This window comes from Azoarcus indigens, from assembly GCF_004361735.1.
In the GTDB taxonomy this organism is placed as follows: domain Bacteria; phylum Pseudomonadota; class Gammaproteobacteria; order Burkholderiales; family Rhodocyclaceae; genus Azoarcus; species Azoarcus indigens.
Genome location: NZ_SNVV01000018.1, coordinates 61,112 through 104,276, shown reverse-complemented (window position 1 = coordinate 104,276; position 43,165 = coordinate 61,112). Strand labels below are relative to the sequence as shown.

37 protein-coding genes (1 of these 37 only partly in view) are annotated in these 43,165 nt (G+C 69.5%); 12 read left to right on the top strand and 25 right to left on the bottom strand.

The genetic code is table 11. From position 1 onward, the window contains the following. The coding region (locus C7389_RS25030; RefSeq protein ID WP_133594066.1) for an amino acid adenylation domain-containing protein at window positions 1-2,258 on the top strand (2,258 nt) is incomplete at its 5' end. 97 nt (window positions 2,259-2,355) lie between these two features. Here the strand turns inward: C7389_RS25030 and C7389_RS18180 are convergent. The 3 genes from C7389_RS18180 to C7389_RS18170 form a co-directional block, all read right to left on the bottom strand. Beyond that, window positions 2,356-4,785: a TonB-dependent siderophore receptor gene (locus C7389_RS18180; protein WP_211168572.1), complete on the bottom strand. Its 2,430-nt coding sequence runs from the start codon at window positions 4,783-4,785 to the stop codon at window positions 2,356-2,358. A gap of 556 nt (window positions 4,786-5,341) precedes the next feature. After that, window positions 5,342-6,634, bottom strand: coding sequence for a lysine N(6)-hydroxylase/L-ornithine N(5)-oxygenase family protein (locus C7389_RS18175; protein ID WP_133594065.1), 1,293 nt, complete (start codon window positions 6,632-6,634; stop codon window positions 5,342-5,344). A 2-nt stretch (window positions 6,635-6,636) separates the two neighbouring features. Further along, window positions 6,637-7,755, bottom strand: a complete 1,119-nt coding sequence (locus C7389_RS18170; protein WP_133594064.1) for a GNAT family N-acetyltransferase — start codon at window positions 7,753-7,755, stop codon at window positions 6,637-6,639. Window positions 7,756-8,122: 367 nt separating this feature from the next. Here C7389_RS18170 and C7389_RS18165 point away from each other — a divergent pair, with 367 nt between their 5' ends. The 3 genes from C7389_RS18165 to C7389_RS18155 all read left to right on the top strand — a co-directional run bounded on the left by C7389_RS18165 (window position 8,123) and on the right by C7389_RS18155 (window position 12,629). Beyond that, on the top strand, window positions 8,123-8,980 hold the full coding sequence (locus C7389_RS18165; RefSeq protein WP_133594063.1) for a formyltransferase family protein: 858 nt from the start codon (window positions 8,123-8,125) through the stop codon (window positions 8,978-8,980). 31 nt (window positions 8,981-9,011) lie between these two features. Next, a complete protein-coding gene (locus C7389_RS18160) occupies window positions 9,012-10,055 on the top strand; it encodes a histone deacetylase family protein (RefSeq protein ID WP_133594062.1) in 1,044 nt (347 codons plus the stop codon). Between the two features lie 153 nt (window positions 10,056-10,208). Beyond that, window positions 10,209-12,629 (top strand): penicillin acylase family protein, encoded by a 2,421-nt coding sequence (locus C7389_RS18155; RefSeq protein ID WP_133594061.1) that lies wholly within the window; start codon window positions 10,209-10,211, stop codon window positions 12,627-12,629. Here the strand turns inward: C7389_RS18155 and fhuF are convergent. Beyond that, window positions 12,613-13,404, bottom strand: coding sequence for a siderophore-iron reductase FhuF (fhuF, locus tag C7389_RS18150; RefSeq protein WP_133594060.1), 792 nt, complete (start codon window positions 13,402-13,404; stop codon window positions 12,613-12,615). The two genes, C7389_RS18155 and fhuF, sit on opposite strands and share 17 nt — an antisense overlap. 126 nt (window positions 13,405-13,530) lie before the next feature. Here fhuF and C7389_RS18145 point away from each other — a divergent pair, with 126 nt between their 5' ends. Then, window positions 13,531-15,186 (top strand): cyclic peptide export ABC transporter, encoded by a 1,656-nt coding sequence (locus C7389_RS18145; RefSeq protein WP_133594059.1) that lies wholly within the window; start codon window positions 13,531-13,533, stop codon window positions 15,184-15,186. A 54-nt stretch (window positions 15,187-15,240) separates the two neighbouring features. On the opposite strand, the gene C7389_RS18140 is transcribed toward C7389_RS18145, so the two are convergent. The 4 genes from C7389_RS18140 to C7389_RS18125 all read right to left on the bottom strand — a co-directional run bounded on the left by C7389_RS18140 (window position 15,241) and on the right by C7389_RS18125 (window position 19,904). Beyond that, the gene (locus C7389_RS18140) at window positions 15,241-15,771 is read right to left on the bottom strand and encodes a response regulator (RefSeq protein WP_133594058.1); all 531 of its coding nucleotides are present in this window, start codon (window positions 15,769-15,771) and stop codon (window positions 15,241-15,243) included. 128 nt (window positions 15,772-15,899) lie between these two features. After that, window positions 15,900-18,182: a PAS domain S-box protein gene (locus tag C7389_RS18135; RefSeq protein ID WP_211168573.1), complete on the bottom strand. Its 2,283-nt coding sequence runs from the start codon at window positions 18,180-18,182 to the stop codon at window positions 15,900-15,902. Between the two features lie 73 nt (window positions 18,183-18,255). After that, window positions 18,256-19,122: an ATP-binding response regulator gene (locus tag C7389_RS18130; RefSeq protein WP_246034874.1), complete on the bottom strand. Its 867-nt coding sequence runs from the start codon at window positions 19,120-19,122 to the stop codon at window positions 18,256-18,258. Between the two features lie 155 nt (window positions 19,123-19,277). Further along, window positions 19,278-19,904, bottom strand: a complete 627-nt coding sequence (locus tag C7389_RS18125; protein ID WP_133594057.1) for a response regulator — start codon at window positions 19,902-19,904, stop codon at window positions 19,278-19,280. Window positions 19,905-20,171: 267 nt separating this feature from the next. Here C7389_RS18125 and C7389_RS18120 point away from each other — a divergent pair, with 267 nt between their 5' ends. From C7389_RS18120 to dctP, 4 genes are all read left to right on the top strand, one after another. Then, complete coding sequence (locus C7389_RS18120; RefSeq protein ID WP_133594056.1) at window positions 20,172-20,558, top strand: DUF2237 family protein; 387 nt, start codon at window positions 20,172-20,174, stop codon at window positions 20,556-20,558. Between the two features lie 515 nt (window positions 20,559-21,073). Further along, entirely contained in the window at window positions 21,074-21,547 is a 474-nt protein-coding gene (locus tag C7389_RS18115) for a TRAP transporter small permease (protein ID WP_246034872.1), read from the top strand. A 1-nt stretch (window position 21,548) separates the two neighbouring features. Then, window positions 21,549-22,865: a TRAP transporter large permease gene (locus C7389_RS18110; protein ID WP_133594054.1), complete on the top strand. Its 1,317-nt coding sequence runs from the start codon at window positions 21,549-21,551 to the stop codon at window positions 22,863-22,865. A 57-nt stretch (window positions 22,866-22,922) separates the two neighbouring features. Next, on the top strand, window positions 22,923-23,894 hold the full coding sequence (gene dctP, locus C7389_RS18105; RefSeq protein ID WP_133594053.1) for a TRAP transporter substrate-binding protein DctP: 972 nt from the start codon (window positions 22,923-22,925) through the stop codon (window positions 23,892-23,894). A 144-nt stretch (window positions 23,895-24,038) separates the two neighbouring features. On the opposite strand, the gene C7389_RS18100 is transcribed toward dctP, so the two are convergent. The 4 genes from C7389_RS18100 to C7389_RS18090 all read right to left on the bottom strand — a co-directional run bounded on the left by C7389_RS18100 (window position 24,039) and on the right by C7389_RS18090 (window position 26,001). Then, a complete protein-coding gene (locus C7389_RS18100; RefSeq protein WP_133594052.1) occupies window positions 24,039-24,695 on the bottom strand; it encodes a DsbA family oxidoreductase in 657 nt (218 codons plus the stop codon). Beyond that, window positions 24,692-24,868: a hypothetical protein gene (locus C7389_RS24935; protein ID WP_162851780.1), complete on the bottom strand. Its 177-nt coding sequence runs from the start codon at window positions 24,866-24,868 to the stop codon at window positions 24,692-24,694. Before C7389_RS24935 ends, C7389_RS18100 begins: the two co-directional genes overlap by 4 nt. A gap of 3 nt (window positions 24,869-24,871) precedes the next feature. Further along, the gene (locus tag C7389_RS18095) at window positions 24,872-25,213 is read right to left on the bottom strand and encodes a hypothetical protein (RefSeq protein WP_133594051.1); all 342 of its coding nucleotides are present in this window, start codon (window positions 25,211-25,213) and stop codon (window positions 24,872-24,874) included. Window positions 25,214-25,308: 95 nt separating this feature from the next. Further along, window positions 25,309-26,001: a glutathione S-transferase family protein gene (locus C7389_RS18090; protein WP_133594050.1), complete on the bottom strand. Its 693-nt coding sequence runs from the start codon at window positions 25,999-26,001 to the stop codon at window positions 25,309-25,311. Window positions 26,002-26,135: 134 nt separating this feature from the next. On the opposite strand from C7389_RS18090, the gene C7389_RS18085 reads away from it, so the two are divergent. Then, a complete protein-coding gene (locus C7389_RS18085) occupies window positions 26,136-26,663 on the top strand; it encodes a MarR family winged helix-turn-helix transcriptional regulator (RefSeq protein ID WP_211168596.1) in 528 nt (175 codons plus the stop codon). An 11-nt stretch (window positions 26,664-26,674) separates the two neighbouring features. Beyond that, on the top strand, window positions 26,675-27,880 hold the full coding sequence (locus tag C7389_RS18080; protein WP_211168595.1) for an MFS transporter: 1,206 nt from the start codon (window positions 26,675-26,677) through the stop codon (window positions 27,878-27,880). A gap of 4 nt (window positions 27,881-27,884) precedes the next feature. Here C7389_RS18080 and C7389_RS18075 read toward each other — a convergent pair whose 3' ends face one another. The 10 genes from C7389_RS18075 to C7389_RS18030 form a co-directional block, all read right to left on the bottom strand. Further along, a complete protein-coding gene (locus tag C7389_RS18075; RefSeq protein ID WP_133594049.1) occupies window positions 27,885-28,526 on the bottom strand; it encodes a Vat family streptogramin A O-acetyltransferase in 642 nt (213 codons plus the stop codon). Next, window positions 28,523-28,984 carry a GNAT family N-acetyltransferase gene (locus C7389_RS18070; RefSeq protein ID WP_211168594.1) on the bottom strand — a complete coding sequence of 154 codons (462 nt, stop codon included), beginning with the start codon at window positions 28,982-28,984 and terminating at the stop codon, window positions 28,523-28,525. The genes C7389_RS18075 and C7389_RS18070 overlap by 4 nt, the downstream gene beginning before the upstream one ends. Before the next feature lie 186 nt (window positions 28,985-29,170). Then, window positions 29,171-29,782, bottom strand: a complete 612-nt coding sequence (locus C7389_RS18065; protein WP_133594047.1) for a hypothetical protein — start codon at window positions 29,780-29,782, stop codon at window positions 29,171-29,173. 123 nt (window positions 29,783-29,905) lie between these two features. Next, window positions 29,906-32,560, bottom strand: a complete 2,655-nt coding sequence (locus tag C7389_RS18060) for a chemotaxis protein CheW (protein WP_211168593.1) — start codon at window positions 32,558-32,560, stop codon at window positions 29,906-29,908. Window positions 32,561-32,944: 384 nt separating this feature from the next. Next, window positions 32,945-33,481: a flavodoxin gene (locus C7389_RS18055; protein WP_133594046.1), complete on the bottom strand. Its 537-nt coding sequence runs from the start codon at window positions 33,479-33,481 to the stop codon at window positions 32,945-32,947. Between the two features lie 72 nt (window positions 33,482-33,553). Beyond that, window positions 33,554-33,880, bottom strand: coding sequence for a hypothetical protein (locus C7389_RS18050; protein WP_133594045.1), 327 nt, complete (start codon window positions 33,878-33,880; stop codon window positions 33,554-33,556). Between the two features lie 58 nt (window positions 33,881-33,938). Continuing rightward, entirely contained in the window at window positions 33,939-34,784 is an 846-nt protein-coding gene (locus C7389_RS18045) for an ankyrin repeat domain-containing protein (protein WP_133594044.1), read from the bottom strand. Window positions 34,785-34,809: 25 nt separating this feature from the next. Then, entirely contained in the window at window positions 34,810-36,597 is a 1,788-nt protein-coding gene (locus C7389_RS18040) for a nitroreductase family protein (RefSeq protein ID WP_133594043.1), read from the bottom strand. A gap of 138 nt (window positions 36,598-36,735) precedes the next feature. Further along, window positions 36,736-37,419 carry a type 1 glutamine amidotransferase gene (locus tag C7389_RS18035; protein WP_133594042.1) on the bottom strand — a complete coding sequence of 228 codons (684 nt, stop codon included), beginning with the start codon at window positions 37,417-37,419 and terminating at the stop codon, window positions 36,736-36,738. A gap of 66 nt (window positions 37,420-37,485) precedes the next feature. Further along, window positions 37,486-38,187 (bottom strand): MOSC domain-containing protein, encoded by a 702-nt coding sequence (locus tag C7389_RS18030; protein WP_133594041.1) that lies wholly within the window; start codon window positions 38,185-38,187, stop codon window positions 37,486-37,488. Between the two features lie 127 nt (window positions 38,188-38,314). Here C7389_RS18030 and C7389_RS18025 point away from each other — a divergent pair, with 127 nt between their 5' ends. Continuing rightward, window positions 38,315-39,232, top strand: coding sequence for a LysR family transcriptional regulator (locus C7389_RS18025; protein WP_162851779.1), 918 nt, complete (start codon window positions 38,315-38,317; stop codon window positions 39,230-39,232). Between the two features lie 333 nt (window positions 39,233-39,565). On the opposite strand, the gene C7389_RS18020 is transcribed toward C7389_RS18025, so the two are convergent. The 3 genes in view from C7389_RS18020 to C7389_RS18010 are tightly spaced (at most 15 nt apart) and all read right to left on the bottom strand, a layout consistent with a single transcriptional unit that may run on beyond the window. Further along, window positions 39,566-41,335 (bottom strand): di-heme oxidoreductase family protein, encoded by a 1,770-nt coding sequence (locus tag C7389_RS18020; RefSeq protein ID WP_246034869.1) that lies wholly within the window; start codon window positions 41,333-41,335, stop codon window positions 39,566-39,568. After that, window positions 41,332-42,729, bottom strand: coding sequence for an ABC transporter substrate-binding protein (locus tag C7389_RS18015; protein WP_133594039.1), 1,398 nt, complete (start codon window positions 42,727-42,729; stop codon window positions 41,332-41,334). The genes C7389_RS18020 and C7389_RS18015 overlap by 4 nt, the downstream gene beginning before the upstream one ends. A gap of 15 nt (window positions 42,730-42,744) precedes the next feature. Then, a protein-coding gene (locus tag C7389_RS18010; RefSeq protein ID WP_133594038.1) for a TonB-dependent receptor plug domain-containing protein crosses the window boundary here: on the bottom strand, window positions 42,745-43,165 show its 3' end. The gene runs 1,613 nt beyond the window's last position; 421 of the gene's 2,034 nt are visible here — the last part of the coding sequence; its start codon lies off the right edge, out of view; the stop codon is at window positions 42,745-42,747.

Below are 43,165 nucleotides of genomic sequence, written 5' to 3'. Positions count from 1 at the left end.
GGCTGTTGCTCACGCAGCGCGCGCTTCGGGCACTGCTGCCGCTACCGAGCGGACTCACTGTCCTGGAACTGGACACGCTGGCGCTGACGGCCGAGTTGGCGCACAACCCGGACGTGCCGCTGAGCGGCGAGAACCTGGCCTATGTGATCTACACCTCGGGCTCCACCGGACGGCCCAAGGGCGCCGCGGTGCGGCATGCGGCTCTCACCAGTTGCATGTGCTGGATGCAGGACCACTACCGGCTGCAGTTCGCCGACGTCGTCCTGCACAAAGCCCCCTTCGGCTTCGACGTCTCCGTCTGGGAGATCTTCTGGCCGCTGAGCGCCGGCGTCAGCCTCGCGGTGGCCATGCCGGAAGAGCATCGTGACCCGGAACGCATCATCGCCCGCATCCGCGAACACGGTGTCACCACGGTGAACTTCGTACCGGCGATGCTGCAGGCCTTCCTCGCCCACGACGGCGTCGAGCAGGAAACCCGGCTGAAACACATCCTGTGCGGCGGCGAGGCCATGCCGGCCGGCGTGCAGGAAGCCTGCGCCCAACGGCTGCCGGGTGCCGGCCTGTACAACCTGTACGGCCCCACTGAAACCACCATCCATGTGACCCACTGGCGCTGCCGTGGCGACGGCCGCAGCCTGGTGCCCATCGGCGCCCCGATCGCCGGCACCCGCACCCACGTCCTGGATGGCGAACTGAACCTGACGCCGGCCGGCGTGGCCGGCGAGCTCTACCTGGGCGGCGTCGGCCTCGCCCGCGGCTACCTGAACCGCCCCGGCCTGAGTGCCGAGCGCTTCATCGCCGACCCCTACGACGAGTCCGGTGGGCGGCTGTACCGCACGGGTGACCTGGTGCGCTGGAACGCGGAAGGCGAACTGGAATACCTGGGCCGGATAGACCACCAGGTCAAGATCCGGGGCTTCCGCATCGAACTGGGCGAAGTGGAAGCGCAGCTGCTGGCCCAACCGGAAGTACGTGAAGCGGTGGTGGTGGCCGACGAAGGCCCGGGCGGGGCACGGCTGGTGGGCTACGTGTCGGCCCAGGCGGGCGCGGAAATCGACACCGCGGAACTGCGCACCAAGCTGGGCGAGCAACTGCCGGACTACATGGTGCCGTCGGTGCTGATGGTGCTGGACGCGCTGCCGCTAAACGCCAACGGCAAGATAGACCGCAAGGCGCTGCCGAAGGCGGAGGCGGGCAGCGAGCAAGCCTACGAAGCGCCGCAAGGCGAAGTCGAAGAACGGCTGGCGGCGATCTGGGCTGAAGTGCTCGGAGTAGAGCGGGTCGGTCGGCAGGACAGCTTCTTCGAACTCGGAGGGCATTCCTTGCTGGCGCTCGGGGCGCTGCCGCGTACGCGGGAAATCCTCGGGCTGCCCGAAATGGCGCTTGCGGAACTGTTCCGCCATCACCGCCTTGCCGATCAAGCTGCCCTGGCCGCTGCCGGGCCGGAGATGCTGGACGTGGTCGTCCTGGCCGAAGGTGGTCGGGGCATACCTCTGTACTGCTTTCCCGGCCTGATCGTGAATTCATCCGAGTACCGCCAGCTTGCGGAAGCGCTGCAGGGAACCAGGCCCGTCCATGCCTTCGTCAGCCATGCGCTCACCTCCCGGCGCTGGAAACACAGCTCTCTGGAGCGCCTGGCGGCTGGGTATGCCGAGCACATCAGGCGCGAGACCCGGGGCGGCCCCTGCGCCCTGCTGGGCTGGTCATTCGGGGGCGATCTGGCGTTCGAGACCGCTCGTCAGCTTGCGCACGATTTGCCGGTGAATTTCCTCGGCCTGGTCGACGTGGCCGTTCCGGCGCTGCCGTCCCCGCCGGCCTTGACCGCTTTGCAGCAGGACGCGGCCCGCAAGCGCCTGGACGCCTGGCGTGACAGATCGGAGATGGCCGTGCAGTGGCAGGCCCTGCTGGATCGTCTGCCCTCCGGCTTGCGCGATCAGATACTGGCCAATGCGCTCGCGGCGGAAGATGACATGCCGCTGGATGGCCCCGGCTACGCTTCGAAAGAGTACTTGCAGTGGGCTTTGCTGGACGCCGAGAGGATGCTGATGGAGTACGACTACGGGACGGTCGGCGTCGAGATGGATGTGTGGCTGGCCGCCGATGCATGGGAAAGGCGCCATGTCTTTCCCCGTGATTGGACTCGGCACGGGACGATACGGACACAGACGGTGGTTCCTGGGACAGGACACCTGACGATAGTCCGCAGCGCGGCTTTCATAGAGGCGGTCAGGGATCGGCTTCTGCAGTTGGATGGGTGACGCAGGAAGCGCGACGAAGAAACCGGCCGCCCCAGGGCGGAGGGGGCCGGGAACAGGAGGAGCGGCGCCACCCGGCCACCGCTCCTCCCGGGGGCACTTACCAGCGGTAGGTGGCGGTTGCGATGAGCTTGCGCTCGTCTCCAAAGTAGCAAACCGTGGAGCTGCACTGGCTGTAGTAGGTCTTGTCGGTGAGGTTCCGCGCGTTGAGTGCCAGGCTCCAGGGACCATAGTCGTAGCCAACCATGGCGTCGAAGATGGTGTAGCCAGGAACGGTCTTGGGGGCATTACCGTCGTAGCCGCTGTTGGGGCCCATGTAGCGCGCTCCCAGGCCGAACCTCAAGCCGAAGGGAAAGCGGTAATCCGCCCAGGCCGCGGCTTGATTGCGTGAAACCGGGTTCGCCTGCTTGCCGACTTCGCTCGGGTCTATGCTCCGGGTCACGTCGGCTTTCGGGGTGTAGGAATAACTGAGGTTCACATTGAGTTGCGGCAGCGGCTGGATATGGGCTTCGAGTTCCAGGCCCCGCACGATCACTTCGCCCCGCTGGCTGGGAACGAACGAAGCGTCGGTGGTGATGTTGTTGCGCCGGCGCAGATCGAAGGCCGCGATGCTGTAGCTGTCGTTGCGGCCAGGCGGCTGGTAGCGCAAGCCGATTTCGTACTGGACGCCGGTCTCCGGGTCGAAGGCCTTTCCGGTCGCGGGGTCGACGGCCACGTTGGGAACGAAGGACTCGGCATAGCTCAGGTAGGGCGCCAGGCCATTCTCGGCGAGGTAGACCAGGCCGGCGCGGCCGGTGAATTTCTCGTCGGTCTGGCGCGATTCGGTATGGGTGAGATGCTCGTCGCTCTCGACCTTGGCCCAGTCGTAGCGTCCGCCCAAGGTGGCCACCCAGCGCCCGCCGAACTTGATCTGGTCCTGGAAGTAGAGCCCGGTTTGCCACAGCCGGATGTCGGAATCCGTGTTAGGCGCCGGAATCGGCAGGACAGCGCCATAGGTCGGGTTGTAGATGTCCATCGTCAGCGTAGTGCGTCGAGAGTACGAAGCTTCGTCGAAGTGGGTACGCTGATAGTCCAGGCCGAGAAGCAGAGTGTGTTCGGTTTCACCCAGCTTCAGCTTGCCTTCCGCCTGGTTGTCGATGACGAAGCTGGAGGCCTCGGACTGGGTGCCGCTCACCGTCAGGTAGCGCCTGCGGTAGTTGGCGGCGCTGCTCGGGTTGCTGGCGTCCACCTGGACGAAGAGCCTCGTGCCAGCCTGCCAGTAGTCGACTTCCATATGGCTGTAGCGTGCGTTCTGCCGCAAGGTCCAGTTCTGGTTGGGCCGATGTTCGAAGGCATAGCCCAGCATCCATTGGTCCTGGTCGAACTGGTTGAAGTCCGGTTCGCTGAGGAAGTTGGAGGAGGGAATCTTGCCGTTCGGGTTGTAGAGCAGGGTGCCTTCCACCGGCGCGATCCGGGTATAGACGCCGGCCCGGTCGCGCATGACGCTGGAGAGCACGGTCAGGCTCGTGTCGCTGGATGGACGCCACGTCAGCGAGGGGGCGAGGAAGTAGCGGTCGTCCGCCATGCTCTCGGCTGGGAGCTCGGCGTCCTTGACCAAAGCGGTCAAGCGATAAAGCAGTTTGCCGTCCTCATCGACCGGACCCGAGAAATCGCCCGCAAGCTGTTTCCGGGAGTCCTCGCCAAGTTGCAGCTGGAGTTCGTGCAGTGGTTTATCCGTGGGGCGCTTGCTGACGACATTCACCAGCCCGCCCGGGCTGTTCTGGCCATAAAGCACGGAAGAGGGCCCGCGTAATACCTCGAAGCGCTCCAGGTTGTAGTTTTCCGTGCGCCACACGCTGAGAGAGCCCGTATTGCGCAGGGGGAGGCCATCGAGATAGAGACTGCTGTAGCCGTCGAAACCGCGCAGATAGATCCAGTCGTAGCGTGAGTCGCTGCCATACGGGGAGATCGTGATCCCCGGGGTATAGCTGAGGGCTTCCTTGAGATTGGTGGCGCCTATCGCTTCCGCATAGTCCGCGGTCACCACGGAAATGGACTGGGGCGTCTCGATGATTGCTGTGTCGGTCTTCGTACCGGTGGCGCTGCGCCGGGCCAGGTAGCCTTCGACCGGCCCCCAGGCGTTCTCCTCGTAGGCTGCCTGAACCCTGACTTCCTGTAGTTCCCGCTCCACGGCACCGGTTTGCCGAGGCCGGATGGTCACGTTGCCATTGGCGTTCGTAAGCGCCGCCAGGTCGGTGCCGGCCAGCAGTCTGTTGATGGCTTCGCGTGCGCTCATGCGGCCGCTGACGGCTGGCGCGGTGAGGCCGGTTACCAGGTCGCTGGGCGCATAGACCTGGACCCCGGTCTGCGTCGAGAGCATCGTCAGCGACTGGCTCAGGGCCTGGGCCGGCAGGTTGACGGTGAACAACTGTTCGGCCTGCTGCGACGGTGCCTGGGCCAGGGCGTGCAGAGGCGGCAGGGCGCCGAGAATGGCAAGACTGCTGGAGATTGTTGCGGCCAGCAGGCGTTGCCGCGGGGGGAGGGAATGCATGGAAATGTCTCGCTTAGGGAATAGGAAGGGTTGCGGGATGACAGGACAGATTGATGAGAATCATTTCCGTTGACGTACGGCCCCCAAAGAGTGGGACAAGGGAGGCTTGTCGTCCGAGTATGCCGTTTGAAGTAGCGCCCGCTGCCTGGCGTCTGTCATCGCCAAATCCGGCGTGCTGGCAGAGGAGCGTGCCGGGCCTGGCGGTCGCGCTGCAGGGGAAAAGTCCAGGGCGAACCTGAAGTGGTGAATCCACCTGCGGCCATCGTGATGGACCCGTCGGAACTCCTCGCGAGCGCCATGAGCTTTCAAAGCCGGCGCGACAACCTTCCGAATCGAGTCCTGCTCTGGGGCGGCTCCGGGGGCCGCGTTCCGGGCGTCGGACGAACGCCGCAGGAGATGAAGGACAGTGAGGGGCGAAGGACAGGGATGGGGGCGGGCCCGCTCGCGAGGGCAACAGGAGGCTGTCCAAAACGCGGGCTCGGGATGCGGCGGTTCTCGCCCTGTTCTGCGAGAACCGCCGGATTGCTGCCATGCGGCCGTGAGGTGGAGGCGTGTATCAGGCCTGCAGGGCTGCGGCCCGGCTACGCGCCGGCGCCTGGGCCCGCCCTTCCTCCAGCGCGCAGCGGATCTCCTCCGTCCGCACCGCCGTCACCGACAGCAGCGTGTCGCTGAAGCCGTGGGTAGCCTCGCAGGCGCCCTGGAGGAAGACCTGGGGGCGGAAGCCGGGGGTGCTGCGGACGCGGTAGTTGCGGTCCACCGTGAAGTCGCCGAGGTAGGGGGCGAGGGGGGCGAGCACCGCCTTATGCTGATGGCGCACGTAGCCGGTGGCGAGGATCACCGCGTCGTAGCGGTTGGCGTGTTCCAGCTGGCCGTCGGTGTCGAGCAGGCGCAGGTGGAGGCCGTCGGCGCCGGCGCGCACTTCCTGGACCTGGTGGCGGCGCAGCAGGCGGTGGCGCTGTTTGCCGGCGACTTTCTGCTCGTACATCACCTTGAAGATCTGCTGCACCAGTTCGAGGTCGGGGGCGGAGTAGTTGGTGTGCCAGAACTCCTTGAACAGGTGGGTGCGCTCGTCCTCGCTGCGGTCGTAGACGTAGTCGGTGAAGTCGGCGTTGAAGATCTCGTTGACGAAGGGGCTGTCGTCCGAGGGGCGGATGGCGCGGGCGCGCATGATGAGGTCCACCTGGGTGCTGGCGTCGCGGCCGTGCAGTTCCATGAAGATTTCGGCGGCGCTCTGGCCGCCACCGACGACGGCGACTTTCTTCAGCGGGCCGAGCTGGTCGATCCGGCTGAGGTAGTTGTGGGAGTGGAAGACGCGCGGTTCGTCCTTGAAGGGCCGGAAGGCTTCCGGGATGTTGGTGGTGCCGCCCATGCTGACGACGAGGTTGCGTGCCAGGCGCTCGCGCACGCTGCCGTCGGCGCAGCGGGAGCGCACCCGCAGCAGGCTGACTTCATCGCCTTGCCGCTCGGGCAGGATCTCGAACACTTCTTCGGCATAGGCGCAGCGGTCGGCGAACTGGGCGGCGGCCCAGCCGAGGTAGTCGCTGAATTCCTGCCGGCTGGGGTAGAAGGTCTTGAGGTTGATGAAGTCCGGCAGGCGCTGTTTTTCGTGCAGGTAATTGACGAAGGTGAAGCGGCTGGTGGGGTTGCGCAGGGTGGCGAGATCCTTGAGGAAGGAGATCTGCATGTGCGCGTGGTCCAGCACCATGTCCGGGTGCCAGGTGAAGCCGGCCTGCTTCTCGATGAAGAGCGCGTCCACCGGTTGCCCGGTATGGCGTTTTTCGTCCAGCGCGATGGCCAGGGCGATGTTCGAAGGGCCGAAGCCGATGCCGATGAGATCGTGGGTCTGCATGCTCAACTCCTTTGCGGAGAGACGTGGGTGGGTGCGGCGGAGGGAGGGGTGGCTGCTTCGGTGCGTGGCCACCACAGGGTGTCGGCGAAGTAGTGCTCCCGCAGCATCACCACCAGTTGGGCGTGTTTGTGCGGGAAGTCGAATTCCTTGAGCTTGGCGTAGCCGGAGCGGTCCAGATTGCGTATCTGCTGGACATGGTCGATGCGCGGTTCGCCGACGATGCGGCGGGTACGCGGATCGCTGAGGAAGAGGTAGTGGGAGATGGAGGTGAGCCAGGCTGTGGCGTAGGCCTTGCCGCGCCACGCCGGTTCGCCGATCAGCACATGCCAGCCGCGGTCGTAGTCGTCCGCGTCGCAGAAGGGCGAGATGCGGTTTTCCTTGGCCCAGTAGGCTTCGAAGTAGCCGAAGGGCTCGCCGTCCAGGCAGCAGATCATGGCGTGGATGTGCGGGTCCGCGGCCAGCTCTTCCAGGTAGTGGCGATGCTTGTCGAGATCGCCTTCCTCCGACCACACCTTGGCCACTTCCGGATCGTTCATCCAGCGGTTGAAGCGCGGGAGGTCGCGCTCGATCTCCAGCGCGCGGAAGGAGAAGGTCTTGCCCAGCCAGGGGATGAAGCGCTGGTAGATCAGGCCGCTCGGCTTGGGCCGGCGCAAGGGGTGGCGGCGGCCCTGGGTCAGTTCGTAGCGGAAAGGGAAGGGCGGCGGCACTTGCGCCAGCCAGAGTTCCGGCCGCTGCCACAGCATGTCCCGCCGGGCGATGTTGTCCGTCGGAGTGGCGATGAGGATGCCGGCATCCAGCGCCTGCTGCGCCAGGGCTGGAGGCAGGGAAACCCTGGCCTGCTGCTGCCCGGGATGGAAGGTGAACAGCGCTTCGAGCACGGCCAGCAGATGGGCGAGTGCAGGCGCAGGCCCATGCGCCTGGTGTTCCAGCGTCAGGCCACTCGTTGTTTCGGTGCTGACCCAGCGGGAGAGGGCGCCGTCTTCTCCGCTGTTTCTCGGCTCGACCAGCAGGGTCTTGCCGTCCAGCAACACCTGGTGGGCTGTGCCGCCAGGATAGGAAAGGAGGCTGCGCAGGCCCTGCCAGTCCAGGGCGCTGGCAGGCGGTGTGGATGGGGTGGACATCGAGTGGTCCTCATGCGGTGTTTGTCGTCGCCGGCCAGCCATTGCGGGCGGGCCTCGGTCCTGGAGGCCCGCCCGCTGCGTGGGCAGGCCTATGTCATGAGTCGAAAACCCTTGCCTCGCGACCGAGGCTGGAATGGCTCATGTTCTGCATGACGAGTTCGATGGCGGGATGTTTAGTCGATGCCGGCACGGGGGCATGGGAAGTGACCGCCTGGCGCGGCCCAGGGGGCAGCGAGGCCGCAAGCCGGTCTCGCCCCGCCTAAAAAAAAGCCGAAGCGAATCGTCTTCACTGCTTGAAAGGGGATGGGCCGGCCACGGCTGCCGGCCGGTCCATTCCTGCCCGAACCTCTGCCCCTATCGGAAAGCCATGTCGAAGATGCGTCTGGTTTACATGTGGTCACTGCGCAACGCTGCCGCCGACAGGGCGGGCCAGCAGGTCGCCTACAAGGGCGGCCAGCGCTACATGAAGTCGCCGCTGCAATACCTGGCGGAGTTGCTGGACGGCACGCCGCTGGGCGAGCGCTATTCGCTGGAGGCCGTCATCTCGGACGATGACCCCGATTCCGACCGCGATTGCGACAAGCTGGCCGGCTACGGTTTCACCTGCGGCGAGGGCGAGCACTGGTTCTATCCGCCGCAGCTCACCGTACAGGGGCGGCGCATGGAGGGCCTGCGCTATACCGTGGCTTCGTCCTACCGCAGGCTGCCGTTGACCGACGCCGGGCGCGTCGACGGCAAGCGGGACTACGAGCAGCGGGTGCTGGAGATGCTGCGGGAGGTGAAGGCCGACCTGGTGCTGCTGGACGGGCTGCTGGTCATCCTCGACGAGCTGGTCCGCCCCGGCAGCCCCTTCCACCGCCGCATCGTCAACATCCATCCCGGCATCACCCGCATCGAATCGCCTTACGAACGCCGCGGCGCCTACGCCACGCTGGACGCCCTGCACGGCGCCCGCGGCGAGCGGAAGAACTGGCAGACTGGCGAGGTGACCGCGGCGCCGCCTGTGAACATGACCGGCGCCTCCTTCCATTACGTGGACAACGGCATCGATTCCGGCGAAGTGATCGCCGACGTGCTGGCGACCCCCATAGACCCGGCCGATACCATCCTCGAACTGCGCTGGAACAACTTCAACAACAGCCTCTTCCCCGCCATGCGCCGCGGCCTGGAGATCCTGGCCGGCATGGATGCGGCAGGGAACGGGCGGATGGAGGAACGCGGCTGACGCCTGCCCCGCTGGCCTGCCCGCACGTTGCATGATCACTTTCTACAACGCCAGCCACCTGCGCCACCAGGGCAGGCTGGAGATGTTCCGTGGCGAGCTGCTGCCCTGTTTCGAACGGGCGGACAGGGTCGAGACCGTGCTGGCCGAATTGCGCGCCCGCCGCCTCGGCCCCATCGAGGCGCCCGAGCCTTTCGACGACGCGCCGCTCGCCCGCGTCCATACCCAGCGCTACCTGGATTTCCTGCGTACCGCCTGGCAGGAGTGGATCGCGCTGGACCCGGCCAATGCCGGCAAGGATGCCTTGCCCTCCTTCTGGCCGATACGCGGTTTCCGCAGCGACCGGCTGCCGGACAACTTCGCCGCCCGCTTGGGCCTGTTCTCCTTCGACGCCGGCACGCCGCTCACCGCAGGCAGCTGGGCGGCGGCCCGCGGCGGCGCCTGCTGCGCCCTGTCCGCAGTGCGGCGGGTGCTGGCCGGCGAGCGCGCGGCCTTCGCGCTGACGCGGCCGCCGGGCCATCACGCCGGGGTAGACTTCTTCGGCGGTTACTGCTTCCTCAACAATGCCGCCATCGCCGCCCAGGCCTTGCGCGACGGCGGCGCCGCCCGGGTGGCGGTGCTGGACATCGACTACCACCACGGCAACGGCACCCAGGCCATCTTCTACGAGCGGCCGGATGTGTTCTTCGCCAGCATCCATGGCGACCCGCGCACCGAATACCCCTTCTACCTCGGCCATGCCGACGAGCGCGGCGCCGGAGCTGGGCTGGGCTGCAACCTCAATCTGCCGTTGCCGCGCGGCACCGCCTACCCCGAGTGGCAACAGGCGCTGGCCCAGGCCCTGCAGGCGATCAACGGCTTCTGTGCCGATGCGCTGGTGCTCTCCCTCGGCATGGACACCTTCGAGCACGACCCCATCTCCGGCTTCCGCCTCAAGCGCGACGATTACTACCGCATCGGCGAGACCCTGGCGGCGCAGGGCCTGCCCATCGTCATCACCTTCGAGGGCGGTTATGCGGTGGACGAGCTCGGCATCAATACCGCCAACCTGCTGCAGGGTTTCGAGCAGGCTGCCTGAGGCCACGAGCTCCGAGACGCCGTGTTCCGGCGCGATGCGGAAACGCCTTGCCGCAACGGTGAGCCGGGTATTTAAAGAAGGTCCCCCACAAGGGCGTTTCAAGGAAGCCGCATGTCCTCAGCCGCTGTTTGGCCTTGGCGCACGCATCTGCGGATGCGTGCCTGCTCCGCCCGTTTCCGGGGCTGGCCCGCTCTCGCGCTTGCCCTGCTGCTGGGGGCACCTGGCGGACCGGCCACTGCCGCAGTCGAGATCCGCCGCACAGCCGATGGCATTCCCCACATCCTGGCTTCTGGCTGGCGCGAGCTCGGCTACGGCTACGGCCACGCCCAGGCGGAGGATGCCTTGTGCACGCTGGCCGAAGCCTTCGTCACCTACCGCGGGCAGCGCTCCTTCCACTTTGGCGCCAAGGGGCGGCCGGCGCGCAATTCCACCTTCGGCCGTGCCACCAACCTGGAACTGGACTTCTTCTTCCGCAGCCTGGTGGCGGATGAACAGGTCGCCGCCTACCGGCAGCACCAGCCTGCCGACCTACAGGCCCTGTCCGAGGGCTTCGCCGCCGGCTACAACGCCGCGCTGCGGCAGCTCAAGGCACAGCAGAGCGCGCAGCGGCGCGCCTGCGCTGGAGAGCCCTGGGTGGCGGAGATTGGCGCCGACGACATCTACCGCCGCATGTATGCCGCCGGCCTGGCGGGCGGCTACAGCCGCTTCATCCCGCAGATCGTCAACGCCAGGCCGCCAGGCGGCCCCGACACCGGCGCGCTCGCCGACGACGTGGCCGAGCGCCTGGCGCATGCGGTCGGAGAAATGCCGGGCCTGGGCAGCAACGTCATCGCCCTGGGGCGGGAGGCCAGCGGCGAGGACGCCGGCGTGCTGTTTGGCAACCCGCACTGGTTCTGGGGCGGGCCGGACCGTTTCTACCAGGCCCACCTGACCATACCCGGCCGGCTCAACGTCGCCGGGGTGTCCTTTCTCGGCGTGCCGGTGATCGTCATCGGCTTCAACGAGCACATCGCCTGGAGCCACACCGTTTCCGCGGCGCGCCGCTTCGGCCTGTTCGAACTGGCGCTGGATGCGGCCGACCCCACCGCCTACCGCTACGACGGCGCGGTCGAGAAGATGCAGCGCCGGCAGGTCACGGTCGGAGTGCGTCAGGCGGATGGCAGCATCGCCACCGTCAGCCGTACCCTCTACCGCAGCCGCCAGGGGCTGCTGGTGGATTTCGGTGCCCGCTCGCCGGCCTTCGCCTGGGGGCGGGAGCGCGCGCTGGCGCTGCGCGACATCAATGCCGGCAACTTCCGCAGCTTCGAGACCTTCTTCCGCTGGAACCAGGCGAAATCGCTGGACGAGTTCGCCGCCATCCAGCGCGAGGAGGGCGGTGTGCCCTGGGTGAATACCGTCGCCATCGGCCGTGGCGACGGCCGCGTCTGGTTCGCCGACATCGGCGCGGTGCCGAATGTGTCGGACGCGCTGCGCCAGCGCTGTGCCGGCGCGCTGGCGCCGGCCTTCGCCACCCTGGACCGCAACGCCCCGCTGCTGGATGGCAGCCGTTCCGACTGCGCCTGGGCGACGGAGCCGGCGGCGCCGGTGGCCGGCTCCCTGCCGCCGGCACGCATGCCGGCGCTGTTCGCCACCGACTACGTCGCCAACATGAACGACAGCTACTGGCTCACCCGGCCGGTGCAGCCGCTGGAAGGCTATGACCGCATTCTCGGCGGTGAGGGCGAGGAGCTGTCGCTGCGCGGCCAGGCCGGCCATGCGCTGGCGGGCGGGTTGCTGCGTGCACGGGCGGGTTCTGCCCGCGAACTGGCGCGCATGCTGCGCCGGGAGGTGCTGGACGCCCGGGTGCATTCGGCCATCCGCTTCAAGCAACCCTTGCTGGCGGCGGCATGCGCCTCGCCGGCGGTGACGGTGAAGCGCGACCTGCTCAGCGGCGAGGCGCTGGCATCGCCGGCGGAAGTGAACACCGCCCCGGCCTGCCGGCTGCTGGCCGGCTGGCAGGACAAGGGCGGGGCGGAGGATCGCGGATCGCTGCTGTGGGATGCCTGGTGGGCCCGCCTGCGGCGGATTCCGGCGGCCGAGTTCTACCGCGTGCCCTTCGACCGCACCCGCCCGCTGGATACGCCGGCTGGGCCGGCGGCGGCCGACCCGCGGGTGGCGGAGGCGCTGGGCGCGGCCATCCTCGCCCAGCGGAAAGCCGGGCTGGCGCTGGATGCACGGCGCGGCAGCGCGCTCACGGTGGCGACCGCGCGCGGTGAGGTGGCGCTGTTCGGTGGCTGCGATCTGCAGGGCTACTTCACCATCGCCTGCGCCGGCGCGGCCAGCTACCGGATGAATGCCGACAGCCACGGCAACAGCTACCTGCAGGTGGTGCGCTTCGTTGGTGAGGGCGCGGCCGGCCGTGGCGTTGAAGCCCACACCCTGCTGCCGCACGGCAACGACGAGCGTGCGCTGCAGGGCGGGCCGGGTGCGGCGCCGGTGCTGCGCTACGCGCGGCAGGACTGGCTGCGCTTCCCCTTCACCGAGGCGGAGATCGCTGCCGATCCGGCGCTCAGGCGCATCAGGCTGCATCCTTGAGGGCGCTGCCCCGCGCCCGCCGCAGCGCGGGCGAAAGCGGGCAGGCGCCGCAGTGGCTTTCACCCGGCAGGCGGTAGTAGAGGCAGCACTGGCGGTGCAGCAGGATGGGCTTGCCGTGGCCGCCCGGCGGAGTGCCTTGGGGAGCGGCGTGCTTGCGCCGGCCGAACAGGGGATTGCGCCGGCCATCCGGCCACTTCTCCTGTTCCAGCAGGTAAGCGTGGTCGGCGGCCACCAGCGCGGCCAGCGGCGGCAGGCCGGCGGCGGCTGCGGCGGCCTGTTCCAGGATGGGCTCCAGCCAGCGCGACACGCTGCCCCACAGCAGTTTTTCCGGCAGCCCCGCCCCTTCCGAGAGGCGGGCGATGAGGGGCGCCAGGTGGCCGTCCAGCAGGGGGCGGTAGCGGCTGGCGCTGTCCTGCCCCGGTGCTGCATGGCCCAGCGTGGGGATGACGACCGCGCGCACCCTGGCATGTTCGTCCAGCTGCAGGGCGACGCTGCCGGCGGCCACCGGAAAGAGGTGCTGCAGCACGCTGGCGCCGGCCACCACCGCCGGCAGCAGCACGCCGGCGTAATCCAGCATCCAGGCGGAGGCGACCGGCCGCAGGTCGTCGCAGCGGCGGAAGGCGGCATGCCGGGCGAGCAGCGCATCCAGCGCCGCCGGCGAGGCCAGCAGGGCGGCCAGCGGCTGCAGGCCGGGCGCGGCCGGATCGCCGCACACCAGCGCTTCGCCAAGGGCGGCCAGTTCGCCGCGGAACAGGGGCTTCAACAGCTCGATCACATATTGCTCCAGCGCAGTCTCCTGCCTGGATGACGAGCCGCCGCGCCCGCTGTTTACCCTGGGCGACTAAATCTCCCGGCGCGCCAATCGTCTGTCTCTTGTGTTCCCCTGACTGTCGAGGCCGACGTGCTTTCTCACCTCATCCAGCAATCCCGCTGGCTGCTGCTGGCTGCCGCTGCCGCCAGCGTGATTTCCGGCGTCTGCGGCGTGCTGCTGCTGGCGCAGATCACCACCGCGCTCACCGCCGATGCCAGCCGCTACGGCAGCCTGGCGTGGACCTTCGCCGGGCTGGCCCTGGCCGCCATGCTCACCCGCACGCTCTCGGCGGTGCTGTTCGAACGCCTGGGCCAGCACGCGCTGGCCGAACTGCGCCACTACATCTCGGCGCGGGTGCTGGCGGCGGATTTCCGCCGGCTGGAGCTGGCTGGCGGGCCGCGGGTGCAGTCGGCGCTGTCGGAGCACAGCAACAACGTCGCCCAGTTCTTCGTCAGCGTGCCGGCTATCCTCACCAACGCGGTGGTGGTGGCCGGCTGCCTGGTCTACATGGCGCTGCTGTCATGGAAGATCTTCCTCGCCGCGGTGGTGGCCATCGGCCTGGGCTCGCTGGGCTACCACCTGGCGCACCTGCTGGCGATCCGCCACCTCAAGACCGCCTCGCAGGAGCAGGACAAGCTGTTCGGCCATTTCCGCGCGCTCACCGAGGGCGCCAAGGAGCTGCGGTTGAACCGCGCCAAGCGGCGCACCTTCGGCAGCGAGGTGCTGGGCAGCTCCATCGAGGCGGTGCGCAGCAGCCGCGCGCTCGGCATGTCCATCTTCGTCGCCTCGGCGAGCTGGGGCAGCTTCCTGATCTACGCCTTCATCGGTCTGGTGCTGTTCGTGCTGGTGGGCGACGTGCCGGACCGGACCACCATCATGACCGGCTTCGCGCTGGTCTTCCTCTACATGGTGACGCCGCTGGAGGTGCTGCTGCTCAACATTCCCCGCGCCAACCTGGCCAAGGTGGCGGCCGACCGCATCGAGGAGATCACCCGCGAGATTCCCGGCGCGGCGATGGCCGAGGCGGTGGGTGTGCCGCCGCCGCTGCGGCTCAACAGCCTGCTGCTGAAGGGCGTGAAGCACCGCTATTACCACGAGCAGAGCGACGACTTCTTCGAGCTGGGGCCGCTGGACCTGGAGTTCCGCCCCGGCACGGTGACCTTCCTGGTCGGCGGCAACGGCAGCGGCAAGACCACGCTGGCCAAGCTGCTGGTGGGGCTGTATGCGCCGGAGGCCGGCGAGGTGTGGCTGAACGGCGAACGCATCGAGGATTTCAACCGCGACCGCTACCGCCAGCTGTTCTCGGCCATCTTCTCCGATTTCCACCTCTTCGAGCGCCTGTTGGAAGCCAGCCGGCCGGACCTGGACGAGGCCGGCAACCGCCTGCTCGCGCGCTTGCATCTGCAGCACAAGGTGAAGGTGAGCGGCGGCGCCTTCAGTACCCAGGCGCTGTCCCAGGGCCAGCGCAAGCGCCTCGCGCTGGTGGTGGCCTGCCTGGAGGACCGGCCTTTCCTGATCTTCGACGAATGGGCGGCGGACCAGGATCCGGTGTTCAAGGATGTGTTCTACCGCGAGCTGCTGCCGGAGCTGCGCGCCCAGGGCAAGGCGGTGCTGGTGATTTCCCACGACGACCGCTACTTCGGCCTCGGCGACCGCTTGCTGCGGCTGGAGAATGGGCGGCTGGTCGAAGGTGCCGCGGCGTCGCCGCAGGCGGAGCGGCCGGTGCTGCAGAGCACCGTCGCCTGACGGGCCGGCGGCGCTGCCGCCGGTGGGCGAGGCCGTGGAGGCGGGGACGGTCCCTCAGTCTTCATCCAGGTGGATGGCGCCGTCCGGCCCCCAGCGCACCCGGGTGATGCCGGGTTCCTCCGCCTCCAGGCGCTGCTTCTCCAGTTCCTCCGGGCTGAGGTGCCCCAGTTCGGCGCGGCGCTCGTCGGCCAGCCGGCGGGCTTCTTCCTCGCGCAGGTGGGCCATCGCAGAGTCGCGCACCGCGGCGACGATCTCCTGGTCCTCCCACGGCTTGATCAGGTAGCGGTAGAGGCCGACCTCGTTCACCGCGTTCATTAGCACGTCGAAGTCGGTGACGCCGGAGAGGATGAGGCGCGGCACCTGGGGCTGGATGTCGCGGAAGGCCTTGAGGAAGGCGACGCCGTCCATCTCCGGCATGCGGTAGTCGCACAGCACCGTGTCGAAGGGCACCTCGGTGGCGCGGGCGAGCGCGGCGCGTGGCGAGCTGTGGGATTCCACCTGCGCCGCTTTCGGCAGCGCATGCCGCAGCAGGCGGACCAGGGCGGCCAGCACATGGCTCTCATCGTCGACCAGCAGAATACGCATCGCATTCTCCTTCCATGCCGTGGGGGCAGGGCCGTTCCCGCTGCGGCGGTCCGTGCGGGGGCAGACTGTGTGCGCCGGCCGAAGTTCGGCCCGCGGCGACCGGCCGTCGGCAGGACAGGCGGGCGCGCTCATGCCGCGCCCGCCGCGCCGTCGCCGCGCCGCACCGGCAGCATCACGCGGAAGCGGCTGCCCTGGCCTGGCTCGCTCTCCACCTGCAGCTCGCCACCGTGCTTCTTGACGATGCCATAGGCGAGCGACAGGCCCAGGCCGGTGCCCTTGCCGATGGGCTTGGTGGTGAAGAAGGGGTCGAAGATGCGCTTGATCAACTCCGGCGGAATGCCGACGCCATCGTCGCTCACCTCCACCCAGACCTTGCCGGCCGCCGCATCGTGGCCGGTGCGGATGAGGATGCGGCCCATGCGGCCGTCCGGAATGGCATGGGCGGCGTTCACCAGCAGGTTGAGGAAGACCTGGTTGAGCTGCGAGGGCAGGCATTCCACCTCCGGCAGCCGGGCGTACTCCTTCACCACTTCGGCGCGGTACTTGATCTCGTTGTTGACGATGTTGAGGGTGGAGTCCAGCCCGGCGTGCAGATCGGACCATTGCCAGTCCTGGCCGCTATCCACCCGGGAGAAGTCCTTCAGGTCGGCGACGATCTTGCGCACCCGGTCCACTCCCTCGCGCGATTGGCGCAGCAAGGCCGGCAGGTCTTCCATGATGAAGTCGTAGTCATGCGCCTCCCGCGCCTGCCGGGCGGCGATGGCGGCGGGGTGCTCGGGGGGCAGCTGTGCGGCGGCGGCAGCCAAGGCGCTGGCGACCGCGCCGAGGCCGGCCAGGTAGCGCTCCAGCGTGCCGAGGTTGGATTGCACATAGCCGATGGGGTTGTTGATCTCGTGCGCCACGCCGGCGGCGAGCTGGCCGATGGAGGCGAGTTTCTCCGATTGCAGCAGCTGTTGCTGGGCGTCCTGCAGGCGGGCGTTGAGCTCGGTGAGTTCGGTGTTGCGGCGCAGGGCCTCCTGCTCCGACGCGGCACGCCGGCTCACGTCCGCCTCAAGTTCGGCCTTGGCGCTGGCGAGCTGGGCAGTGCGCTGCTCCACCTTGCTCTCCAGCTCGGCGCGGGCGCGGCGCAGGGCCTCCTCCGCCTGCTTGCGCTCGCTCATGTCCACCAGGGTTTCGATGGCGCCGATGATGCGGCCGTCGAGGTCGCGCAGCGGCGCGGCGGTGAAGAACAGCCAGCGGCCGTGGTCGCCGGAGCGGGGAAAGAACAGCTCCGCCTCGTAGGCGCCGGGGATGATGGGCGAGCGGCGGACGTTGCCGTGGTAGTAGCTGTCGATGCGGCGCTCGATGTCGCCGGTGACGATCAGTTCCGCCAGCACCGGCCGCTCGTACTCGTAGAAGGCCTCCCAGGCGGCGCCGCGGCCCAGCATCTGGCTGGCCGGGGTGTCCGTCACCAGCTCGCAGGCGTGGTTCCAATGGGTGACGACACCGGCGGAGTCGATGACGAAAGTGGGCACCGGGCTGCCCTGCACGATCTGCTGCAGCACCTGCTGGATATGCTGCTGGGCGGCCTCGGCCTGCTTGCGGCCGGTGACGTCCAGCGCGGTGGCGAGCAGGGCATGGCCGGTTTCGTAGGCGATGCGCACCACCGTCACGTCCAGCCAGCGCAGGTCGCCGCCGCGGGTGAGGATGGGCACCTCGTGCAGCTCTGCCTCCGCCTCGCCCTCGCCGCGCAGCATGGCGGCGCTGCGCTGGCGCAGGGTTTCGCGCTGGTCTTCGCGCACCAGGTCGAAGAAGGCGCACTCCAGCAGCTCTTCCCGGCGGTAGCCGGTGCAGCGCTCCAGCGCGCGATTGACGTAGAGCAGCTTGCCGCCCCGGTGCAGCATGATGGCCGCGCCCACCGTCTCCGCCAGGCCCTGGAAGCGCTCGGCGCTGCGCCTGGCCTGGCGCTCGGCGCTCACTACCCGGGAGATGTCCTTGCCGATGCCGAGGAAGCGGTGCGGCAGCGCCCCGGCGGCCGGGCCGGTGCCCGTAGCCTGCCCGCCGCCGCCTTCGGGCGCGGGTGGCGGTGCGCAGCTTGTCCGCGTCACCGGCAGGATGGTGAGCTCTATCCAGTACTCGCCGCCGTCACGGTTGCGGTTGCTGAGCTCGCCCTGCCAGGCGGCGCCGGCGCGCAGCTGGTTCCACATGGCGGTGAAGAAGGCGGGCGGCTGGCGGTTGGAGGCAATGAGGCGGTAGGGCTGGCCCAGCAGTTCCTCGCGGGTGTAGCCGCAGGCACGGCAGAAAGCCTGGTTCACATACAGGATGTTGCCGTTCTCGTCGGCCAGCGACAGTTGCAGCGAATCCATCAGCAGCGCCGGATCGACGCCCAGGGCAATGAGTTCGGTCAGATCCTGTTCGGCCGGGTGGGGCATGCGGGCTGTCCTTGATCAAGGCTGCCGTGCCGGTGGCGGGGGCCGCGCGGCTGCGGTGGCCGGGCGGGGGCGTTCAGCGATGGATGTCATCCGGGTCGTCCCCAGGAATCAGCAACACCGTGCGGCCGCGGCCGGGCGGCTGGTGGGCCAGGCGGCGGACGTGGGCGAGGAAGCGCCGGCCGTTGAGCTGGATCTGGCTGTCGCCCTGCAGGCTGGCGAGCAGGCCGGCGTGTTCCGGCAGCGCCTGCGCCAAGGGCCGGCCGAGCGGGCCGGCGGTGGTGGAGAACAGCGCTGCGGCGCGGCCGTTGAGGGCGACCACCAGTTCATCCTCGTCCACGCCCACCACCGGCCAGGGCAGCAACTCGGTAAGCTCTTGCAGCACCGCCAGCGCGTTGCGGTGGCGGGTGATGCTGTGCTCGCGGTCGTCCAGCAGGCGTTGCAGCTGCAGGTTGGCCTCCGCCAGCTCCTGGTTGCGCTGGGCCAGGGTGTCGGTCAGGCGGCGGTTTTCGTCCAGCAGCGCCTTGTGGCGGAAGGCCTCGGCGATATTGGCGCGCAGTTGCTCGTCATCCCAGGGTTTGGTGAGGAATTTGTATACCGCGCCTTCGTTGATGGCGCTGGTGACCGACTGCAGCTCGGTGTAGCCGGAGAGCACGATGCGCACCGTGTGAGGATGGCAGAGGCGGGCGCGGCGCAGGAACTCGACGCCGCTCATGCCGGGCATGCGCTGGTCGGAAACGATGACGTCCACCGCCTCGCGGTCCAGCAGGGCGAGGGCCTCCTCGCCGCCGGCGGCGCTGAGGATGCGGTAGCCGTCGCGCCGCAGCAGGCGCTTCATGGCGGAGAGGATGTTGCCCTCGTCATCCACCAGCAGCAGCGTGGCCTGATGAGCGGGCGGCGGGTGGGAGGCGGGGCTGGGAGGCGTGTGGCCGGGTGTTTCCACTGTCGCTTTCTTCCTCCGGAAGACGGCGGCAGAGCAGCGTGGAACCCGTTGGAAGGCGGTCGCCGGCGCCCTCCGACAGGCGATCTTCCCTCCGTGGCGGCGGCCGGGGCAAGTACGGACCTACCCCAAGCATGCGACGCCGGCCGCTGTTGCCGTCAGCCGCGGAGCGCGCGTGCGGCCAGCCGCCGCAGGCGGGACATCATCGCCTGCATGTAGCCATGCAGCTCGTGGAAGGGGATGGGCTTGCCGTAGATGGTGACGTCCGCGGGCAGCCCGCCGGCGGCCTCGATCTCCTGCTGGGACAGGGTGGAGACGGCGACGATGGCGACGTCGTCGGCCAGCGGGTTGTCGCGCAGGCGGCGGATCATGTCGAAGCCGTCCATGCCGTGGATGTGCGGATCGGTGATCAGCAGGTTGGGCGGCTGGCGGCCGACGGCGACCAGAGCGTCCAGCGGATGGTCGTACTGCTCGATTTCCAGCGGAAGGTCCCAGCTGGAGAAGGTCTCCCGGTAAGCCTGCTGCAGCGCCGGGTGGTCGTCCACGATGAGGATGCGCAGGTGGTCCGAGAGCGCCTCCTCCAGCGCGGGCGCGGTGCCGCTGCGCCCGGCGAGCAGGGCATCCACCGACGCCTGGCGGATGCGGCGATGGCCGCCGGCGGTTTTCCAGGCTTCCAGCGTGCCGCTCTCCACCATCTGTTGCACCGCGCCCAGAGACAGGCCGAGCTGCTTCGCAGCCTGGGCTGTGCTGATGAATTCCTGCGCGGCACGGGTTGTTTTGCTCATGGCGCCATCCGGCTGAATTTGCTTGAATTGGCATTATCGACAAAAATGAATTCAGCGCCAATGCCACCGTTCCGTTATGAATGACGGCTGTTCAGATGTTTTTGGCACAACATATTGAAATTGCGTGAAGGTGCGGCAGCGTCATGCTCCGCGCCGGCCGGGGGAAGGCCGCGGGGAGCCGAACCTCCGGTGTTGCCGCCTGTCGGAGACGCGCACGGCCTTGCGCATCCCGCGCGGGCGCAATACACAACACACCATGGAAAGGCGATGACGAGCTCGCGCAATGTTCTCGGTGGTCCGCTGCTTGCCTGCAGCTATGCACCGCTGACCGGCTTTTACCGCACCGGCTGCTGTGAGACCGGGGTGGATGACCTCGGCCGTCACTTGGTATGCATCCGGGCGACGGCGGAATTCCTCGCTTTCTCCCGCTCGGTCGGCAATGACCTCTCCACGCCACGGCCGGAGTTCCGTTTCGCCGGCTTGAAACCCGGAGACCGCTGGTGCCTGTGCGTGCTGCGCTGGAAGGAGGCGCTGGCCGCCGGGGTGGCGCCGCCGGTGGTGCTGGAGGCTACCCACTCGGCGGCATTGCGGGTGGTCGAACTGGAAACCTTGAAGGCGCACGCAGTGGTGAGCCCGGCGCGGCCCGCGGACTAGCTGGCCCGCCCGCGCTCGCCGCGGCGCACCCGGGGAGAAAGGAAACCGGCCGCGGAGGACGCGTTTCCCCATGGCGGCTGCGTTTTGCCGTCTGCGACTTTCGTTGTGCTTTGCACAACTTCTGCCCGGCCTGGCACCGGGCGCAGGAGCAGGGAATACCCGAGCGGCGGTTGCCGCGAGCCGAATTGGTGCCTGCGTGCCCCAAATCAAGGCTCAGGCGTGCTGCGGGCTTGTCCCGGTCGCCTGGAAAGCGGCGTTCCTGTTCGGGATACGCCGGCCGTATATACCGGTGGTGGACCACTTTCCCGCACCTGCTTGGTGCCCTGCAATAGGGCTCGTTTCCGGCGTTCCAGGGGCTCGAAAAAACGCATGGACACTAAATTTTAGCCCTGATATGTTTAGGCATGAACAAACCATAACTATCACGAACAGCCAGCACAATAGAGAGGTTAACCATGGCGTTGCAAAGCGCTGCGGCCGAGGGGCCTGCGCCGTCCGGAGCCCCGTCCGGGGGGATGTACCACTTCCTGATGATTCTCTGCGGTGTTGCCGGTGCCATGCTGTTCGCCGCCATGGCCGTGCTCGTCTGCGTGGATGTTTTCATGCGCAACGTCGGCATGGGCAACATCAGCTGGGGCGTGGAGATGACCGAGTACATGCTGATGGTCGCCACCTTCCTGGCAGCGCCCTGGCTGCTCTATCTGAATGATCACATCCGGGTGGACATCGTCGTGCGCGGCGTCTCCGCGCCAGTGGCGCGTGGGCTCGAGCTGATCACCGATGCTTTCGGCTTCGCCGTCTGCGCGGTGCTGGCGTGGCAGTCCGTGGTGGTGGCGCAGGACGCGGCGGCCCAGGGCAGCATGGTGTTCAAGGTGCTGATCTTCCCCGAGTGGTGGCTGAACGTGCCGATGGGACTCTCCTGCACGCTGCTGGCCATCGAGTTTGCCCGCCGCTTCCAGCGCGGCCTGCGTGCCCCGGAGCGTAACTGACATGGAATGGTATTCCGCCCTCCTGCTGATGCTGGGGCTGATGTTCGCCTTCATGGCCATCGGCATCCCGGTCGCTTTCACCTTCCTCGGCGTCAATCTGGTCGGCGCCTGGCTGTTCCTCGGCGGCGAGGCCGGCCTGGGCCAGTTGGTGCGCAACTCGGTGGGCTCCATCACCAGTTTCTCTCTGACGCCGATCCCGCTCTTCGTGCTGATGGGCGAGGTGCTGTTCCACACCGGCCTGGCCTTCCGCGCCATCGAGGCCATCGAGCGCCTGATCAACAAGCTGCCCGGCCGCCTGTCGGTGGTGGCGGTGCTGGGCGGCACCACCTTCGCCACGCTGTCGGGCTCCACCATCGCCAACACCGCGATGATGGGCGGGGTGATGCTGCCGCAGATGCTCAAGCGCGGTTACCACCCGACGATGGCGATGGGCCCGATCATGGCGGTCGGCGGCATTGCCATGCTGATCCCGCCCTCCGCGCTGGCGGTGATGCTGGGCAGCCTGGCGGGCATTTCCATCGCCGAGCTGCTGATCGGCGGCATCCTGCCCGGCCTGTTGATGGCGCTGTGCTTCCTCGGCTACGTCATCATCCGCTGCCATATCAACCCGGAACTGGCGCCGGCCGACGAGAGTGCCACCAAGGCCGAGGGCTGGGAGCGCTGGAAGCCTTTCATGCGCGACGTGGTGCCGCTGTTCGCCATCTTCGTCGCGGTGGTGGGCAGCATGCTGGCCGGCTGGGCGTCGCCCACCGAATCTGCCGCCATCGGCGCGGTGGCCTCGGTGATTGCCACCGTGTTCTACCGTGCCCTGACCTGGCAGGCGCTGTACAAGTCGCTGATGGAAACCGCCCAGGTTTCTGTGGTGATCCTGTTCGTGCTGGTGGCTTCCACCACCTTCGCCCAGCTGCTGAGCTTCTCCGGCGCCACCAGCGGCCTGCTGTCGCTGATCAACGAGCTGCAGCTGTCGCCGTTGATGCTGGTGCTGGGCATGCTGGCCATCCTGCTGGTGCTGGGCTGCGTCATCGACCAGATCAGCATGATGATGATCACGCTGCCCTTCTTCATGCCGCTGGCCCACGCTGCCGGCATCGACCCCGTCTGGCTGGGTGTGATGATGCTGGTGGCGATGGAACTGGGCCTGCTGACGCCGCCCTTCGGCTTGCTGCTGATGGTGATGCAGTCGGTGGCGCCGCCTTCCATCCGCCTGCAGCAGATCTACGGGGCAGCCATGCCTTTCATCATCATGGAAGTCGCAGTGCTGGGCCTGGTCATCGCCGTTCCCTGGCTGGCCATTGGCTTGCCGCGGATGATGAATTGAGCGCCAAGCCCACACCCGCAATCCGTCTTACTACCAAGTACCAAGGAGAGAACAGCAATGACCCCTAAAACCGCCAAGATCGCAGCCGGCGCCCTGTTCGCCCTGTTCGCCTGCGGTGCGCAGGCTGCCGAGATCACCCTGAAGGCGGTCACCGCCTTCGGCCAGGACACCTTCTTCAACCAGCGCTTCAAGGCCTTCGTCGAGAAGGTGAACACCGAAGGCAAGGGCATCATGAAGATCCAGGTCATCGGCGGCCCGGAATCCATGCCGCCGTTCGAAGTCGGTAACGCCCTGCGCGCTGGCGTGGTCGATATCGCCAACAGCACCGGCGTGTTCCACGCCAACATGGTGCCGGAAGCGCTGGCCATGACGCTGGCCGAGAAGAGCATGGCCGAGCTGCGCGCCAACGGCGGCTATGCGCTGCTGGATGAGATCCACCGCCAGAAGGCCAACATGGTGTGGCTGGGCCGCGTTTCCGACGGCCTGCAGTACCACGTTTATTCCAACAAACCGGTCAGCTCTTCGGATCTCTCCGGCCTGAAGCTGCGCAGCGTGCCGGTGTACCGCTCCTTCTTCCAGGCAGTGGGCGCCACCCCGCTGCAGGTGCCGCCGGGCGAGGTCTACACCGCGCTTGAGCGCGGCGTGGTGGACGGCTACGGCTGGCCCTCCATCGGTGTGTTCGACCTGGGCTGGCAGGAAAAGACCAAGTTCCGCGTGGAGCCGGGTTTCTACAACGTGGAAGTCAGCCTGTTCATGAACCAGAACACCTGGAAGAAGCTGGATGCCGCGCAGCGCGCCTTCCTCGAGAAACAGGTTGCCTGGGCCGAGTCGCAGAACGCGAACGACCTGAAGGTGGCCGAGGAAGAGAAGGCCCGCCAGGCCAAGGCCGGCATCCAGACCATCAACCTGCCCGGCGAGCAGGCGGCCATCTTCCGCGCCAAGGCCTACGATGCCGGCTGGAAGGGTATCGAGCAGGCCGCGCCGCAGAACGCGCCCAAGCTGAAGGCGCTGTTCAGCAACGGTCGCTGAGCTTTTTCCCGCCCCGGGGCCGCTGCTGGGCTGGAGTACCGCAGCGACCTCCGGCTTGATTCCGGCGTTGATCCGGCGGCGCGGGCTCTCCGATCCACCTACCTGGTCGATTCAAGCCCCTACCAGCTCAGGCCGCCCCCCGTTTCAGCTCGACAGGGCCTGCAGCAGACCAGCGCCCAGCACTGCGGCGGACTGGGCGCCGGAGAGGGTGAATTGGCGATCCACGATGTAGAAGGGCACGCTGGTCACGCCAAGCTTGCGCACCTGTTCGGCCATGCGCTTCACCGCATCCGTGCCTTCGCTGCCGTTCAGGTAGGCGACGACGGCTTCGCGGCGGTCGCCACAGGCGGCGGCGATGTCGGCCAGGGTCTCGGTGTCGCCGATGTTGCGGCCTTCCTCGAAGTGGGCGCGGAACAGGGCGTCGGTCAGGCTGTGGACGCGCTCCGGCGTATCGCCGCGGGCCTGGGCGCGATAGGTGAGGCGATGGGCCTTGAGGGTGTAGGGGCGCACGGCGATGCGGTCGAAGGCGAAATTCACTCCGTCCGGCGCGCCGGCGGCTGCCACCTTGTCATGCAGCGCATCCACTTCGCGCGGACCGCCGAATTTCTTCTCCAGGTAGGCGCGGTAGGGCTCGCCTGCGGCCGGGGTGTCCGGGTTGAGGAAGAAGGGCAGCCAGTTGAGGCGTACCTCCAGGCCGGGCTGCTTCTGCTGCAGGTCGGCAATGGCTTGGTTGAGGCGGGCTTTGCCGATGTAGCACCAGGGACAGACGAAATCGGATACGAGGTCTACGTTCAGGGTCATGGAAGCGTGGTGTGATTGGAGGCATGCCATGGTAACGGCGGCGCGGTGAAAGTGTCTGCGGCGCCGATGCGTTCGGCCGTGCCGGCGGCTGGCGCCGGGCAGGAAAACGGGAAGCTCTGCATTTCCTCGCAGCCGAGTTCGATGAGACGCGCCTGCTGCGCTTCGGTTTCCACGCCCTAGGCGACCACCCGCAGATCCAGCGAGTGGACGAGCTGATGACGCCCGCCACCAGCGCCAGCGCATCCGGCTTGCCGACCATGTCGGCGGTGAAGCGGCGCAGGTCGGAGAGGCTGAATGGCCGGTGTCGAAGTCGGCGATGGGGTGCGCAGACCTTGCTGGTTCAGCCGCTCCACCAGCGCAGGGGGGGCGTCGGCATCCTCCACCACCAGCGCTTTGTCATTGAGGATGGCGTGGCCGTAGAAGGACACCTCGCGGGGCGTTTCGGTCACGCTCGGCCCGCAGGCCGACTTGAGCCGCTGGCGGTTCTCGTCCACCAGGCTGACGAGCGCGATCGGCACGTGGGCTGCTGCTGCGGTCACGGGGGTGAGGGCGTCGAAGCGATGTTCCGCCGGGGGTATCCAGGCTGCGCAGTGCGTGCAGGCGGGCGAGGCGCTCAGGCGGCCGTGGCGGTGGAGTGCCCGGCGTTGTTGCCGTCGCCGTCCGAGCGGGCCTGCAGCAGCTGCGCTTCCACTGCCTGGGCGCGGCGCAGGCCCTCGCGCCCGGCCAGGGCTGCGAGATAGCGCTCGAACACCGCGCTCTCCGGCAGCCTGCGCCAGGCCTGCAGCCACTGCAGCAGAGAGCCGGTGAGGATGTCGGCGGCGGAAAAATCCTGGCCCAGCAGATAGGGGCCCTGGCTCAGCGCGTCTTCCACCCGCCGCAGTGCGGCGTCGTAGCGCGGCCAGCCCAGGGCCAGCGGTGGCGGTTCGCTCTGCCGGGGGAACATCAGATCGGCCATCGCCGGCTCCAGCGCCCCGGGCACATAGGCCAGCCAGGTGGCGTAGGCGCCGCGCAGCGGCGAGTCCAGCGCGGGCGCCAGCCGGGCCGCCGGCAGCATGTCCGCCACATAGGCACAGATGGCGGCGCTCTCGCACACCACGGCGGACCAGTCGCCGGTCGGGCCGTGGTCCACCAGCACCGGCAGCTTGCCGACCGGGTTCAGCGCCAGGAAGGCAGGCGCCTTCTGGGTGCCCCTGGAGAGGTCATGATGCACCAGGGAATAGGCCGCGCCCGCTTCCTCCAGCAGCCACAAGGCGCGGAAGGCGCGGGAGCGCGGGGCGTGATGCAGGACGAAGCGTGCTTGCGCCATGGCGGTTTTTCCGTTTTCGATTTGCATGATTACTTTTAGGTCCGGTGGCCAAGGGTAGCAAGCCAGGTGGCAAGCCGTTGCGACGGGCAGGAGATTTCGTTTAGTCTAGATGTTTCGATATCGAAATTCTTGTCATGGAAAATTCTTTGCCAGGGCAGATGCCCGACCAGGTGGACAAGGTGCTGGCCCAGTGGGCGGCGGCGGCGCCGGCGGTGGATGTATCGCCGATGGCGGTGATGAGCCGGCTGTTCCGCCTGGGCAAGCGGGTGGAGAAGGAGATGGCGCGGCGCTTCCGCGATCACGGCCTGCAGGAGGGCGAGTTCGACCTGCTGGCCACGCTCTACCGCGCTGGCCCGCCTTGCGCGTTGACGCCGCAGCAGCTGGTGCAGGCCATCCTGCTCTCTTCCGCGGCAATGACGCACCGGCTGGACCGGCTGGAGGCGGCCGGTTTCGTCCGCCGCGAGGCCAACCCGGATGATCGCCGCAGCGTGGTGGTGGTGCTGACCGCGGCCGGGCAGGCGGCATTGCTGGGCGCGCTGGGCGACTATCTGGACGTGATGGAGTCCTTTCTCGCGCCGCTGGACACCGCCGGCCGCGCCCAGCTCGCCGGCCTGCTCAAGACCATGCTGCTGCACCCGGATGGCGACGGAGGTGTGCTGTGAGCGGACCGGCGTTGAAGCTCCCGCCGGCGCCGCTGTCGCCGCTGTTCCTGCTGGCGGTGGTGGTGGCGGTGGGCCTCAACCTGCGGCCGCCGCTGGCCACCGTCGGCCCGCTGCTGGAGTCGCTGCGCGCGGCCACCGGCATGTCCTACCAGGCCGCCGGCCTGCTCACCACCCTGCCGGTGATGGCGATGGGCGCGCTGGCGCTGGGCAGCGCCTGGGTGCTGCGCCTGGGCATGCGGCGCGGCATGAGCATCGGCCTGGTGCTGATCCTGCTGGCCAGCGCGCTGCGCGGCGTGTGGGCGGAGCCGGCCGGGCTGCTGCTGTCGGCGCTGGCGGTTGGCATCGGCATCGCGCTGGTGCAGGTGCTGCTGCCGGGGGTGATGAAGGCGGGCGCGCCGGCCGCGGCCGGGCGGCTGATGAGCTTGTACGTGACTGCCATCATGGCCGGCGCGGCGCTCACCGCCGCGCTGGCGCCGCTGCTCTCCGCCGGCCTGGGCTGGCAGGCGACGATGGCGCTGTGGGCGCTGCCGGTGTTGCCGGCGCTGCTGCTGTGGCGGCGCTGCGCTCCGGCCCTGCCGGCGGTAGCTGTCGCCCCGACGGCCAGCGGCGGGGTGGCGGTGGCGCGCCGGCTACGGGCATGGACGCTGGCGCTGTACTTCGGCATCGGCACCAGCGCCTACACCCTGATCCTGGCCTGGTACGTGCCCTACTACCAGCAGCTGGGCTGGAGCGCGCAGCAGGCCGGGCTGCTGCTGGCCGGCCTCACCGCCTGCGAGGTGGCGGTGGGCCTGGCGGCTTCCTGGGCGGTGGCGCGCTGGCACGACCGCAGGCTGCTGCTGGTGGCGGTGATCGCCGCCAGCCTGGCGGGCCTGGCCTGCGTGGTGCTGGCCCCGTTGGCGCTGGCGATTCCGGCGATGGTGCTGCTGGGCTTCGGCATCGGCGGCTTGTTTCCACTGACGCTGGTGGCAACGCTGGACCACGCCGGAAGCCCGCGTGAAGCCGGGGTGCTGGTGGGCTTCGTGCAGGGCGTGGGCTACCTCATCGCCGGCTGCATGCCCTTCCTCGCCGGCGGCCTGCGGGATGCGCTGGGCGGCTTCGAGCCGGCCTGGATGGCGATGGCCGGCATGATGCTGGTGATGCTGCCGATGACCTGGCGCCTGTCGCCACGCAGCGTGCTCGCCTACGGCGCGGCGGCAGCGGCCACCGCGGCCGCCTGAGGGTTCAGTCCGCCGCGGCGCAGCGCCGCAGCGCCTCGATGTCGCCGCCAACGATCTCTGCCAGGTGGCGGCTGATCTTCTGCACCGGCCAGTTCCACCAGGCGATCTCCTCCAGCGCGGCGACGATGTCGGCCGGGAAGCGCTGCTTCACCGGCTGCGCCGGGTTGCCGGCCACCACGGTGTAGGCCGCGACATTGCGGCTGACGACCGAGCCGGCGGCGATGATGGCGCCGTTGCCCACCTTCACCCCGGGCAGGATCATGGCGCCATAGCCTATCCAGACATCGTTGCCGATCACGGTGTCGCCTTTGTAGGGTAGTTCGCGGGCGTCCGGCATCACCTTCTCCCAGCCCTGGCCGAAGATCTGGAAGGGGTAGGTGGAGAAGCCGGACATCTTGTGGTTGGCGCCGTTCATGATGAAGCGCACCCCGCGCGCCAGGGCGCAGAAGCGGCCTATCACCAGCTTGTCGCCGATGAAGGGGTAGTGGTAGAGCACGTTGCGCTCGAAGTGCTCGGCGTCTTCGGGGTCGTCGTAATAGGTGTAGTCGCCGATGAGAATGTTGGGGCTGGCGACGGTGTTGCGGATGTAGCACACCTGCGGGAAGCCGGGCATGGGGTGAGGGGTCAGCGGATCGGGGCCGTTCATGGCTGGGCGTCTCCGGAAAGTTCCAGGTGCAGCAGCGGGTAGGGGCGGCCGGCGCCATCGGTGGCGGAGCGGCCGCGCTGGCGGAAGCCGTGGGCAAGGTAGAAGGCGGTGGCGGCCGGGTTCTGCTCGTTCACATCCACGCGGCGAATGCCGAGCTGTTCGACCGCATGGCGCAGCAACTGGCTGCCCACGCCCCGCCGGTGCCAGTCCGGGGCGACGAAGAGCATTTCCAGCACATCGCCGGCGGTGCCGGCGAAGCCGAGCAGGCGGCCCTGGCCGTCGAGGGCACCGAAGAGCGCCACTGCCGGCAGGTAGGCGGCGGGCAGGGCCGCGCGGATTCCGGCGATGTCGGTCTCGGCGAGGAAGCCGTGGGTGGCGCGCACTGCGGCTTCCCACAGTTCGACGATGGCCGGGTAGTGGCCGGCGGCCAGCGGCTCCAGCCGGAGGGGCGAGGCCACGGGCGTGGCCGGCGGCTGCGGGTTGTGAGGGTGGCCCATGGCGTCATCATCCGGTGGAGGGGGCGCCGAGGCTAGCGGGGTGGAACCTTGGGCGTCAAGGTGGTGGCCGGCTGCCGGGCGCGCGCCGCGGCCCACGGGCGGGAGGACGGGGGCTGCGGGTGCGGTGTATCGCCGCCGGCCCGCCGCTCAGCCGGCGCGCTGGGTGAAGTCCAGCGGTATCTCGGCGCTGTCCTGGCCGCGGTGGATGCGCAGCACCGCGGCGGCGGTGTCGCGCGGCAGCAGGAAGAGCAGCTCGCCATCCTTGGCGGCTTCGCCCTCCACCAGTTCGCCCAGCGGCTCGGCCGGCGGCGAAGGCAGGCTGTCCACCAGCAGGCGGAAGTCGCGGTCCCAGAAGGGCTGGGGGAAGCGGTCGCGGTTGTGCATGCGCAGCCGCAGGCGGAGGGTGTCCTGCTCGGGGTTGCGCGGGGACAGGGTGGCGGCCAGCAGGGTGAAGGCGACGGTGTCCAGCCGGTATTCGCGCTGCACCGGCAGCGCCACCGCGCGGGCAGCGGGCACCGCCTGGTCGGGCTGGCTGGGCTGTTCCAGGGAGCCGCCGGCATCCGGCGGCCCGCCCGGGGTACGGTGGCCGGCCGCGGTTGCAGGGGCGGTGTCCTCCGCTGTGGCGGCGCGGCCGTCCAGCCAGCCGCCCTGGTGCACTGCCGCCGCCAGGGCGGCCAGTGCGGAAATCACCGCCGCCACGCCGGTGAGGACGCCGGGGAGGGTGTGCCACCAGTTGGGCGAGCCGTCCTCATCAGCCATCTCCGCCTCCCTTGCGCCAGCCGTTCATCCAGTCTAGGCAAGCCGCCGGGGGGTGGAGGGGGCTGTGTTTTTCCCGGGCGACGGACGGGGCTGCACGAGCGGGCGCCGCGGGGGGAGGGCGGGTCAGGCGGCGCCCGCCTCGCTGAGCACTGGCCGTAGCAGCGGCGGCTCGCCGGACAGTGGCGGCAGCAGGCGTTCCGGCAGTTCGGCGGAACGGGCGAGGCGGTGGCGCAGGCGGCGGCTGGAGAGCACCACCAGGATGCCGTCGCGGCCCTGGCCGGGGTCGGGCCGCACCACGCTCTCGGCGAGCGCCGCATGGCCGGGGAACAGGGTGGAGATGGGCTCCACATGCTGGCTGGCCACCTCCAGGGTTTCCGCCAGGCCGTGGGCGAGGATGCCGAAGGGCGCGCCATCGCCAGCGTCGTTATCGCGGCCGCTGCCTTCGCCGGCGCGCACGATCACCACCTGGCGGTAGCCGTTCTCGTCCACGCCGCGGCCGAAGCGCAGCTCGTGCTTGAGGTCGAACACCGGCACCGGGTTGCCCTGGTACATCAGCACGCCGCGCACCGCCGGTGGCATGCCGGGCACGGGGGTGATGCCACCGGCGTCCACCGCTTCCAGCACCTCGCTGCAGAGCAGGCCCAGCCATTCCTCGCCGATGTGGAAAGTGGCGATCTCGGTGGTGGCAAGGCCGGGCTCCAGGGCGCGCCGCGAGCTGGCGCGCAGGCGGCCGGCCGGCGCGGCGGCGCTGTCGGCCATGACCTGGCCGAGGGGAATGAAGACCAGCGCGAACACCTCGTTGCGGTAGGCATCCTCCGCGCCCTTGTATTCGCGGTAGCCGGTGGAGAGGCGGCTGCCCACCGCGTAATAGGCGCCCTGGTGACTGACGATGCCGGAGCGGCCATCGGCGAGGAACTCCGCTGCCACCGGCAGCAGTTCGCCAGCGCTGAGGCCGGGCAAGGTGCTGGCGATGATGCGGTGGTTGCCCTCGGCGAACACCGCGAAGCTGCCGGCCAGCGGCTGGCCCTGGGTGTCGCGCGGCAGGGCGTCCTGCAGCATGGCGTCGAACTGGGGGGCGGCGTCGAAGACGATGCCGATGCCGCCCACGCCGGCGCCGTCCGGCGAGAAGATGGGCGCGGCGTAGATGTAGGTGTGGCGGCCGGCGTAGAGCGGCGTCGGCTCGAAGGCGGACACCGCGTACTGCTGGGAGTCGCCCAGCGCCAGCGTGCGCCTCACCCACTCGTCGCCGAGGCTGCTGCCGACCTGGCCGGCATGGGCCGGGTTGGAGACGGCGACGACGCGGCCGTGGCGGTCGAACACCACCAGGTTGTCGTAGACCGTGTAGAGGGCGTTGATGCCGGTCAGGATGGCGCCGATGCGCTGGCGGCTGGCCTCGCCGTGGGGATCGCTGGCGAGCAGTTCGCGGAAGGCGGTGGTGAGCGCCCACCAGCGGCAGTCGTTGGCGCGCTCGTAGAGGTTGCGGTCCATGATGTCTATGGCCAGCGCGGCGAGGAACTCGCTGTCGCCGAGGATGGCGGACACCACCGTCTGGTGCAGGTTGCCGATGGACCGCTCGAACACGTCGCGCGTCTGCAGGCCGGTGTGGCCGATCTCGCCCAGCAGCACCTTGGAGAAGCCGGTGTTGAGCGAGCCCTGGGCGCGGCTTTGCTGCACGCTGCCGTTCCATACCGAGCGGTTGAGCTCCTGCTGGATGCGGTCGGCGTGCTCCGGGATGCTGCGCATCTCGGCGGAGAACAGCGTGGGGCTGCGCATCACGCCGGCCACCAGCGCCGGCGGCACGCTCGAGAGGCGGTCGGCGCCGTCGTCGGTGAAGGCGTGTTCCAGCGGCACCATGACGTGGCCGAGCCAGCCGGGGCCGGTGTAGCCCTGGTAGCCGGTGGTGGGCCGCGTGGCGGCGAGGTACTGGCGGCCGCCGTGGCGCACCACCCGGCAGTCGGCGTCCAGCACGGTGTCGACGCGGGCGGCCAGCGGCAGCTGTTGCTGGTCGGAACTGGCGAGCACCCGGCCGTCGGCGTCCAGCAGAGCGATGACATGCCAGTCGCTCTCGCGTCGCAGGTTGGCGAAGATGCGCGCCATCTCGTTGTCGAAACGGAAGCTGAGGCAGAGCACCGCCAGCGGTGTGCCGTCCTCGGCGGTGACGCGGTAGGCGTAGAGCAGCACCGGCCCGCGGCCGGGGTAGAGATCGCTGGGGCGGAAGTGCTCCAGGTAGGCGGCGGTGGTGCCCAGGGCTTCGGCGATCAGCGGGTCGCCGGAGTGTTCGACCGGGCAGCGCTCGTCCAGCCGGGCGAGTACTTCCCCGTCCGGTGCCAGCAGCACGATGTCGTCATAAACCGAGTACTTGCGCACGTAGTCGCGGAAGCGGGCGACGATGGCGGCGCGCGAGGGGGCATGTTCGCCGCCGGCGGCGTGGCGGCGGAGATCGTCGTCGGTGGCGAGGAAGCCGATGTCGGCGGTGCGCTCGAAGAGGTTGCGGGTGAGGATGTCCACCGCCACCTGGGCGCGGGCGCGCATCTCCTGCACCACCTTGCGCCGGGTCTCCAGGCCGAGGTTGTTGAGCAGGCTGGTGGTGAGGTCGGCGAAGGCCTGGCGGGTGCTGCCCATGTCGGTGGCCATGCCGGAGAGCTGGCCGAGCAGGGCCAGGTTGTCCCACACCGCCTGCAGCCGCTGCAGCATTTCTCGGTATTCATCCACGCTTTCCATGTGCCGGATCAGCGGGCGCAGGCCGGGGGCTATCTCTATACCTTTGTATGCAGTCATGGCGGGGCGCTTCCGGCGGGTCTCATGATGTTGCACTGCGGGGCCCGCCTGGCCGTCCTGGCGGGAATATAAGCAGGAAAAGCAAGCAGAAAACATACCGCCGGAGCGGCCGCGGGCGGTGACCAGGGCGGGCGTCCCGGAAGGCCGCGCCGCCTATTGCTTTGGGCTTAGAGGTGGCCGCCGGGCCGGGGGCGGGCCGACGAGGACGGGAGCGCCATCCTGGTGCAGAAAGGGTGGTGGCGGGGCGCCGCTGCGCCGAAGTGGTGCTGCGCCGGTTCGGTATCCCCCGCCGTGTTGCTGCAGCGCCACAAGCAGGGCGGGGCGTGCGCCTCGCCGGCGGCGCGGCCGGCGGGAAGAGGCGGCGGTGGCGGTCGCGCCGGGGGCTCAGACGCTTTCCAGCTGGGGCTGGATGATCTCCAGCCAGCGGTCCACCCGCTCTTCGGTGAGGTCGGCCTGGTTGTCGTTGTCCAGCGCGAGGCCGACGAACTGGTCATCCACGACGGCCTGGGAGGTCTTGAAGTGGTAACCCTCGGTGGGCCAGGCGCCGATCACGGTGGCGCCGCAGGTGGCGATGGTGTCGTGCAGCAGGCCCATGGCGTCGCAGAACTCGTTGCCGTACTTCTCCTGATCACCCAGGCCGTAGATGGCGACCAGCTTGCCGCTCATGTCGGCGCCATCGAGCTGGGGCAGGAACTCGGCCCAGCTTTCGTTCTGGGCGCCGGACTCCAGGCCGGGCAGCTCGCCATCGCCCAGCGTCGGCGTGCCTAGGATGAGGGCATCGTAGGAGAGGAAGTCGTCCACCGTGGTCTTGTTGATGTTCACCGGCTCGGCGGCGAGTTCGCCGAGCTTTTTCGCGATGGACTTGGCGACGCGCCGGGTGCGGCCGGTGTCGGTGCCGAAGAAGATGCCGATCTTTGCCATGAGACGGAACTCCGTTGGGGGATCAGTGGGGCGAGGGGACCCGGCGGTGCCGGGCCGTACAGGCGCGGGGTTTCATGCGTGCTCGGCGAGATCGAAGTGGGTGCGCAGCACGTCCAGCAGGCGTTCCAGGCTGAGGTCTTCCTGCACCAGCGGCACGCCGGCGGTGGCGGCATCGGCGGCTTCCGGGAAGTCCAGGTCCACCCCGTAGCGGCCGGGGCCCTGGCCGTAGGTGAAGACGAAGGCGCTCAGCCTGGAGTCGTCCGGCAGGTGCAGGCCCAGCGCCTGTTCGTTGTCGCGCCATTGCTGGCTGAGCACCAGGCGGCCGGCGGCGATGGGCGTGGCCAGCGCTTCGAGCAGGAGGGTGAGGGAGCGGTACTTGAGCGGATGCAGGACGGCCATTGGGGTGAGCGGAAGGAGTGGGAGGGTGGGGCGGGGCTGCGGTTCTTGTCGGGTCCGCTCAGTGGGCGGAGGCCGCCGGCCGCAGGGTGTGGCGCAGCAGTTCCAGGCATTCGCGGGTGGCGGCGAGATCCACCGCGCGGGCGTCGTCGAAGTTCGGGATCTGCGGGTCGGCGCCGCATTCGAGCAGCAGCGCGACCATTCCCGGCTTGCCGGCGGAGGCGGCGTACATCAGGCAGGTGGCGCCCATGTCGTTGCGGTTGTCGACGTCGATGCCGGCGGCCACCAGCTGGCGCACGATTTCGGCCTTGCCGGCGACGCAGGCCAGCCACAGGGCGTTGTTGCCGTCCATGTTGCGGCGGGCGACGGAGACGCGCAGCGTGAGCAGGTCGCCGACGATGTCGGCATCGCCTTCCAGTGCGGCGCGCATCAGCGGGGTGAGGCCGTGCTCGCGCGGGGCGTCGAGGTCGAAGGGGTCGAAGCGGTGGCGGGCGAGGAAGGCGGCCAGTTCCGGGCCGGGCTTGCGCGGGCCGGCGGGCAGCTTTTGGCCGGCGGCCTGGGCGGCGATGGCGGCGGCGAAGACTTCGTAGCCGCCATCCACGCTATACACCTCCGGGTAGCGGAAGTCGGCGAACATCTGCGCGTAGGTCTTGCTGGCATTGCCGTGGTAGCAATAGACCAGCACCGGCGTGGTCTTGGGCAGGCTGCGGGCGACGGTGAGGAAGCCGGCCTCGGTGAGGTGCAGCGCGCCTTCCACGTGGGCTGCGGCGTAGCGGGCCGGGTCGCGTACGTCGAACACCGCCAGCTCGGGCAGCACGCCCTCGCGGTGGCGGGCCACCATGTCGGCGGCGTCTGCGGCGGAGATGCGGTGGTCGGCGCGGCTGGTGAGCGGGGCGGTGGTGGTCATGGCGGGCTCTCGGGGTGGCGTTGGGCTAGGCGGATGCGGCCGGCGTGGCGCGGTCGGCATAGGCCGGGGTGGTCTCGATGCGGTTGTCGACCACCGGCAGGCCGATGGTGAAGTGGTAGAGGCTCTGGTAGCTCTCGCCCTCCAGGCCCAGCGCCTCGTGCACCGGATCGTCGAAATAGCAGCCGATGCCGGTGCCGCGCAGGCCCAGCGCCTCCGCCTGCAGGTAGAGCACCTGGCCGATCAGGCCGGCTTCGCGGAACAGGCTGCGGTAGGCGGCGGGCTCGGCGCCGATGCGGCTGTCGAAGGGCGCCAGCAGGCCGACGGCGAAGCAGGCGTTGGCGGCGATGTCCTGGTGGCAGTGCAGGCTGCGGGCGAGGCGGCGCAGTTGCACCGGCTCGTATTCCTGCAGCAGCCGCAGGTCCAGCTCCGGCGGCAGGCCGGCCACCCGCTCCGGCGCGAAGCGCTGCTGCAGGCGGGCGAGCAGCGGGGCGGCGGCGGCGCTTTCGCGGACGAAGACGTAGATGCCCGGCCGCAGCCCTTCGACGCGATGGACGAAGAGCACCGGGGTGAGGCGGCTGACGTCGGCGAGTGCATCCCAGGGCGCGGCGCAGTGCGGCTTGATCGCCTGCAGCAGGGCGGCGAAGCGGTCGCGCGGCAGGATGTGGTCCGGCGCGAAGCGCTGGGCGCTGCGGCGGCCGAGGATGATCCCGGCGACGCTGGCGTCCGTGGCCGGCTGCGGGCGCAGGCTGGGCGGCGGCAGGGCCTGCGCCGGCGCGGCGTCGCCATCCTCGCGGCGGGAGGCGGCGGCCACTTCGCCGATGACCGGCCAGCGGAACATCGGATAGGGGTCGATGGTGGAGGCGGTGCCCTGCCAGCGGGCGGTGGCGGCGGCCTCGCGCAGCTCGCTGCCGCAGGCGGCGGCCGGGCGGCTGCCGTCGGTGCCGATGGCGAACAGCAGCTCCGGCTCTTCCAGTTCGCTGACCTGGTAGCGGCGGTAGGGGTAGTCGGCGCTGCGGTCCAGCCCCAGCCGGGCGGCCAGGCTGGCGCTGCCCACCCCCGGCTGCTCCGCCAGCGTCCACCCCAGCACCGCCGCGGCCTGGCGCAGCGCGCCGGCGGCGTGGCCGACATCCAGCTGGCAGTAGCGGAAGGCGCGTTCGCCGTACTTCCAGGCTTCGCGCCACATCACCGAGGACAGGGCGATGGCCAGGCGCGGACCGCCGCGGGCACGGCCGGGCGCATCGGCGGCGCGGCATTCCAGCGCGTGGTCTTCCGGCCGGTAGTGGTGCACGCCGTCGGCCAGGCCGGGGAAGTCGCGGCAGATCACCCAGGCTTCAACCGGGTGCAGGTTGCCGCTGGAGGGGTTGGCGCGCACCGCCCAGCGGTCCGGCCCCAGGCTTTTCCAGCCGGTGAGGCCGAGGGAGAGCTGCAGCAGCGCGCCCAGGCCGGCGAGGTCGGCCGCCAGCGCCGGGCGCGGCTCGGTGAGGCCGGCGTAGGGCGCGGCCAAGGCATCCTGCAGCGGCGAGCCGGCGGGCGCATCCGCCAGCAGCGGCAGCAGCACCGCGGGGGCGCCGGTGTAGTGGCGGAAGGGGGCTGGCTGGCTGTCCCAGTCCAGCGTGCTGGGGCTGGCGGCGTAGGCCTGGAAGCGGTGCTTGGTGCGGCGGTGGTAGATGCGCACCACCAGCGCTGGCGACAGCTCCACGCCGGGGACCGGCGAGCTGGTGTGCGTGGCCGGCGGCGTGGCGGCCTGTTGCGCCGGGGGCAGCGCGGCGGGCGGTTTTTCCGCCAGAGGGGCGAGTTGGGCGGTCGGGGTCATGGCCGCCTCCATGCAAGTCCGATACCAGCGCCAAAGCGCTTGTTTCACAGCAACTTGCAGGAAAACGGCGGTGTGGCGTGGGGACGAGTGCGACGCAGGCGGCGGGCTTGTCGAACTTGCGACAAGCCCGCCGCAGGATCAGGCTGGGCTGGCGCCGAAGAAGTCGTCGAACACCCGGTAGGCGAGTTCGTGTATCGCTTCGAAGGGGGCGTCCTGCGCCAGCATCTGTTCCGGCGTCTGGGTGCTGGGGCCGCCGTCCAGCTCGCCGGCGCATTCGGCGATCAGCTCGGTGAGGCCGTGGCGGGTCATCTCCAGGTGGAAGAGCAGCGCCAGCACGTGGTCCTGATAGCGGAAGCCCTGCAGTTCGCAGGCGGCACTGCTGCCCACCGGGCGGGCGCCCTCGGGCAGGGTGAAGACGTCGCCATGCCACAGCAGCGGAGTGAAGACCTCGCCTTCGCCTATCACCGGGTCGCTGCTCGTGACCGGAAACCAGCCGATCTCCTTCTGCCGGCCACGGAATACCTTGGCGCCCAGCGCATCCGCGATCAGCTGCGCGCCCAGGCAGATGCCCAGCGTCGGCAGGCGGCGCTGCAGCGCCTGGCGCAGGGCGGCCTTCTCGGCGGCGAGCCAGGGCAGGGTGGCGTCGTCATGCACGCCCATCGGCCCGCCCAGTACCACCAGCCCCTCGGCGCGCTCCAGCGCCGGCAGCGGGTCTTCGAGGTCGGTGCGCACGGTGCTCATGCGGTGGCCGCGGGAGGCCGCCCAGAAGGTGAGCAGGCCGGGGGTTTCGAAAGCAACGTGCTGGAAGCAGACGATGTTCATGGCGTGGTCCTCAAAGTGCGGGCGGGGGCTGGTTTGTCGGGTGCAGGGTCGGTTCGGGCAGCGGGCTCAGGCGCCGGCGGCGTGCGCTGGGCCGGGGCCGTCCAGCCGCTTGTCCCAGGATTCGATGCCGCCGCCGGCCAGACGTTTCTCCAGCGTGTGTCGCCAGCTGGCGGCCAGGCCCTCCGCCGCCAGCAGCTCGCGCCAGGCGCCGGGCCCGGCGGTGCCGCCGTACATGATGCGCATTGCTTCGTGCACGCTGGGTCCCTTGCCCCTGCGTTCGAGTGCAAAGTCCGCGCCCGGGGTGATCCGCCCCGGCTGCAGCACCCGGTAGAGCCAGCCGCAGCGGGCTTCCTGTTGCATCAGCCGGGCGAGGCCGGGCAGGCCGAGGTGATGGTCCAGCTTGAAGCAGGGGGAGCGCGGCTGGCTGAGCTGCAGCAGCGCCTCGCCCCAGCGGAAGACGTCGCCGATGTGCACCATGTCTTCCCGCCAGCCGGCCAGGGCGAGGTTCTCGCCGAAGCCGCCGGGCTGGAAGCGGGCGGCGGCGCCCGGGTAGCGCTGGCGCCACCAGGGGTAGTGCTCCGCCGGGTAGTGGTGCAGCGCGCGGTCCGGCCCGCCGTGGTGCTGGCTGTCCGCCTGCTGGTCGCCGGCGAGGCCATCGGGGCCCAGCCACAGAGGAGCGTCCGCGGCCTGCTTGACGATGGCGCTGGATACCGTGGGCGCCGTGGCCAGGGGCGCGATCCGGCCGACGAAAACCTGGACGCGGTCCATAATCGTTTCCTTGGAAAAGCGGTCTGCCGCTGAATACGGAGATGGGGCGGGATGGCGCACGATAGTTCGTCTTCATCCGCTTTGTCCAAGACCGTTGCCGAATCGAATCGATAAGGAAAGCCAATCGATGCTGGAAATCCGCCTGCTGCGCTATTTCGTCGCCGTGTTCGAGGAGGCCCACATGGGCCGCGCGGCGGAGCGGCTGCATGTATCGCAGCCGGCGCTGTCGCAGCAGATCCAGAAACTGGAGGCGCAGCTGGACGCCAGCCTGTTCGATCGCGCCCACCGCCAGTTGCGGCCCAGCTATGCGGCGCATGTGCTCTACCGCCACGCGGTGGACCTGCTGGCCCGGGCGGCGGCGGCCGAGACGGAGGTGCGGCGCTTCGCCGGCAGCGGCGAGCGCAGCTTGACGCTGGGCGTGCTGCAGTCGGTTAACGCGGCGGTGGTGCCGCGGCTGGTGGCGCGCATGGGCGAGCTGTGCCCGCAGCTGCGGCTGAACATCGCCGAGATGAGCGGCGACGAGGTGGAGCAGGGCGTGGCGGCGCGCCGGCTGCAACTGGGCATAGGCTTCGCGCCGGCGGGCGAGGCGGCATCCCGGCTGCTGGCGGAGCCGCTACTTACCGACCGTTTCTGCGTGCTGATGCCGGCGGAGCACCGCCTGGCGAGCTTTCACAGGCTGGCGCTGCATCAGGTCTGTGCCGAGCCGCTGATCCTGCTCAGCGCCAATCACACCCTGCGCCGCTTGTGGGATGCCGCGGTCCGCGAGCATGGCCTGCTGCGGCCGCCGGTGGCGGAGATGAACCGCATCGCCGCCATCGCCGAAGCGGTCCGCCTGGGCCGTGGGTTGACGGTGCTGCCTGAGTTCAGCGCCCGCAGCGTGATGGACCCGGCGCTGTGCTGCCGGCCGCTGGCGGAGCCGGAGATCCGCCGCACGGTGAGCCTGCTGCGGCATCCGGCGACGAATGAGTCGGAGGTGGAAATGGTGGTGCAGGAGGTGAGGAGCTTGGTGGCAGAGGTGGGTTTGGGAGGTGAGCTGGGGGTTTAGGGACTGGCGGTTTCGCACGGATCGGGGTTGAGCAGGAAAGCTGCGAAGGCAGGCCGCCCCGCCGGGGGAATGGGCATGAGTCCGGCTTGCTGTTTCTCTCATTTCCTCGCGGGAGAGGGGATGGGGCGCCTGAGTCGCTGCTATTGACGCCCCTTCGGGGCGCGCTTCCTCTCCCCGGCCCTCTCCCGCGAGGGGAGAGGGGGAAAAACGTTGCGCATGGCGCGAGCGGTGGTATTACCGCAACCCGCAACCAGGATTCCGGAATCCGGAGTCGACTTGCCGCCAGCCGCCAGCCGCCAGCCGCCAGCCGCCAGCCGTGCTGGCCGAACCTCTCTACAGCGACGCCAGGAAGGCCAGCAGCGCTTCGCGTTCCGCCTTCGCCATCGCGCGAACCGCTTCGCGTGAGGCGCTGGCCTCGCCGCCATGCCACAGGATCGCCTCCAGCGGACTGCGGGCGCGGCCGTCGTGCAGCAGGGTGCCGTGTTCGCTGGCCACCGGCAGCAGGCCCAGGCCCCACAGCGGCGGGGTGCGCCACTGGCGGCCGCTGGCGAGGTAGTCGGGGCGGCCGTCGGCGAGGCCGTCGCCCATGTCGTGCAGCAGCAGGTCGGTATAGGGCCTTATGGTCTGCCCGGCCAGTGCCGGAAAGGGCGGGAAGGGGCCGGTGCGCAGTGCCGGGCGGTGGCAGCTGGCGCAGCCGGCGGCGGCGAAGAGCTGCTCGCCGCGCTGCACTTCCGGCGCCTCGGTGCGGCGGCGGGCGGGCACCATCAGGGCGTAGTGGTAGAGCGTCATGTCCTGCAGCGCTTCGGCGGAGAGCTCGGGATGCCGGTCGGCGCCCCAGGCGGCGCAGGCGCTTTGCGCCGGCGGGCAATTGGGCTCGGGGAAGAGCGCCGAGGTGATGCCCATGTCGCCGGCCAGCGCACCGGCCACCTGCTGGCGCAGGTCGGGCTGGTTGGCTTTCCAGCCGAAGCGGCCGAGCACCGTGCGGCCCTGGGCTACATCCCACACCCGGTTGGGCATGCCGGCCACGCCGCGGCCTTCGCGCCGCTGCTCCTCGGCGATGGCGAGGATGTCCGCCTCCGGCACGGCCTCCAGCAGACCGAGGCCGAAGATGGCCGGGGCGACCCGCGGCGAGCTCAGGGTGTCCGCATGCAGCGGGCCGAAGGCGAGCTTGCGGAAGGCAACGGTGGGCCGGCGCAGTTCCACTTCGGTGCCGTCGGCCAGCCGTTCCACCTGAGTCTGCCACTGCAGATAGGCCTCGCCTTCGCCGGGCACGCCGGGTACGCCGATCTCGTTCAGTTGCTCGCCATAGACCGGCTCGGGTCGCGGACCGCCGTGGGTGTCCAGGCCGGGAATGGAGAGCCGGACCAGCATGGAGCGCATCGGCTCGTCGGCGGAGGCGGGCGGTTCGCCACGCCCGTTGCGGGCGTGGCAGGACAGGCAGGAGGGGCGGTTGTAGGTCGGCCCCAGGCCGGCGATGCTGGGATCGACCGAGGGCGAGATCACCCAGGTCTGCCGCACCAGGCCACGGCCGTTGGCGATGGCTTCGCGTTGGGCGGCGGGCACTTGTTCCCAGGCGATGCGGGTGTAGGCCTCGCGGCCCTGGTCGTCGGTGGTGAAGTCGCCGCCGGGGCGCTTGTCGAGGTTGGCGCCGGCGGCGAGGGCCAGCAGGGGAAGGGCGGAGAGGGTGGCGGTGCGCAGGAGGGTACGAAAGGGGCGACGGTGGTTTGCGGCTGCCTTCGGGGCCTGTGCGTTCGCTGCGTTGGCGAGGGTTGCCTGGGCACCGCTTGCTTGAGTGCGATTGTTGTTGGTGTCGTTCTGGCCAGTCGGAAAGCTGTCCGGGCCAGTTGTCCGCGCCGCGGTTGAGGCCGTGCTCCCTCCCTCCTCGCGGGGGAAGGCCGGGGAGAGGGAGCGCCTCGGAGGGGCGTCAGCGGTGAGGTGAGCGCCGTCGCTCCGCGCTCCGGCCCGGCGGTCTGCATGCCACGGGGGGCTCCAGCGGGCGAAGCCCTGCTTCGCCTGTCTGCTTTCGCCCCGCAAGCGGGCGAAAAACACTGCAGGTTCGGAGGTGGCCGCGCGCTCCTTGCGCTCTGGCATATGCTGGCTCATCCCTTCTTCCCCGTTGCTTGCAGCACGTTTCGCGCGGCGGTGATGCGGGCGTCCAGCTCGGCCGCCCAGTAGGCCTCGATGTGGTCGCGCAGCGGATTGCTCACCGGTGCCGCGGCTTCCTCGCGTGTTGCGCCGGGCGTGCGTTCAGGGAAGGCGAAGCTGAGGCGCAGGTCGGCGTCGGCCTGGGTGGCGTCCGGGATGGGCGGCGCGGAGAGCAGGGCGCGCGCTGCGCGGATGGCGGGATGCCGCTTCAGCCCGGCGGCTTCGGCGCGGTGCACTTCGGCCCACAGCCCGGCCAGTTCGGCGTGGCGGCGTACGAGCGCGCTTTCGAACAGCGCGGCGACCAGGCCCTGGCGGGCGCGGGCGAGCTTGCCGTCGTAGCCCAGGTTGCCGGCGGCGAAGGGCTGGGCGGGCAGTTCCGGGTGGGCGTCGTACAGCGCCTTGCGCACCGGCAGGCGGCGCACGTCCGGGTGCAGCAGCAGGCCCTGGCCCTGGGCGGAGAGGACGAAGTCGACGAAGGCGCGGGCGTTGGCCGGGTGCGGCGCATCGGCGAACACCGCGACCTGGGCCGGGTTGTAGGCGGTCTTGCGCGGGTAGGCGAAGCCCATGGGCGCGCCGTTGGCGATGGCGGTGGCGGCGAAGAAATCTATGGTCATGCGCGCCGCCTTGCGGCCGCTGGCGACTTCGTCGGCGGCCGGGGTGTTGTCGCCGCTGCCGCCGAAATCCGCATTGCCGGCGATCTCGCCGAGCAGCGCCCAGCCGCGCTCCCAGCCATAGCCCTGCAGCACGGTTTCGATCAGCACCGGGGCGAAGCCGATGCGGCCGGGGATGGGGACCTGGATGAGGCCGGCGTAGGCGGGATGGGCGAGGTCCGCCCAGTCCCGCGGCGCGGGAAGGCCGAGGCGGCGCACGGTGTCCTTGTTGTAGGCGATGCCGTGGCCGGCAAGTTCGAAGGCGGCGAAGTAGCCTTCAGGGTCGGAGATGGGGCTGCCGCCGATGTTGCCGGGCAGGGCCTTGGGGTCCAGCTTCAGGCGGGCGAAGCGGCCTTCCTCGCGCAGCGCGGCGAAATTGCCCGGCGCTGGCGTCCAGTAAACATCCGCCTCGCCACGGCTGCGCTTGAGGTAGGCCATGGCGTCGGCCGATTGCCGCCACAGGATTTCCACCCGCTTGCCGGGGTACTGGTGCTCGAAGGCGGCCTGGAAGCGTACGGTGAGCTCTTCCGGGTAGCTGGTGAGCACCACCACCTTGTCGATGGCTTCGCCGGCAGCGGCATGGCCGGCCGCATGGGGCGCGGTCGAGTCCGCCGCGATCGCGCCCACCGCGCCCAGCTCCAACCCGGCCGCGAGGGCCAGGCCGGCGAGGCGGCGGAGGGCGTCTTTAGAGGAAAGTCGCATTTCGCCCTCCGTGGATCAGAACTGCAGCCGGGTGGCGAGCACGAAGTTGCGGCCTTCCTGCGGGTAGCCGTCGACCACTTCGTAGTTCTTGTCCAGCAGGTTGCGGCCGGTGAGGGAGACGTCCCAGCTCGGCGTCAGCTTGTATTCCAGCTTGAGGCCGAGCAGCTCGTAGGCGCCGGTCTGGGTGTAGCCGGTGCCGACCGCGCGGCTGGACCAGCGGTTGTCGCTGATCTCCAGGCTGGGAATCACCGTCAGCTTCTCGACCGGCCGCCACTTGGCGTAGAGGAAGCCTTTGTTGCGCGGCGTGGTGGTCAGGCGGGCGGCGGAGTCGTTGGGATTGTCCACATCGGTGTCGATGTAGCTGTAGTTGCCGCCGACTTCGAGCTGGTGGGAGAGGCGGGCGGTGAGGCTGAGTTCCAGGCCCTGGAAGGTGGCC

What these genes read in the sequence shown, in the direction of transcription:
- C7389_RS18180 (WP_211168572.1), bottom strand. Translation starts at nt 4,785, where the DNA reads ATGCATTCCCTCCCCCCGCGGCAACGCCTGCTGGCCGCAACAATCTCC.
- C7389_RS18175 (WP_133594065.1), bottom strand. Translation starts at nt 6,634, where the DNA reads ATGCAGACCCACGATCTCATCGGCATCGGCTTCGGCCCTTCGAACATC.
- C7389_RS18170 (WP_133594064.1), bottom strand. Translation starts at nt 7,755, where the DNA reads ATGTCCACCCCATCCACACCGCCTGCCAGCGCCCTGGACTGGCAGGGC.
- C7389_RS18165 (WP_133594063.1), top strand. Translation starts at nt 8,123, where the DNA reads ATGTCGAAGATGCGTCTGGTTTACATGTGGTCACTGCGCAACGCTGCC.
- C7389_RS18160 (WP_133594062.1), top strand. Translation starts at nt 9,012, where the DNA reads ATGATCACTTTCTACAACGCCAGCCACCTGCGCCACCAGGGCAGGCTG.
- C7389_RS18155 (WP_133594061.1), top strand. Translation starts at nt 10,209, where the DNA reads ATGCGTGCCTGCTCCGCCCGTTTCCGGGGCTGGCCCGCTCTCGCGCTT.
- C7389_RS18140 (WP_133594058.1), bottom strand. Translation starts at nt 15,771, where the DNA reads ATGCGTATTCTGCTGGTCGACGATGAGAGCCATGTGCTGGCCGCCCTG.
- C7389_RS18135 (WP_211168573.1), bottom strand. Translation starts at nt 18,182, where the DNA reads ATGCCCCACCCGGCCGAACAGGATCTGACCGAACTCATTGCCCTGGGC.
- C7389_RS18125 (WP_133594057.1), bottom strand. Translation starts at nt 19,904, where the DNA reads ATGAGCAAAACAACCCGTGCCGCGCAGGAATTCATCAGCACAGCCCAG.
- C7389_RS18120 (WP_133594056.1), top strand. Translation starts at nt 20,172, where the DNA reads ATGACGAGCTCGCGCAATGTTCTCGGTGGTCCGCTGCTTGCCTGCAGC.
- C7389_RS18115 (WP_246034872.1), top strand. Translation starts at nt 21,074, where the DNA reads ATGTACCACTTCCTGATGATTCTCTGCGGTGTTGCCGGTGCCATGCTG.
- C7389_RS18110 (WP_133594054.1), top strand. Translation starts at nt 21,549, where the DNA reads ATGGAATGGTATTCCGCCCTCCTGCTGATGCTGGGGCTGATGTTCGCC.
- dctP (WP_133594053.1), top strand. Translation starts at nt 22,923, where the DNA reads ATGACCCCTAAAACCGCCAAGATCGCAGCCGGCGCCCTGTTCGCCCTG.
- C7389_RS18100 (WP_133594052.1), bottom strand. Translation starts at nt 24,695, where the DNA reads ATGACCCTGAACGTAGACCTCGTATCCGATTTCGTCTGTCCCTGGTGC.
- C7389_RS18090 (WP_133594050.1), bottom strand. Translation starts at nt 26,001, where the DNA reads ATGGCGCAAGCACGCTTCGTCCTGCATCACGCCCCGCGCTCCCGCGCC.
- C7389_RS18085 (WP_211168596.1), top strand. Translation starts at nt 26,136, where the DNA reads ATGGAAAATTCTTTGCCAGGGCAGATGCCCGACCAGGTGGACAAGGTG.
- C7389_RS18075 (WP_133594049.1), bottom strand. Translation starts at nt 28,526, where the DNA reads ATGAACGGCCCCGATCCGCTGACCCCTCACCCCATGCCCGGCTTCCCG.
- C7389_RS18065 (WP_133594047.1), bottom strand. Translation starts at nt 29,782, where the DNA reads ATGGCTGATGAGGACGGCTCGCCCAACTGGTGGCACACCCTCCCCGGC.
- C7389_RS18060 (WP_211168593.1), bottom strand. Translation starts at nt 32,560, where the DNA reads ATGACTGCATACAAAGGTATAGAGATAGCCCCCGGCCTGCGCCCGCTG.
- C7389_RS18055 (WP_133594046.1), bottom strand. Translation starts at nt 33,481, where the DNA reads ATGGCAAAGATCGGCATCTTCTTCGGCACCGACACCGGCCGCACCCGG.
- C7389_RS18050 (WP_133594045.1), bottom strand. Translation starts at nt 33,880, where the DNA reads ATGGCCGTCCTGCATCCGCTCAAGTACCGCTCCCTCACCCTCCTGCTC.
- C7389_RS18045 (WP_133594044.1), bottom strand. Translation starts at nt 34,784, where the DNA reads ATGACCACCACCGCCCCGCTCACCAGCCGCGCCGACCACCGCATCTCC.
- C7389_RS18040 (WP_133594043.1), bottom strand. Translation starts at nt 36,597, where the DNA reads ATGACCCCGACCGCCCAACTCGCCCCTCTGGCGGAAAAACCGCCCGCC.
- C7389_RS18035 (WP_133594042.1), bottom strand. Translation starts at nt 37,419, where the DNA reads ATGAACATCGTCTGCTTCCAGCACGTTGCTTTCGAAACCCCCGGCCTG.
- C7389_RS18030 (WP_133594041.1), bottom strand. Translation starts at nt 38,187, where the DNA reads ATGGACCGCGTCCAGGTTTTCGTCGGCCGGATCGCGCCCCTGGCCACG.
- C7389_RS18025 (WP_162851779.1), top strand. Translation starts at nt 38,315, where the DNA reads ATGCTGGAAATCCGCCTGCTGCGCTATTTCGTCGCCGTGTTCGAGGAG.
- C7389_RS18020 (WP_246034869.1), bottom strand. Translation starts at nt 41,335, where the DNA reads ATGAGCCAGCATATGCCAGAGCGCAAGGAGCGCGCGGCCACCTCCGAA.
- C7389_RS18015 (WP_133594039.1), bottom strand. Translation starts at nt 42,729, where the DNA reads ATGCGACTTTCCTCTAAAGACGCCCTCCGCCGCCTCGCCGGCCTGGCC.